Below are 57,671 nucleotides of genomic sequence, written 5' to 3' on the forward strand. Positions count from 1 at the left end.
AATATATAGATAAAGGGAAAGATCATGACCATATTTTATTAATTTCTGAAAACAAGCATTACGCACCTAAAGAGTTTTCTTTAGATTTAATTATGAGTGTATATTCAATAAAAGGAGTTATAAAAAAAGAATTAATGTAATAAAAAACATAAAAAATATAAAAAATGTTCTTATGAAAATCACAGAATATTTTCTAAATAATTTTAAAAAATTAAATATAAATGTCTGTAAAAGAGAGAATTAAAAAGTTTGTGAGTTATAAAAATATATCTATAAGAAATTTTTGCAACATAATAGGAGTATCAAGTGCTTATATTACATCTATGAGGAAGTCTATACAACCTGATAAATTAGAAAGTATTTCTTTACATTTCCCAGACATAAATATTGAATGGCTATTAACAGGCGAGGGGTCTATGCTTAAATATCATGTTAAAGATATTATAGATCGGTTAAAAAAATACTTGAATTTTACTCAAGACATGCAACTTACCGAATATCTGAGAATATCTATAGAAACACTATATATATGGAAAGAAAGCAATTCATTTGACAAAGATTTAATAAAAGAAAAATTACCTAATATTGATATAAATTGGTTATTAACAGGAAAAGGCAATGAACCTGTCAATAAAGAGAAATCAACCGGTTCTTTAAATTTAACTACCATTTCGGGGTATTATTTCCCGGATGTTTCAGCCAGCGCAGGGCTTAATATGAAATTAGAAAATGCCGAAAATCAAAAAATCCCCATTTCTATTCCCGGTTGGGGTTCTGATTTGATTTTTATAAATGTATATGGCGATTCAATGTACCCCAAATATAATTCGGGTGAAATCATAGCTATAAAAAATATTGAATTCCAATATATTAATTATGGATTTCCTTATGTTGTAGTTTTTAAAAACGGAGACACCTATATTAAATATATAGATAAAGGGAAAGATCATGACCATATTTTATTAATTTCTGAAAACAAGCATTACGCACCTAAAGAGTTTTCTTTAGATTTAATTATGAGTGTATATTCAATAAAAGGAGTTATAAAAAAAGAATTAATGTAATAAAAAACATAAAAAATATAAAAAATGTTCTTATGAAAATCACAGAATATTTTCTAAATAATTTTAAAAAATTAAATATAAATGTCTGTAAAAGAGAGAATTAAAAAGTTTGTGAGTTATAAAAATATATCTATAAGAAATTTTTGCAACATAATAGGAGTATCAAGTGCTTATATTACATCTATGAGGAAGTCTATACAACCTGATAAATTAGAAAGTATTTCTTTACATTTCCCAGACATAAATATTGAATGGCTATTAACAGGCGAGGGGTCTATGCTTAAATATCATGTTAAAGATATTATAGATCGGTTAAAAAAATACTTGAATTTTACTCAAGACATGCAACTTACCGAATATCTGAGAATATCTATAGAAACACTATATATATGGAAAGAAAGCAATTCATTTGACAAAGATTTAATAAAAGAAAAATTACCTAATATTGATATAAATTGGTTATTAACAGGAAAAGGCAATGAACCTGTCAATAAAGAGAAATCAACCGGTTCTTTAAATTTAACTACCATTTCGGGGTATTATTTCCCGGATGTTTCAGCCAGCGCAGGGCTTAATATGAAATTAGAAAATGCCGAAAATCAAAAAATCCCCATTTCTATTCCCGGTTGGGGTTCTGATTTGATTTTTATAAATGTATATGGCGATTCAATGTACCCCAAATATAATTCGGGTGAAATCATAGCTATAAAAAATATTGAATTCCAATATATTAATTATGGATTTCCTTATGTTGTAGTTTTTAAAAACGGAGACACCTATATTAAATATATAGATAAAGGGAAAGATCATGACCATATTTTATTAATTTCTGAAAACAAGCATTACGCACCTAAAGAGTTTTCTTTAGATTTAATTATGAGTGTATATTCAATAAAAGGAGTTATAAAAAGAGAATTATTATAATAAAAATATAAAAAATGTTCTTATGAAAATTACAGAATATTTTCTAAATAATTTTAAAAAATTAAATATAAATGACTGTAAAAGAAAGACTTATAGAATATTTAAAATACGAAAAAATCTCTAAAAGTGAATTTGGGAGAACTATAGGGGTCTCTAATGCTTATATTACATCTATGAGGAAATCAATCCAACCAGACAAAATTAAAAGCATTTCTTTGAATTATCCAGATCTTAATACTGAATGGCTATTAACAGGCGAGGGGTCTATGCTTAAATATCATGTTAAAGATATTATAGATCGGTTAAAAAAACACTTGAATTTTACTCATAACATGCAACTTACCGAATATCTGGGGATATCCATAGAAACACTCTATATTTGGAAAGAAAGCAATTCTTTTGACAAAGATTTAATAAAAGAAAAATTACCTAATATTGATATAAATTGGTTATTAACAGGAAAAGGAAATGAACCTGCCAATAACGAGAAATCAACCGGCTCTTTAGAACCACCTATTATTTCGGGGTATTATTTTCCGGATGTTTCAGCCAGCGCAAGGCTTAATATGAAATTAGAAAATGCCGAAAATCATAAAATCCCCATTTCTATTCCCGGTTGGGGTTCAGATTTGATTTTTATAAATGTATATGGCGATTCAATGTACCCCAAATATAATTCGGGTGAAATCATAGCTATAAAAAATATAGAATTCCAATATATCAATTATGGATTTCCTTATGTTGTAGTTTTTAAAAACGGAGACACCTATATTAAGTATATAAAAAAGGGGAAAGATCATGACCATATTTTATTAATTTCTGAAAACAAGTTTTACGACCCTAAAGAGTTTTCTTTAGATTTAATTATGAGTGTATATTCAATAAAAGGAGTTATAAAAAGAGAATTAATATAATAAAAATATAAAAAATGTTCTTATGAAAAATAGTGAAATAATGAAACTTATAGATCAAATCAAAGAACAGTTACCAGAAAATAAATAAAAGTGCTTACTTCAGATAAAAAAATAATGAAACTTATCGATTTCCTTAAATCCATTGGCAAAATAAAGTTTAAAAAGGAGTTTTATGATAAATATAGGTTTAAAAAACAAAATGTATTTTTAATCAAATATTAATCTAATTAACTATATTTTAAAAACGTAAACCATTGTATGGTAGGTAATTATAAGTATCGTTTGCTTGATTGCATTTTTCGGTTCTGAGGAGGAGGTGAGTTTACTCCTTCCATATTCACTCAAAAAAAGAACTATAACTTAGCTTAATTATAGCTCCTTTCTATATATTAAGATATTTTCTTTAAATCATCAATAAACTTATCTACAACTTTTTCAGGAGTTGCCCAGGAAGTTACAAGTCTTATTGCAAAAAGATCAGGAGCTATGGATTTCCATATAGTAAATTCATATTCCTTTTTAAGAATTTGAATTATATTATTTGGAAAAATAGGGAAAATTTGATTGGTGTCTGATTGAGCTAAAAATGAATATCCTAAGGATTCAAGGGCTTTGGTTATTTTTAAAGCCATTAGGTTTGAATGATCTGCGAGTTTGAAAATCAAGTTATTTTGAAGGAGCTGAAAAAACTGTATTCCCAATACTCTTCCTTTGGCTAATAAAGCTCCTCTTAATTTTTGATTATATTTAAAATTTTCCTTTAAACTATTATTTGTGATTATAATAGCTTCTCCTATTAGAGCCCCGCATTTAGTGCCCCCTAAATAAAAAACATCAGTTAATTCAGCAATATCTTTTATACTCATATTGTTAGAAGGAGCACTTAGAGCAGAAGCTAAACGAGCTCCATCAAGATATAAAAATAAATCATTTTTTTTACAAAATTTATATAGATCCGTCAACTCCTCTTTATTATAAATAGTTCCTAATTCAGTAGAGTTAGATATATATACCGCTCTGGGTCTTACAGAATGATAATTAGAGGATCTTTTTAAAATAGGAATAATTTTATCCGGAGATAATTTTCCATTGCTAGAATAAACAGTCTCTATTTTATGTCCTGTAGCCTCAACAGCTCCGGTTTCGTGAGTGTTTATATGACCAGTCTCTGCAGAAATTACAGATTCATATGGTCTGAGAATAGAAGAAAGAACTAATAAATTTGCTTGAGTGCCTCCTGCTACTAAGTTTATATCTGCATTTTTATCCTCGATTTTATCTTGAATTATAGTAATTGCTTTTTGGGTATAAAAATCTTCGCCATATCCGTTTTGTTGTTCTAAATTACTATTTATTAGAGCATTTAATATAGAAGGATGACAACCTTCACTATAATCATTGGAGAAATTATAAGTCATTATTTAACTTTGATTTTTTTTATCTTTATTTATTTAAAGTAAAATTATTGATTTATTTACTTATAATACTATTTTTTATAAATTTGATTATGAAAAAAATATATTATTTTTTAGGGCTTATAACATGTATTTTAAATAATCAGTTATTTAGTCAAGACAAATTATTTACAATTCAAGATACTCTTAGAGGGAGTAATACATCTTTTAGAGATTGGTGGGAAGTAAAGTACTATGATATTTCTATAGAACCAGATTTTGATAATAAAGTTTTAAAAGGCAATAATACAATTACTTTTGATATAAATGAAAACAAAAGTGAAGAGAGTATAATGCAAATAGATTTGCAGGAACCTATGTCTATAGATAAAATAGAAACTAAAGATAGCATTTCAATACCTTTTAAAAAAGAAGGAAATTTTTACTTTATAACCTTACCGCAAACATTTAAAAAAAATACTCAAAATAATAAGGTCACTATTTATTTCCAAGGAATGCCTAATATTGCGAAAAATGCTCCTTGGGACGGAGGATGGATTTTTACTAAAGATAAAAATAATAAACCTTGGATGACTGTAGCCTGTGAAGGAATAGGCGCTAGTGTATGGTTTCCTTGCAAAGATTACCTAGGAGATGAACCAGATGAGGGAATGAAATTAAATATCATTACAGAAGGAGATTTGAAAGGTGTGGGAAATGGAAGATTGGTCGGATATTCTAAAGATTCATTAGGAAAAAATATATATTCATGGCAAGTGACTAATCCTATCAATAATTACAACATAATCCCATATATTGGAGAATATGTAAATTTTACAGACATTTATAAGGGTGAAAAGGGCGATTTAGACTTAGATTATTGGGTATTGTCATATAATTTACATGTGGCTAAAAGTCATTTTTCTCAGGTAAAAAAAATGCTATTGGCATTGGAATACTGGTTTGGACCGTATCCGTTTTATGAAGATGGATATAAATTAGTAGAATCTCCACACTTAGGAATGGAGCATCAAAGTGACATAGCTTATGGAAATCAATATAAAAATGGATATTTAGGTACAGATAGAAGTCATACGGGAATAGGGCTACAATGGGATTTTATTATAGTACATGAATCGGGGCATGAATGGTTTGGGAATAATATTACAAATGCAGATGCAGCAGATATGTGGATTCATGAAGCTTTTACTACCTATAGCGAAACTCTTTACACTGAATATTATTATGGTAAAGAGGCAGCTAGTCAGTACATTATAGGGCAAAGAAAAAATATACAAAACGATATTCCTATTATAGGTGAATATGGGGTAAATCAAAAAGGTAGTTCCGACATGTATGATAAAGGAGCCAATATGATTCATACTATTCGTCAGATAATTAACGACGATCAAAAATTTAGGGAAATACTAAGGGGTCTTAATAAAAATTTTTATCATAAAATTGTTTCTACTAATCAAATCGAAAGCTATATTATAGAACATTCTAAAATAGATTTAACAAAAATATTCGATCAATATTTAAGAACAACTCAGGTTCCTACGTTAGAATATTACATTAAAAATAATAGTATTTACTATCGGTGGGTAAATACTGTTCCAGATTTTTCTATGAAAATAAAAACATCTATAGGAAATTTAATTCCCATTAATAAATGGAAAAAAAGTAAAGTAGATAAAAAATTATTAGAAAGTTTTTCTGTAGACCCTAATTTCTACATCAATTTAAATCCTTTAAAAAAATAATGCATATAAAAAAATCTATAGGAAGAAAAAATTAAATTTTAATCTTCCTATAGTGATTATATAAATAAAATATATTTATATAATTATTAGTTGTTCTAAGATTTTTAAAGTTTTATTAAAATAAAGAACTCATTTATTTATGTTGTAGTAGTTTATTTTAGTTTCATTATTTTATAACTATTTTTTGTTTAGTATATTAATATATGTTAAATAAAAAAAATTAAACTATTGTTTATTTGTTTTTATCAAAAAAATAAATAAATGATATATTTATTTAAAAATATTATCAAAAGTATATAATTTATCAATAATATTCGATCGGAAAATCGATTAATATTATCTATTTTTCGATTTTTTTCAGGTCAAAAAGCACTACATTCGCATTAATCAAACTACTATTTTTTAAAGATGATTAGTAAAAAATTGATTCAATTAAGAAGAAAAAAAAGAATAAGTCAGAAAGAGGTCGCTGAATCAATAGGAGTAAGTCAAAGCACCTTATGTGACTGGGAGTCAGGGAAAAGAAATCCTAAAGTGGAAAGTTTATTTAAATTAGCAGAATATTTTAAGGTAGATATTAAAGAATTGTATAATCTTAAAAAAGAATAAATATAGAAAAGCTTTATTTACTATTTTTTCATTTTTTTAATTGTTATGATTGCTATAATTAAAAAAGCAATCATAGTAATTAGAAGATACATCAGGAACATAAAATTTAATTCCTTTTTAGAAATTTCAAAAATATTTACCAGAATTTTATCTAAAACTTGAAATATAATTAGAATACCTGCAATATATAATAAGGTATAAAACATAAATTTCATTATATCTGATGTTTTCAAAAGTATTTTACTTAGTTTATAAGATAAACTAAGAAAGATCAGAAATAATAAACTATAAATAAGGTAAATCATAAAGACATTATTTATTCTGTAGTTTCATTTTCAGAATTTTCAGAGTTTTTTACCATTAATACTTTGTCTATTCTGTTAGCATCTTTATCAACAATTTCAAAAGTAAAGTTATTATAATTTAATTTCTCAGCTACCTCAGGAATGTACTCCATATGGTAAATTATAAATCCGGCTAATGTAACATATTCGTCGTCATTAAGTTCAATGATAACATCATCAAAATAATAATTTAAATCCCGAATACTTATATTTCCATTAACCAGATAAGAACCATCAGTTCTTTGAACAATTTCTGTTTCTTCTTCTTCATTTTCAGGCATATCGCCTACTATTCCTTCTATCATATCCTGAATAGTTATGATTCCCTGAAAAGAACCATATTCATCAACTACAAAACCCATATGCTGTTTATTTTTTCTAAATTCTTGTAAAATATCAACGGAATGCATATTCTCAGGAATGAATATAGGTTTTTTTAAAATTTTATGTATATCAAAATTAGGAGAATTTACATTTTCATAAAATTCTTTAATTGAAATATAGCCACTTACCTCGTCAAGATTTCCGTCACATGCAGGAAATTTAGTAAAATTACTGGTTTTAATTTGTAGTTCAATTTCCTTAATATTATCTTGTAAATTAATCCATTCTACTTTTTTTCGATGAGTCATTAAACTTTTGGCTTTTTGCTCAGAGAAAATAAAAACATTTTGATGTAATTCACTTTCTTCTTTTTCTAAAACGCCTTGCAAACTTGCGGTTTTAAGCATATAAATTAATTCGTCTTCCGAAATTTTTTCACCTTCTGTATTTGATACTTTAAACGTTTTATTAAATAAAAAAGTAGAAAATGAAAGAACTTTTACAAATGGGAAAACAAGTATGGAGAATATTTTAATAATAGGGGCTACAAAAAGTGCAATTTTTTCTGGTTGTTTTAAACCGAAAGTTTTAGGAATTAATTCTCCAAATACAATTGATACATATGTAATGGCAGCTATTACTACAAAGTAGGATAATTGAAAAGAATAGGCAGAGGTTAAAGTAAATGAATTGAATACAGGTTCAAGATATTTAACTAAAGTAGCGCCACCATAAGCTCCGGATATAATACCTATAAGTGTAATTCCTACTTGTATTGAAGATAAAAAATCCTCAGGATTTTCTAAAAGTTTAAGTACAGCTTGTGCTTTCTTATTTCCTTTTGTTGCTTTATTTTCAATTTTTTGTTTTTTTACAGATACTAATGCTATTTCCGAGACTGCAAAAAAACCGTTAATTAAAATTAAAAGTAATAATATTATTATTTCCATAATGTTATTTCCATGTTGTTGTTTCTATCATCTTGATTATATCTCTTTCTATATATTCAACAGCAGGTTGTAAAGAATCTGGTTTTGGTTGTACAGAAAAATATACATTTCCAGAAAGGAAATGACGGGTACTGTCGGTAATATAAAATTGGATGTTAGAAGCAGATTCGCCTCCTAGTCTATATAGGTTTCCATAAATTTTTTTCTCAGGATATAAAAAAGATTTAGCTTTAATAGAATTTGCTTTTATTGTATGTTCATATACTAACTTTTGTGCTTCTTTTATTAATTCAATAAGATTTCCATGAATGTTCGAATATGTAATATAGATAGTTCCTTTCATGTTAGGGTAAGAAAGATTGTACCAACAATTATTATTTTTATTAATAATTTTAACCCTATTTGAATATTTGAATTCAAATGGACAATTTTCAGGACTAAATGTAACATATTGAGGAGTAGGGTATTCTAAGCGAACATGACCTTTAGGTTTAGGTATATATTGTTCTTTTCCACAGCTTGCACAAGTTAAAAATACAATTAGTACAAAAACTACGTTAAAATTTTTAAAAATCAAATTATTCCTCATTATCAATTTTACGTGTTATTTTAATTTGTTTAAGTCTTTTTCTATCTAAAGATTCTACTTGAAAAATATAATTTTTATAATATATATTTTGCAATTTTTTTGGAAATTCTTCTGTCAACTCCAATACAAGTCCCGCTAGAGTATCTGCTTCACCTTGCACACTTTCAAATTCTTTTTCATTAATTCCCATAATTCGGCAAAAATCAATGATCGATGTTTTCCCTTCAAAAACATAAACATGATCATTAATTTTAGAATAAATAATGTTGTTTTCATCAAATTCATCATTTATTTCACCTACGATTTCTTCAATAACATCTTCAAGGCTAACGATTCCAGAGGTACCCCCATATTCATCAACTACAATAGCTAAATGCATTTTACTTTTTTTAAAATCAGCTAATAAATTGTCAATCTTTTTATTTTCTGGTATAAAGTAAGGTTTTTTAAGTAGAAAATTCCATTCTAATTGTTCATATTCAATATACTGGAATAAATCTTTGATATGCAGAATCCCTATTATATCATCAATATTCTTATCATAAACAGGAATTCTAGAATAACCATTTTTTGAAATTAAGTTAATTAATGTTTTAAAAGGGGTACTTTTTTGTATAGCAAAAACATCGATTCTGGGAGTCATAACCTGACTCGTTTCAGTATTCACAAAATTTATAATACCTTCTAATATTTTGAGCTCGGTTACGGAGATATTCTTTTCTTCTTTAGCAACTACTAATGTCTGAGCCAGATTGTCTCCTCCTAGTTTTATATTTTCATTAGTATTTTTAATAATAAGGGAAAACAGGTAGGTTATGGGACTACATATGGTAGTTATAAAATGAATAAATTTTAATGTTTTACAGCTAAATAAAAAAGTATTTTTAAGAACAAGCATTTTTGGAATTATTTCCCCAATAAATATTAAAATAAAAACAATAATAAAAAAATTCAGAAAGAATATTATTTGCTTGGAAAATTGAAAGTAATTTGCGAAGTAATCACAAAACTTAATAGACATTAAGATAAGTCCAAGATTAATTAAGGTTTTAAAAACAAGTATAGTAGAAATAAATTTATTTGAATTATTTCTTATTTTAGTGATAGCTTTGACCTCTAAAAAATAATCTTTTTGATATTTATCCAGATCTTTTTGGGAAAGAGATAATATAGCTTCTTTAGAACCAGAAGTAACAAATATTAAAATAATAAAGATTATAAAAGTTCCGGTAATAATATATAATTCTGATGGGAACTGATAAAATATGGTTAACAATAAACTCGTGGGCCCAGGGTCATCCATAATCTAAAATTTACTTTACTAAATGGTTGAAAGTTTAATTGAATTCTGAATCTTCTTCAAGATCAGGGTTTTTACCAATTAAATTGGAAAGGAATAAAATGTTATCAGCAATAACTTCTGTAATATGTTTTGTTATGCCATTATCTTCAAACTTACGTGTTTTTAACTTTCCTTCAATATAAACTTTACTTCCCTTTTTTAAAAATTTTTCGCAAAGCTCAGCTAGTTTATTTCTTGCCGTAATATTATGCCAGTCAGTTACATCAACTCTTTCACCCGTTTCTTTATTAATATAACTTTCAGAAGTTGCTACAGGAAAATTTACAACCACATTACCATCACTAAATCTGTGAGACTTAATATCAGTCCCTAAATTTCCTACTAAAATAACTTTATTAACAGATGTACTCATTTTAAATACTATATATTTTTCTCAAAAGTTTAGCAAATGTAATAAAAAATTAATTATAAAGTAAAAAAAAATCTAAGGGTTTTGGAAAAGCATATAATTTTAATTGTTTTTTATCTAAAATTGTAGCATTTAAAGCCTTTGCTATAGTATAAAATTCGGGAGATTCTAAATTTATTTCAGATATAGTAATATGTAATATTTTATGTGTAAGCTTATGAGTAGTAGTATAGGTATTACTAATTTTATAATTTTCGTGTATATCCTTAAATTTAGGGAATTCATATAAACCTTTCCATATATCATTGTATCCTCTTTTAATGATTAATATTTCACGATGGCATTTAACATATGCATAATGAATGTTTAGTTCCGTTATTTTTTTATAAGAAGATTTTATAGGAAGTATTTTTTGATTGTTTAGTTTATATGCAATGCAATCTACTTGTATAGGACAGATTATGCATTTTGGATTCGAAGGTGAGCATATTATTGCCCCTAAATCCATAATTGCCTGATTAAAATCACCTGGATTATCAGGCATTAAAGGTAACATTAAATTAAAAAAATAATTAAAAGTGGATGATTTGCTAATATCTTTTTCAGAATTAAAAAAACGGGAATATACACGGAATGCATTACCATCAATAGCCGGAATTTTTTCATTGAAAGAAATGGAAGCTATTGCAGCTGCAGTATACTTACCTATTCCTTTTAGTTTAAGTATATCTGAATATGTTGATGGAAATATACCTTCAAGATCATTATAGATATGTTGAGCAGTAAAAAATAAATTATGAGCTCTGGAATAATAACCTAGACCTTTCCACATATGCAAAACTTCATCTTCTGTAGATAGAGCAAGTTTTTCCAAATTGGGAAATTTGCGAATAAAATTATTATAATAATTAGTTCCTTGTTCTATTCTTGTTTGTTGAAAAATGATTTCAGAAATCCAAATATTATATGGATCAGAAGTTTTTCTCCATGGCAAAGGACGTTTGTTTTTTTTATACCATTTATTTAGAAGACTAATAAAATTCACACTTTTAAATGTTTATCAATTTTCTTTCCAAAAATAATATTATATTTGCATTCTTAAAAATAATTAAAAAGTATAACTAATAATATTACAAGTATGACAAAAGCGGATATCGTAAACTCGATTTCAGGTAAGCTTGGTTTGGAAAAGACTGAAATACAAAGGGTTGTTGAAGTGTTTATGGATGAAGTTAAGACTGCTATGACTAAAGGGGAAAATGTTTATTTAAGAGGTTTTGGAACATTTTTAATTAAAAAAAGAGCAGCTAAAACAGGGAGAAATATATCTAAAAATACAACAATTAAAATACCTGCACATAACGTTCCTGCTTTTAAACCATCAAAGTCTTTTGTAGAAGGTGTTAAAATAAATGTTAAAGTTGTAAAATAATATAATATATATAATTAAAAAATAAAAATATATGCCAAGCGGAAAAAAAAGAAAACGTCATAAGGTGTCGACGCACAAAAGAAAAAAAAGAAGGAGATTGAATAGACACAAAAAGAAAAATAAATAATTTCTTTCTTAGATTAAAAAAAAGTTTTAATTTTTTAAATTTAAGCATTCTTTACCAAAAGTTATATTACTACTAAGGGTAAAGAATGTTTTTGTTAATATGGTATTTAGATAGTAATTTTCTGAAAATGAAATGAGTAAAGAATTAGTAATATCTTATGAGGACAATAAAGTAAAAATTGTTATACTGGAGGATGGAAGGATTCAGGAGCTTCATGAAGATGAAATAGGGAATAATTTCACAGTAGGGGATATTATTTTAGGAAAGATCAAGAAATTAGCTCCAAGTCTCAATGCCTGTTTTGTTAATATAGGTTATGAAAAAGATGCTTTTTTGCATTACCATGATCTAGGTCCACAAATTAAATCTTCCTTAAAGTATATAAAAGGAGTTTCTTGTGGAAAAATTAATTCTCCAAGACTAAATAGTTTTTCATTTGAAGAAGACATAGATAAAGATGGAGTTATTCAGGATATTTTATCTCCTAACCAAGAAATTTTGGTACAAATTACTAAAGAACCAATTTCTACTAAAGGACCTAGAATATCTTCTGAAATTTCATTAGCAGGTAGATATTTGGTTTTAATTCCTTTTGCATCAAAAACTTCAATTTCTCGAAATATTTCAACAACCGAAGAAAAAGACCGGTTAAGGAAAATAGGAGATCAAATTAGACCCACAGGGTTCGGATTGATAATAAGAACTGTGGCAGAAGGAAAATCTGTAGAAGAATTACAATCGGATCTTCGCTATTTACTAAATAAGTGGAATACCATATGTTTTCGAAATATTAAAAAAGGAAAACCTCCGGTTAAAATATTAGGAGAACTCGATAAAGCTTCTTCTATTTTAAGAGATAATTTTAATGGTGATTTTGTAAGTATTACTTGTGATGATGAAGATTTAGTACAGGAAATTAAAGATTATTTGCATATTATTGCTCCTGAAAAGTCTAAAATTGTAAAATATTATGATTCACACATTCCTATTTTTGAATATTATAATATAGATAAACAAATTAAGCAACTTTTTGGTAAACATGTAAATATATATCAATCTAAAGGAGCTTATTTAATTATAGAACATACAGAGGCTTTGCATGTTATAGATGTGAATTCAGGAAACATCACAGCTAATCAAAAATCTCAAGAAGATGCTGCTCTTCATGTAAATAAGTTAGCAGCTGCAGAAATAGCACGTCAGTTAAGACTAAGGGACCTAGGGGGAATTATTGTTATAGATTTCATAGATTTAACCTCTTCCCAACATAAAAAAGAACTCTATGAGTTTTTTAAAGAAGTGATGAAAAATGATAAAGCTAAACATAAGATATTACCTCCGAGTAAATTTGGATTAGTACAATTAACAAGGCAAAGGGTTAGACCTCAAAAACAAGTAAATACAACAGAAGATAATCCTAACCCAAATGGAAAAATAGAATCACCAATAGTTTTATTAGATAGAATTCAAGAACATATTTTTAATTTTTTAGCATCGCCAAAAGAAAAAAAGATATATCTTCATGTTCATCCATTTGTAGCCGCATATTTAACTAAGGGCTTGAAAAGCATACGAAATATGTGGTTTTTGAAATATAAAAAATGGGTAAAAGTGATTCCTAGGGATAGTTTTAAATACCTTGAATTTCAAATACAAAATGATAAAAAGGAAATTCTATATATGTTTTCCAATTAAAAAGTAAATAATTTTAATCTATAATTAAAAAATAAATCCTCATATAGATGGTGTTTATAAAATAAAAAATGAATGATTAAAAATAAACTTACTTAAAATTTTTTATGTAACATTTATTTAATAACTTTTTATGTTTTATTTTCTTTTAAAATAGTGAAATTAATAATTTGTAATTAGTGAATTATTAAATTTTGGAAAGAAAATTTCCTAACCAAACTCCGATTATACCTAAAAATAAGCTAAAGGATATATAAAGGCATAGGGTGATAAAATTATTATTTTGGAATAACTGATAATTTTCTGAAGAAAAAGTTGAGAAAGTTGTATATCCCCCACAAATTCCGGTAATTAAAAAAACACGAATTTCAGCATTAATAAAATGATAACGTTCTGCCCATCCGGTAAATAGTCCAATTAAAATACACCCGGTAATATTTATAAAAAATGTAGCCAAAGGAAACTCTCCGGAATATTTCTTATTGATATATATAGCAATAAGATAACGTAAAATAGAACCAAGAGCTCCACCCGAACCAACAAAAAGTAAATATTTAATCATATTTGGTTATTTAAAAATTAAATTATATTAATTGAATTAATTTAAAGCAAATTAATAAAAACAAATAATTTTTTAAAATTACGGCTTAATAAATTATTGATAATAAAGTTTTAAATAATCAGTTTATGGGTTAAAAGTTTAAACATAGACGGTTATTTTTTCCATTTTTTTATAAAAGTAAATTACTTATGTATATATTTTTATTATAGTTAAGATATTATTTTAAATATTAAACTTTGTAAAGTTCTAAAATAAAATAAATTTAGTTTATATTTTCATCAAATTCTGTCTTTTCATACCAACGGCTGTATTTTATATAATTATTAGCAATTTGTTCAATTTCTCTCTCCTTTAACTTCTGAGATACTTCACCTATTTTTTTAGCAGGGATACCAGCCCATAATTCTCCGTTTCTAACATATTTTCCTTGTGTTACTACTGCTCCTGCTGCAATAATTGCATTATTTTCTATTATAGTATTATCCATAATAATAGCTCCCATTCCAATTAAAACATTATCATGTATTGTACATCCATGAATAATAGCATTATGACCAATAGAGACATTATTTCCAATTGTTGTGGAAAATTTTTGATAAGTACAATGGATGGTTACATTATCTTGTATATTAACTTTGTTGCCGATGGTTATTTTATTAACATCTCCTCTAATTACAGCATTAAACCATACCGAGCATTTATTCCCAATATTAACATCCCCAATAATTACACAAGTCTCAGACAAAAAACAATCTTCACCTAATATTGGAGTTTTACCTAATAATTTTTTTATTATTGCCATATCAAATAATATTATAAAAATAAATTTTTTGATAACTGCAAGTTATGTATTTTTGACAAATTGTTAGAGTAGTATTATGGAAATAAGAATAGAAAATACCCCTAATAAAAATATAGTAAAATTTGTAGCACCTAGAACATTGGTGGAAGGCAGTTATGAAATATCAAAATTACAACAAGCTGCAAATATACCTTTAGCACAGGAATTATTACAGTTGCCTTTTGTTACTAATATTTTTATTACAGCTAATTTTATTGCTGTTCAAAAAAATGAAATGGTAGATTGGGATATGGTGGCAGATGAAGTAAAAGATTTGATTGAAGATGAACTATTGGCTAATCCAACTGTTGTATTACAACCTCGCCAATCTCCCATATCTGTATATGTAGAAATGACTCCTAACAATTCAGTTATGAAATTTGTTACTAATAAAATATTAGTAGAAGGAATTATTGAACTTAAAAATGTTGAAGATGCTAAAGAGGTTCCCTTAGCTCAATATTTATTTAGTTTTCCATATGTAAAAGAAGTATTTATATCAGATAATTTTGTTTCAATAACTAAAACAGAAGAAGCAAGTTGGGAAGATATTTCCATGGAAATTCGTTATAATATTTCTGAATATATAAAAGATGAAAAAGAAATCAGTTACATAAAAAATTTTTCAACTCATAAACCAATCAAATCAACCCAAAAAGAATTTTCAGATATTGAAAAGAAAATTCAGAACATTTTAGATGAGTATGTTCTTCCTGCAGTGGCCGGTGATGGGGGAAATATTGATTTAATTGCTTTTGATGAGGAAACTAAAACAGCAAAAATGATTTTACAAGGAGCATGCAGCGGATGTCCTTCCTCTACAATTACTTTAAAAAACGGAATAGAAGGATTATTAAAGGAAATGCTACCCAATGAAGTAGAGGCAGTAGAAGCAATCAATGGATAAATACATTATTCGGTAAAATTACCTGTAAGTTTTTCGGCAATCAATGTACATACTTCATCCAATTGAATAAAGACTTTTTCAAAGTCTTCAATATCACCATAGAAAGGGTCTGATACATATTGTTTAGTAGCCTGAGGTAATTCTGACATAATCAATTTTACCTTTTTCTTATCAGCTTCTTTTCTAGCTTTAAAAAGAATATCACTATAATTTGCATGGTCCATAACATAAATTATATCAAAATCATCAAAATCTGAAGGTTGAAATTGCCTTCCTCTAAGTTGAGATATATTGATATTATGTTTTTTGCACACTTCTATAGCTCGTTTATCAGGTTTATCGTTAACATGATAGTTAGAAACTCCGGCACTATCCACTAAAAAATTATTAGGAAGTTTGGATTTTAAAATGCCTTCAGCCATAGGGGATCGGCATACATTACCTAAGCAGACCATTAATATTTTCATATATCAGAAGTCAATTTTTTATTTAAATCGTCAACATAAGATTTGAATAATTTATCAGTTTCAAATAAATTATCTACTGTTTTACAAGCATGCAATACAGTAGCATGATCTCTTTTTCCAATTTGATCTCCAATAGAAGAAAGAGAAGCATTGGTGTATTTTTTTGCAAAATACATAGCTAATTGTCTTGCCTGAACTATATCTCTTTTACGAGTTTTAGATTGTAAAGTGTCTAACGAAAGTTTAAAATAATCACAAATTAATTTCTGAATATAATCAATGGTTATATCTTTTTTGGAATTAGTAATTAGATTCGAGAGTGTTTTTTCTACTAACTCAAGCGTAATTTCTTTTTTATTGAAAGTAGCTTGTGCTATAATAGAATTTAAAGATCCTTCAATTTCCCGAATATTGGTTTTTATATTTTTAGCAATATAATCAAGTACATCTTCAGGTAACTCAATACCGTCAAATTCCATTTTTTGTTGCAAAATGGCTAAACGGGTAGCGTAGTCAGGAGGTTGTATTTCAGTGGAAAGTCCCCACTTAAAACGTGAAATTAAACGTTGTTCTACATCTTGAATATCTACAGGTGATTTGTCAGATGTTAATATAATTTGTTTTCCACTCTGATGCAAATGATTAAATATATGGAAAAATACTTCTTGAGTTCCTTTTTTGCCTGAAATGAAATGAATATCATCTACAATTAATACATCAATCATTTGATAGAAATGGATGAAATCATTTCTATTATTAGATTTAGTAGCTTCTTGGAACTGTTGACAGAACTTTTCCATTGAAACATATAAAACTGTTTTTTCGGGTTGAATTCTTTTTACTTCAAGCCCTATAGCATGAACTAAATGGGTTTTTCCTAAACCTACACTACTATAAATAAATAAAGGATTAAATGAAGTGCCTCCGGGTCTTTTAGCTATTTGTTTTCCAGCAGAACGAGCTAATCTATTGGAATCTCCTTCAATAAAATTATCAAAAGTATAATTGGAATTAAGTTGGCTGTCAATTTTTAATTTTTGTAAACCGGGGATTATAAAAGGATTTTTAACCCCTCTTTCCATATATAATGGAGCATCTACTTCTTGTACTTTAATTTGTGCTTTTTGAGCACTTGGTATATTAACAGTGTAAGGTGTTTCGGTTTGCTGGCTTTTCTCCATCATAATGGAATATACCAGTTTAGCATCTTTTCCTAGATTTTTGGTTAATGCACTTTTAATTATTTTAATATAGTTCTCTTCCAGATATTCGTAATAAAATTTACTTGGCACCTGAATAGTTAGTACCTTATCTTGTAACTTTATTGCTCGAATAGGATGAAACCATGTAAGGAATGACTTTTCAGAGATGTTATCTCTAATAAAATCCAAACAGGATTTCCATACTAAATTTGCTTTTTCTGGCATCTTAAACTGTAAATATGATTATAGATTTACTTTTACTAAATGTAGTAATTCTTGCACAAAATTGTTAATTATTTTTTGGAAAAAAAAGTTAAATCACTATTGTATTTTTAAATTGTTTTTTGTAAGTATGTAAATATATATTAATCATGATTAAGGTAACAACGAAAGTAAGAGTTAGGTATAGTGAAACAGATCAAATGGGATATGTATATTATGGAAATTATCCCCAATATTTTGAAGTAGGAAGAGTAGAGTTATTTCGTTATATAGGTCTTCCATATAAAGATATAGAAGAATATGGAATTATGCTTCCGGTTGCTGATCTGTCTATAAAATATATAAAGCCGGCTAAGTATGATGACGAATTATTAATAACGACTACAGTAAAAAAAATACCTGAAGGAGCAAGAATAGTATTTGAATATGAAATAAAAAATCAAGAAGATATATTGCTGACTAAAGGATATACTACATTATATTTTATGGATAAAAACTCAGGTAAAATATTACGTTGTCCAGAACAAATTTTGAATATTATGAAACCTTTTTTTGAATGACAAAATTTTGGGAAAAAAGAGATTCAAATTTTTCAAAAAATAAATTATTTTTTTTTAAGGGTACTTCAATAAACAAATTACATTTTTCTGAATAATCGAAAGACAGTATTTCTATATTTAATTTTTTTAATAGGGTTAGTACAGAAGATTGATAGTGGTAATTAAAATATAAATGATAGTGTTCTGATACTTCTTTGTTTATTATTTGAGCTTGTTCTATAGTATATTGAGCACTTTCTTTGTATGCCTTTATTAATCCTCCCACTCCCAATTTCGTACCTCCAAAATAACGGATAATAATTAATAATATATTGGTAAGGCCAAATGAAAGTAATTGGTTATAAATAGGAAGTCCGGCAGTTCCGGAAGGTTCTCCATCATCATTAACTCTGTAATTTTTTCCTTCAGTTCCTATACGAAAAGCATAACAATAATGTGTGGCCTGAGGGTAAATTTCTTCACTTTGTTTAAGATATTTTTTTACTTCATTTTCATTATTTAAGGGAAATAATAAACCATAAAATTTGCTCCCTTTGATTTTTAAAAGAGCATCAGTTACAGGGATTTCAATTGTTTTATATTCAAAAACAGTAGGCATAGTCACAAAAATAATAAATTGATCTTATTTTTCACGATGAAGAAATATTGCTGAGGTATGTAATAAGATTATCTCCTACGCTTGTTTGTTGTGTAATTTTTCCATATAGATATGGGGCATCAGTCCCACTTTCAACTATATTTTGAGAGGTAGTAATGACCGCTTCATCACATAACCCTGAATTAATAAAATCTTGTAATGTTTTTCTTCCTCCTTCAATGATTACAGATTGAATTTTTTCTTTATAAAGTACATTTACTATCTGTTGAATATAATTTCTTAAAAAATTGATTTGAATATATTTAAGATTATTATTTATACCCGTAATTTTTTCATTTAAAATAATAGTTGAAGCCTCCGAATTAAGAATATTATAAGATAGAGGAATGTCTAGATTTTTATCTATTAGTATTCTTTTTGGGTTATTTCCGCTGACATAGCGCGATGTTAATGAGGGATTATCTATTAAAGCAGTTTTTTTTCCAACTAAAATAGATTGTTCCTGAGACCTTATTTGATGTATTTTTTGGAGAGAGTAGGGATTGGAAATCCAGAAAGGTTTATTTCTATTGGTCCCATTATCAATTTTTTTATTTAAAGTTTCAGCCCATTTTAGGATGATATAAGGTCTTTTTTTTAAATGATAAGTTAAAAATCTTTTATTTAGATTTTTGCACTCTTCTTCAAGGATATTAGTTATAATTTCAATTCCGGCATTTTTTATCATTTCAATACCTTTTCCATTCACTTTACTGTCAGGATCCAGCATTCCAACAACTACTTTTTTAAATTGAAGCTCTATAATTTTTAAGGCACAAGGTGGTGTTTTTCCATAATGTGCACATGGTTCTAGAGAAACATATATAGTGCTGTTTTTTATGAGAGACAAGTCTTTTACAGAAGATATTGCATTAATTTCTGCATGCGGTTTCCCCGCTTTGTCATGCCAGCCTTCACCAATAATACGATTATTATGTACAATCACAGCTCCTACCAACGGATTAGGATATGTACTTCCTAAGCCTTTCTGAGCTAATTCTATACATCTACGCATGTATTTCTCATCCAGAGATTCCATACTAAGTATAAAAAACTATTTATTCAGTTATATCTTCTTCGGGTTTATTATCAGCATCCGGTGTATTATTACCATTTGTTTGAGTTAAATCGAGATTTATAAGTTTAGAATATGTTTGTTTTAATTCTTCTAATTTAACTTTTTTTGCTTCAATGTTATTTAAAGAGTTTTGAAGAAGAGGGTTGTCTTGCTTTGCATTAGAGAAAAAAGAAAGATTATTTTCCAGTTGTACAATTTCATGTTCTAAATCTTGGATTTGTTTTTTCATCCTCCTTAAATCATCGTCAAGTTTTTTATCATCTTTAGATTGTATATAATTTTCAACTTTAATATTTAGTTGCATTTCATCAATAAGATTTTTATCAATGTTAAGTTGAGAGGTTAATTTATTAATAGTTTGATTAAATTCTTTATTGATATTCATGTTCTCCCTAGGAATTTTACCTATAGAGTTCCATTGTACACAGTAATCATTAATTTTTTGTAAGGCTTCATTTTGATCTAATTCAAAAATTGAAGGCAGTTTAGCAAGAATAGCTTGCTTTTTAGATAAGTTTTCTTGCCATTCTTCATTTATTTTATTATTTTTTTGTTTATACCTGTCGAAAAAATTATTACAGTATTCTCTGAATTCATTCCATAGTTTATCTGAATATTTTCTCGGAACATGACCAATATTTTTCCAGTCATTTTGAATTTTTTTGTACAGATTTAGAGCCGCGTCCCAATTTTCACTGTCTTGATTATCCTTCGCTATTTTTAGTAATTCATTTTTCTTTCTCAGATTATCTTGTTGAACTTTTTTTAATTCTTTGTAATACGTATTTTTTTGTGTATTAATTTCATGTAACAATTCCTTGAAGCGGGTCCAGGTTTCTCCGCTATATTCTTTTTGAACCCTACCTATAGAAAAAAACTCTTCTCTTAGTTTTTCTATTTTTTTTATGTTATTTTGCCAAAATGAATGATTAGGATTAGCACTAGAAGATATTTTTTCCAATTCATCAATAATCTTCTGTTTCTTTTTTAAGTTTAATTCTTGTTCTTCTTTGATTTTTTCGAACAATTCAGATTTACGTGCATGTATCTGCTGAGTTACGTCTTTGAATTCCTGCCAAGTGGGTTCTCTATATTTTTCAGCAACAGGTTCTGCCTGTTCTTTCCATAATTTATGTAGGTATTGAAGTTCATTAAGAGCTTTTTGGATACTAGGTTCGGTTAGTAATTCTTTTGCCCGGCTTATAATAGCCTGTCTTTGTTCAAGATTATGAGCATAGTCTAGCTCTTCTAATTCTTTATTTAATTTTATAAATTCATGTGTGTTTTCTAAATGATGGAAATAAGTTTTGAAAACGTCACTTGCTTTTGATTTGGGTATTTTTCCTGCATTATGCCATCTTTCTTTTATATCTCTGAATTCTTTGAAAAAACTTCCAATAGATTCTATTGGAGTGGTGTATAGTTTTTTCAACTCTTCAATAATTTGTAATCTATTTTTTAGATTATTTTGTTCCTTTTGCTCTTGTTCTTGATAGTGAGCCGTAAGCCTGGCTTTATAATCATGATATACAGAATTAAACTGAGTTTTTAAACTAAGATCAGGTTTATAACTTATTTCTTCACCCCCTTCATCTAAATATTTTTGTTTTCTTTGAGACTCATTATAATCAAATTTTTGATTGAAAGATTCTTTGATATTATTAATGGCTTCTCCTATAAGAAAAACAGGATAATTGTTTTGGATCTTTTTTGCTTTTTCAATGAGTTGTTCTAAATCTAAAGAATCATAGTCTTCCTGTGGGACAACGGTCTCTTCATAGTCTGGATTTTCATTTCTTTTCTCAGAGTTAAGCTCCTCTATTGAAGTGTCATCTTGATGGTCGTGTGACGTATTTTCAGATTTTATTACCTCTTCTTTTTTTTTATTTCCTTCTGCATTTTGCAGGTTATCCAATTCAGTACTCATAATATTTGGGGATTTATTCAAACAAAAATATGAAAAATATTACAAAATGATCATATATAAGGGATAAAATTATAAATACAAAGAAAATATTTGAAATTTAAAAGAGGGTTTTTGTATAAAAAATAACTGTTTTTATATTAAATATTTTTTTTATTTAAAATTAATTAAGTTAATATATATTTATACTTAAGTTTTGGTTAATTTTATGCAAAAAATATGTTTTTGTGTGTTTTCTATAAATGAATAAGAAACAATACCTTTATGGAAATTTATAATTGTTTTTACAATATGTAGCCCTAAACCATTTCCTGATATTGACGGATCTTTATTATCTCGAATAAAAGGTGTAAAAATATTATCATCTAGTTTATAAATTCCTGTATTGATGAATTCTATATATATATTATCTTTGTGAGCTTTAAGTGAGATGGTTATTTTTTGATCTATACTATATAATGCTGCATTGTTTACTAAATTTATAAAAGCACTTTTTAATAGTATTTTATTTCCGTAATAAATAAAGTTTTTTTCATCATTTTCATCACTTTGAATGTCTATGAGTAAGGCAAAATTGTCGTGTAGCTCTTCTGTTTCTTCAGAAACTTCAAATAATAATTCATCGATTCTGAAATAAGTAAAAGGAATAGGGGCTTTCCCTTGTAGTCTGTCAATGAGTAATAAATAATCAACTAACTTAGCCATTTTTTCATTTTCATCATAAAGTAGTTTTATATTTTCTGCCTCTTGTTTTGAATAAGGATTTAATTTTTTTATTAATGAAGACATAATAGCTAATGGAGTTTTAAGCTGATGTGAAGCACTTTGGTTAAAGTTTTTTTGTGATTCGAAAGATTCATTGAGACGATCCAGCATGCGATTGAAATTGATAGCAATCTGGTTTAAATCTCTGCTGACACTTTTAATTTCTAAATGCTGGTATAGGTTTGTATCTGTTACTTTTTGTATCGCCGTGTTTAATTTATCAATTGGCTTAAATATTTGTTTAATATAATAATAAGCTGCAATAAAAACTAAAAATAATGTTAGTATGATAGGTATAAAAATATATTCTTTTAGATTTTTTAATTTTACTTCTCCAAAACTATCTTTTGCAATTACTATAATTACATATTCTTTGTTGTTATAATTATATCCTATACCACATACCTGAAATCCGTTTTGTATAAAAAATTCTGTTTTATTATCCTTACGTATTTTTTTTATTAACAAAGGAGTAATATTAAAATTAATATCATTACCATTTTCATATATTAATTTGTTATTTCCATCGAATACATATATTTTTTCATGATTTGTTTTTATAAGTGAACTTTTATCAATTATATGTTTTATAGTTGTATCATCTTCTTTTAATTCAGTTAATAAATCTAATGTAATATGTGCTTTTTGTTCAAGTATGTCAAAAAAAGCTTCTTCACTAAATGTTTTGAATGCTTTATAGGTAAGGGATAGGGATATAGATATAAGAATAGCATATATTAATACAAATAATAAAGAAAGTTGGAGTTTGAAATTCATAAATATTAACTTGCTATATAATAGCCGAAACCTGCTTTTGTTTGAATGATTTTATCTTTAAATTCTTTGTCTATTTTATTTCTTAAAAAGTTTATATAAACCTCAATTGTATTTGGAGTTACTCCATATCTTTCTGCCCATACATTATCTGCTAATTCTTCTTTAGAAGCTACTCTTCCTTGTTTTTTAACTAAATAATAAAAGAGTTCAAACTCTTTTGGAGTTAAATTTATATGGATATTATTTCTGATAACAGATTTTGTACCTAGATCAATTACCACATCTTTGAAATGGATTTTAGTATCTTCAACGGGAAATTGAGAAGATCTACGTAAGAATATTTTTATTTTAGCAATTAATTCTTTAAAATCAATGGGTTTTATCAGATAATCATCGGCTCCATTATCAAAAGCTAACATTTTACTATCTATATCTCCAAATGCTGTAAGCATAATGATGGGAACGTTAGGATTGATAACCCTAAAACTTTTAATTAAATCAAAACCATTGATTTTTGGCAAATTAACATCTAGTAGAACCAGATCAGGTTTTTGGTTTCTAAAACTTATGAGACCTAGTTCTCCATCAAATGCTTGAAAAGGGAAATATCCATTTTTATGTAATTCATCATGTATTACATCAGATAATTTTTTTTCGTCTTCAATTATGAGTATTTTTTTCATTTTAGGATAAACCTATTCACAAAGTTAAAAATATATAAATATTTTATGGGATTAATTTTACGAACCTCTTAATGTGTTTTTACGTTCTTTTCGTTCTTGTAATTTTCTCAATCTTCCGGAATAAAACCAATGACAAAATACAGGGAAAACTAAAAGAGTAAAGAAAGTTGCGGTAACTAATCCTCCTATTATTACAATGGCAAGAGGTCGTTGATTTTCTGATCCGATACCATGTGAAGTAGCTGCCGGCATTAATCCTATAGAGGCCATTAATGCAGTCATAACTACCGGACGAATTCTACTTTTTACCCCTTCTTTTATTGCATCTATTAAATGATGTCCTTCTTTTAATAGTTTATTAAATACCGAAACGAGAATTACTCCATTTTGAACGCAGATACCAAATAAAGCAATCATTCCCACACCAGCCGATATACCGAAATTTGTTCCGGTAATAAATAAAGCCCATATTCCTCCAATTAAAGCAAAAGGGACATTCAATAGCACAATTCCTGCTTCTTTTGCATTTCCAAACATGATAAATAGTAAAAAATATATAATTAATAAACTAATAGGAACAACTTGACCTAAACGATGTGTAGCCCGTACCTGATTTTCAAATTCTCCTGTCCAGCCAAATGAATAACCTTTAGGCAATTTTATATTTTTATTGATTTTTTGCTGAGCTTCTGCAATGGTGCTTCCTAAATCTCTATCACGAACAGAAAATTTTACACCTATAAATCTTTTTAGATCATCTCTGTATACAAATGCGGGTCCGGTATGAGCACTGATATTTGAAATCTCATTTAAAGGGATTAAAGATCCAGATATAGTGGGAACCATAAGTCTTTTGAAATCCTGTTCATTTTTTCGGTAATTTTTATCATAGCGAATTCGTACATCAAATTTCTTTTCTCCTTCAAATTTTTCTGTGGCAGTTTTTCCTCCAATAGCCATTTCAATTACAGCTTGTGCATCTTTTTTTGTAACGCCATAAAGAGCCATTTTTTGTTCATCTAATTTTATGCTTACTTCTGGCTGACCTATATTTTTTAGTACTCCGGCATCTTTTATGCCCGGAACATCTTTTATCTGATTATAACAAGCTTTTGCTAAAGAATCTAGCACATATTGATTAGGACCAAATATTTTTACAGCATTTTCTGCTTTAAATCCGGCAACAGCTTCTGCAACATTATCTGAAACCGGCTGAGAATAATTATAAACAATTCCTTGGTATTCTTTAAGGCTATGGTCCATTGCATCTATAAGTTCATCTAATGAAATTTTACGTTTCCATTCAGATTTAGGTTTTAATGTTACTTGAAACTGAGTGAAATTAAATCCATTAGGATCGGTTCCATCATTAGATCTCCCAGTATTGGATATAACTTCATTTACCTCCGGAAATTCTAAAAGTTTATTCCTAAGTGCTTCTGTAATTTTCATGGATTCAGAAAGGTTCGTACTCATTGGCATTTCGGCAGTAACCCATAAAGCTCCCTCATTCAATTTAGGTAAAAATTCTGTACCCAACCATCGGGTTGAAAATAAGGTAAGTATTAATATGATAAAAGCAATAGTTATACTCTTTTTTTGGTAATGATAACACCATCTGAATGCAGAAAATATATATTTATTAATTATTCTTACAAGAAAGGTATGTTTTTCTTTGACATTTTTATTTAAAAGAATAGAGGATAATACAGGAACTAATGTAAGAGTAAATATAAGTGCACCTAATAATGCAAATCCTAGTGTCCATGCTAGGGGAGAAAACATTTTTCCTTCAACTTTTTGAAAGGCAAATATGGGCATCAATGCTGTAATAATTATAAGCTTTGAAAAGAAAACAGCTTTGCCAAGTTCTGTACCCGTAGATCTTATTAATCCAAGTTTACTTAATTTATTAAAAGTTTCTATTCCTCTTTTTTTAGCTAAATGATCTAAAGTAACGAATATTCCTTCTACCATAACGACTGCTCCGTCAATGATAATTCCAAAATCTATTGCCCCTAAAGAAATAAGATTAGCACTCATTCCTTTTATTCTAAGACATATAAAAGCAAAAAGTAAGGCTAAAGGAATAACGATTGATACAATGATAGTAGTTCTCCAATCACCCATAAAAAGAAAAACAATCACAGTTACTAATACTATTCCTTCAACTAAATTATGAGATACGGTATGCATACAATAGTCCATTAGATTATCACGATCATAAACCGTTATCATTTGAACATCTGCAGGAATTGTTGTTTTTTTTATTTCACTGATTTTTTGTTTTAATGCTTTTAATACTTCAGAAGTGTTCTCTCCTTTACGCATAACAACAATACCCTCTACTACATCATTCTGATTTTCTTTTTTGTTTTGGTATCCAGCCTGTCCAACCCTTGGCATACTGGTTTCTACTACTGAAGCCACATTTTTTACTAATATAGGATTACCGCTTTCACTTTTAATAATAATATTTTTAATATCTTCTTTATTATCTAATAATCCTACTCCTCTAACAACAAATGCCTGATCGTTTTTTTCAATAATATCTCCGCCAACATTAAGATTACTTCCATTTACAGCTTCATATACTTCTAAAGGAGATAAATCGTACTTAATAAGTTTGGAGGGATCAACGTGTAATTCATATATTTTATCTTGTCCCCCAAATACATTAATATCAGCAACTCCGGGAACAGAACGTAACTGTCTGTCAAGTACCCAATTTTGTAATGTTAGTAGATCTCGGGTATTTTCAGTTTTACTGGAGAGAACATAACGATATATTTCTCCGGTGGGACCATAAGGAGGTTGCACTTCTGGAGATACCCCTTCCGGGAAGTCAATTGTAGAAAGTTGATTATTTACCTGTTGTCTGGCAAAAAAATCATCTACATTGTCATTAAAAATTATCTTAATTACAGAAAGTCCAAACATACTTACGGAACGAACGCTTGCTTTTTTTTGTACAGAATTCATAGCTACTTCAATAGGAGTTGTAACAAAACGTTCTACTTCTTCTGCACTCCGTCCATTCCATTTTGTGATGATAACTATTTGTGTGTTAGTAACATCGGGGAATGCGTCAATAGGTGTGTTTTTAAAGCATATAATACCTGCTATTATAAGTATGAGTACCCAGAAAAAAGTAAAGAATTTATTTTTTAATGAGAAAGTGAGAATTCCTTTGATGAATTTATTCATAATAAGATAATTGAATATGAATTTGTAATTAAATTTGAAATTATGACTAATTACCTGTAAGGGCTCGGTATATTAATAAAGCATTTTTTGTAATTATCTTTTGACCAGATTGAAGTCCACTTTCTATATAAGCTGTTTTATCATTTTGCTCATATATATTTATAGGGGTGACTTCAATATGTTTGTTATTGTAATAGACTAAAACATAATTTCTATCATTATCAAATATTATAGAACTAGATGGTATCGTAAGCATATTACGATCTTCTTTAATTTTAAGTGTTACTGTAGCATTCATTTCAGGCTTGAGTATATATCCAGGATTGGGTAACTGAATACGAGCCTGCATAGATTTTGTATCAGGATTAATAATATTGAATATTCTATCAACGTTTCCATGTATAACTCTATCAGGATAACTCAAAGTTTGTATATCTGCTTCACAACCTAATTTAATTTGGCTAATGTTACTTTCGCTGATGTTAGCCATAACCCATACATTATTAATTTGAGATACAGTAAAAATACTCTCAGCTCTATCACTTCTTATTAACATATCCGGCGTGATATCTTTTGCTGTAATAAATCCACTAATAGGAGATTTTACATAATAAGTATTATTACTACCCAAATTATAAATATTATATAATTGTTTGATTCTTTGTATTTCAGCTTGTGCTGTTTCAACATCTTTTTTTGCGGAAATTACATCTTTTTCTGTTGCCAATTTTCCTTTAAACATGTCTGAGGCTACTTGCAAATTTTTTTGAGCTTCAAGTAAATCTGCTTGAGCATCTAGCATATCTTTTCTATATCCGGCAACTTCTGTACTTTTAAGCACAGCAAGTATTTGACCTTTTTGGACGTAATCTCCTAACTGTCCATTCACCATAGATACTTTCCCTCCTACGGCAGGAAATACATCAACTGTTTTGTCAGGATCTGTAGTTACTTTACCAAATACTTTTAGTTCATTAATAACCGGACTATAAGTAACTGTTGAGAATTCAAGTTTATTTAACATTTCTTTAGAAAGAACAAATCCGGAATTATCTTCGTCAACTTCCTTTTTATTTATACAGGATAATATTGATATAAAAGAAATAGCTATAAGGTATTTTTTTAAAGAGATCATTAATTTATAGGTTTTATAACATTATTATTAAAAATAGCATAACCGGTGTTATAGTTTAATTCTTCATAAGCCAGTAATTTCTGAAGTTTTAAATTGTTTAGTTGTATTATTTGTTCATGATAAGTTTCTATAAGATCTGTAAACTCTAGTAAAGATAAGTTTCTTTTCATGTAATTGTCAGAAACACTTGTCATTAGAAAATCAAATTGCTTCTCAAATTCAGGATCTAAATGAGAATAACGGTTTTCAAGAGCTTTAATTTTTTCAAATGATAATTTTATTTGATTAGATATGATATTTTCCTGATTCTTTTTTTCTATTTCTGATTGTTTTATTTTGTATTCTGCGTTTTTTATATTTCCTTGATTTCTATTAAAAATTGGAATACTAAAACCTATATTTGCAAGAGTTTCGTTTTTAACATATTCTCCGTTTTTACTAAAACCTATACCTATTTGCAAATCGGGAATAACTTGTTTTTTTTCATATTTTAATTGCATTTGATTCATGTATATTTCTGCTTCAGCTATTTTAATTTCGGGGTGTTGAGCCATAGATTTATCTATAGCATCGTTTAGATTTATTAATTTTAAAGAATATTTATTCAGTTCGGTGGTAGTAGGAGTTGGAGTAAGTTCGTATTCAGGTTTTATTAATAATAAGGTTCTTAAATTATTTTGTTCGCCAGATATTGAATTTTGTAATTCAAGTACGTCGGATGATAAGGAATTATAAGTTGCTGTCATTCTTATAACTTCGTTAAGAGTTACATTTCCTTTTTTGTATTGTACTTGTAAAGCATCGATAATAGTTTTAATTTTCTCTATTTCTACACTGGTTTTATTGATTGATTGTTGTAAATAATAAATGGTAAAATAGCTATTGTGAACAGCATATATTAATTGTTTAACAAGTAACTCATATTGCCAATTTGCTAATTTTTTTTGTGATTCAGCTAAGTTGACTCCTGATTTTTTTTTACCTGCAATTTTAATAGCTTGTTGTAATGTTAATTCGTAATCTCCGTTTAAATCAAACCATCCCTTATCTTTAGAATAAGCAGGAACTTGAAAAGAAATATCAGGGTTATCAAATAATCTTGCTTGAATTTTATTTGCTTCTGCCATATCTACTTCATATCTAGCAGCAAAAAGAGATAGGTTATTTTTTATCAGTAGATCATCTGCATCAGCAAGAGTCAGATTTTTATTCTGTGTGTAAAAAAGATTAACAAACAATAAAAGAGAAAAACAAAATAATAACTTTTGCATATTGTATATATTTTCAATATACAAAAATGTATTATTAAGCTTAAAAAAATCTTTAAAAGGAACTTAAAAAGACCTTAAAAAGGACAGTTATTTCCATTCTAATTCAAAAACATCAGCAAAATAATTTTTTACTTTATTTTTTACTTCATTCATATCAATAGAATAACCTAATTCTTTTTCAATTGAAGTTACAGCTTTATTTTTAATACCACAGGGAATAATATTATTGAAATAGTTTAAATCAGTATTTACATTTAAAGCAAAGCCATGCATAGTTACCCATCTGCTTGCTTTAACCCCCATAGCACATATTTTTCTTGCATATGGTTTACCTGTATCTATCCAAACTCCAGTTTCTCCCAAAGACCTTTCTCCCTTTATACCATAATCACTGATAGTTTTAATTATCACTTCTTCCAAATTTCTCATATACTTATGGATATCTGTGAAAAAGTTTTCTAAATCTAAGATAGGATAACCAATTATTTGCCCGGGTCCATGATAAGTAATGTCTCCTCCTCGGTTTGTTTTTATAAATTTAGCATTAATTTCAAGAAGTTTGTTTTCATTGATAAGTAAATTGTTTGAATTTCCACTTTTTCCTAATGTATAAATATGAGGATGGGATACAAATAAAAAATAGTTTGGAGTTAAATCCTTTTTTTCGTCAATTATTTTTTTATTTTTTATTTTAATATTGATAATGGATTCTAATAATTTATTCTGAATATCCCATGCTTCATTAAAAGATATTTCATGTAAATCTCTATACTCTACAATTTTGTTTTTATGTAAATTCATTTATCAAAACTATGAATATTCATTTAATATTAATAATAAATAATATTTATTATTAAATAAGTAAAAAATTAATTTTTCGATTATTAATAACAGCTTTTTAAATACCTTTGCAATAGTTTTTTACAGAGATTAAAAAAAGTGTTTTGCGTAGTGAATATTTAAAAACCCTTTCAAAATATATTTGAAAGGGCTTAATTAACACTAAAAAACTTTATTAAAGAACAACTAATTATTGGTGCAAAGATACATTTTTTTTCTAAAAAAAAAAATTATATAATATTTTTAATATAAAATTTTTTTTATGAAAATTAGTGGTTTATAACTTATATATGAAATACTTCATATTATGTAAAAATAAGTTTAATTTTATATTTTTTCATTAAATATAATTAGGATTAATCTTATGTTTTTTGTGTTATAATATAATTTGTTTGTTTTTTGATATGTATATAAAATAAGAAAAAGGTGAGTTTATTATAATTTTTTTTAATAACACCAATAAAGTAAAATAATTTAAATAATATAGTAAATATGGCAATAGAAATTACTGATCAATCTTTCAAAGAAGAAGTATTAAGTTCCAATACACCGGTTTTGGTAGATTTTTGGGCAGAATGGTGTGGCCCTTGTCGGAGTTTATCTCCAATTGTTGAGGAATTATCTGAAGAATTTAAGGGAAAAATAAAAGTGGTTAAGCTAGATATAGACTCCAACCAAGAAATTCCAGTGGAATATGGAATTAGAAATATTCCTACACTTTTATTTATTAAAAATGGAGAAGTTGTAGATAAAGTTGTAGGAGTTCAGCCCAAAGAAAAGTTAGTTGAAAAACTACAATCTTTATTATAAGTAGATAATAGATAATAAAAAAACACCTTAATCATTTAAGGTGTTTTTTATATTATAATCTATATGAAAAATTATATTTTTCTCATTCGTAGACTTTTAGGGGTTATTTCTAAATATTCATCATCTTTAATATATTCCATAGATTCTTCCAATGAAAATTCAACTTTTGGAAAAATTTTGGCTGCTTGGTCGGTACCAGATGCTCTTACATTTGTTAACTTTTTTCCTTTAATAAGATTAACTTCTAAGTCGTTATCTCTACTATGTTCACCAACAATTTGTCCCTTATAGATTTGATCTCCTGGTTCAATAAAAAACTTTCCTCTATCTTGTAATCTGTCAATGGCATAAGCTAAAGCCTGACCCGTTTCAGAAGAGACTAAAGATCCATTTTGTCTTTGAGGAATTATATCTTTTATAGGTTCAAAATCTTTAAATCTATGATTAATTATAGCTTCACCGGAAGTAGCTGTAAGGAGTAAATTTCTTAATCCAATTAGTCCTCTGGAAGAAATGTCAAATTCTAAATGTTGTAAATCTCCTTTGGGTTCCATAATTTTTAATTCTCCTTTTCTTTGAGTTACTAATTCAATAGCTTTTCCAGCTACAGAATCAGGTACATCAATAACCAAATGTTCAAAAGGTTCATGTTTTACTCCATCAATTTCTTTAATTGTAACCCTAGGACGTCCTACCTGCAATTCATAACCTTCTCTTCTCATTGTTTCAATTAATACGGATAAATGAAGAATACCTCTTCCAAAAACATTAAATTTATCTTCTGAGTCGGTTTCTTCTACTCGAAGAGCTAAATTTATTTCTGTTTCTTTCATTAATCGATCTCTTAGGTGTCTGGAAGTAACATATTTGCCTTCTTTTCCAAAAAAAGGAGAAGTATTAATAGTAAATAGCATACTCATGGTAGGTTCGTCAATAGAGATTCTAGGAAGGGCTTCAGGAGTATTAATATCAGCGATTGTATCTCCTATATCAAAGCCTTCTACACCAATTACAGCGCATAAATCTCCACTTCGGACGGATTCTACAGATTTTCTACCTAAACCTTCAAAAACTTGTAGTTCTTTAATTCTTATTTTTTTATTTTTTCCATCTTCTTGGCAAAGAGTATAGTCTTTGCCGGAATATAAATCTCCACGGTATACTCTTCCAATAGCTATTTTTCCAACAAAACTAGAAAAGTCCAATGAAGTTATTTGCATTTGGGGAGTACCTTCCACATATGGCGCTTCAGGAATTAATTCTATAATTTTATCTAATAAGTAATCTATATTATCGGTAGGATGTTTGTAATCTCCAGACATCCATCCTTGCTTAGAAGAGCCATATACAGTTTCAAAATCAAGTTGTTCTTCTGTAGCATCTAAATTAAACATTAATTCAAACACTTGATCATGAACATGTTCAGGCTGGCAATTTTCTTTATCAACTTTATTTATAACTACAATAGGTTTAAGCCCTAACTCTATAGCTTTGCTCAAAACAAAACGGGTTTGAGGCATTGGTCCTTCAAATGCATCAACAAGTAAAAGTACTCCATCAGCCATTTTTAATACCCGTTCTACTTCTCCTCCGAAATCAGCATGCCCTGGAGTGTCTATTATATTGATTTTTACTCCTTTATAATTTACCGATACATTTTTAGATAAAATTGTAATTCCTCTTTCTCTCTCTAAATCATTATTGTCTAAGATCAAATCTCCTTCATTTTTTTCTACCACATGGCATGCTTGAATTATTTTATCTACTAAGGTTGTTTTTCCATGATCGACGTGGGCAATAATTGCGATGTTTCTGATTGATTGCATATAAGATATTAAATTTCGGTGCAAATGTAATGTTTTATTACTAAATAAAATGTGTGTTTTTTTAATTAAAAAAATCAGATTGCTGCTAAACACTAATTCTTACATATATTTTTATTGTATTTTTACATAAAATTTAAAATAATATTTATGAGATCATTTGATATAGTACTTATCTCTTGTACCCTATTTTTTTTATCTTGTAAAAAAGATAAAATAACTAATGATTTAGAAACTTCTGTAATGAAAAAATTAGATACTACTGTGGTTGAAAATAAAGAAATAACTATCTCGAATACTATTGATTTAGAACCAATAAAAACGGATATTCCTCAATTTAATGATAAAGAGGCAGATGCTTTTGTGAAAAAAGTAAAAAAATATTTTGAGCAAATAGCAGAGGCTAATCGCTCTAATAACCCTGATGAAATATTAGAATTGCAAATTAGGGCTAATGATATAGATACAGAAATGCAAGAAATAAAAAATAAATTGAGTAAGGAGAAACAAAAACAATTATCAGATTGGTATATGAAGTTAGTAAATGCAGCCTCTAAATAGTTTTTTTATTAAAATAAACTAAAATTATCAAAAAAAAATACAAATGTTAGTAAAAACCTTTGGGAGTGCAGTATATGGAGTGAATGCTCAGATAATAACTGTAGAAGTTAATATTGATAATGGGGTAGGTTATCAATTAGTAGGAATGCCGGATATAGCAATAAAAGAAAGTGCACATAGGATATCAGCAGCATTGAAAAATTGTGGTTATAAAATGCCAGGGAAAAAAATTACCGTTAATTTAGCTCCAGCTGATTTAAGGAAAGAAGGCTCTGCTTATGATTTAACAATTGCTATGGGCATATTAACAGCTTCCGAACAGATTAAGGCAAAAGATATAGATAAATATTTAATTATGGGTGAGCTTTCTTTAGATGGATCTTTGCAACCCATAAAAGGAGTTTTACCAATTGCTATACAGGCTAGGGAAGAAGGATTTAAAGGTTTTTTTTTACCAAAAAAAAATTCAAAAGAAGCTGCTATTGTTAATGATTTAGAGGTTTATGGGGTGGATAATATAAAAGAAGTAATTGACTTTTTTGACAAGGAAAAAAAAATAATGCCTACAATAGTTAATACTCGCGAGGAATTTTTTGAAAATATAGATAAATTTCCATATGATTTTGCTGAGGTTAAAGGACAAGAAAATGTTAAGAGGGCTTTAGAGGTTGCTGCCGCAGGAGGGCATAATGTTTTATTAATTGGTCCCCCGGGAAGTGGAAAAACAATGTTGGCAAAAAGATTGCCTTCCATTTTACCCCCATTAACTCTTTCGGAAGCATTAGAAACTACTAAAATTCATAGTGTAGCAGGAAAATTAGAATCAGAATCATCTTTGTTAACTGTGCGACCTTTTCGTTCTCCTCATCATACCATATCAGGCGTAGCTTTGGTAGGAGGGGGAAGTTATCCTCAACCCGGTGAAATATCACTTTCTCATAATGGGGTGCTTTTTTTAGATGAATTACCTGAATTTAATAGACAAGTGTTGGAAGTTATGCGCCAGCCATTAGAGGATCGGGTGGTTACTATTTCCCGAGCAAAATTTACCATAACTTATCCTTCCAGTTTTATGTTAGTAGCATCCATGAATCCATCTCCTTCGGGTTATTTTCCAGATGATCCAAAAAATACCAGTTCACTTATGGAAATGCAACGGTATATGAATAAAATTTCTGGACCTTTATTAGATAGAATAGATATACATGTAGAGGTATCGCCAGTACCTTTTGATGATCTTTCTAATAAGAGGAAGGGAGAATGTAGTTTGGATATTAGAAAAAGGGTAACAAAAGCAAGAAATATACAATATGAAAGATATAAAAATGCGGATGGAATTCATTATAATGCTCAAATAGGTCCCAAACAATTAGATAAATATTGTCAATTAGATGAAAACTCAAAAAAACTATTAAAATCTGCTATTGAAAAATTAAATTTATCAGCCAGAGCCTATGATCGAATATTACGTGTTGGGAGAACTATTGCAGACCTTGAAAATTGTGAAAATATACAGCCTCATCATATAGCAGAAGCTATACAATACCGAAGTTTGGATAGGGAAGGGTGGGGCACTTAATAAAAAAAAGTATAATTAATTGTAATAGTTATGATTAGATCTGTAAAATTATCGGATGCAAAGGAAATAGCTGATATCTATAATTACTATATTAAAGATACGATAATTACTTTTGAAGAGCAGAAAGTAACAGCGGTAGATATTACTAAAAGAATAGAAAAAGTATTAGAAAAAGGATATCCTTATATAGTATATGAAGAAAATAATTATATTATTGGATATGCTTATGTAAATAATTGGAGGGAACGATCTGCATATGACATTACGTTGGAAACCAGTATTTATTTAAAAAATGATGAGATAGGCAAAGGAATTGGTAGTAGTTTACTATTAGCATTGATAAAAGAATCGGAAAAAATTAATATCCATTCATTAATAGGAGTTATTTCTTTACCTAACAAGGAAAGTCAAAGATTACATAAAAAATTTGGCTTTCATAGGGTGGGAATTTTTAAAGAATCAGGAAAAAAATTTAATAAACTGATCGATGTTGAATTTTGGCAATTAATATTAAAATAAGTAAGATACAATTTTGTAAAATTAATTTTTTTAATAAATATAGACTATATATAATATTTAAAACAGAGATAAATAGTAATTTGCAAAAAAATAATAAAATAAAAATGATACATCATATCGTAATGTGGAAGCTTAAAGAAGCTGATAAAAAAGAAAATGCTCATAAAATTAAAAAAGATTTAGAAGCATTAAAGAATATAATTAAAGAACTGAAATTTATACAAGTTGGTTTTAATATGGACATTGCTCCCCAGAATAATTTTGATGTCATATTGGATACACGTTTTAATTCTTTTGAAGAACTTAATATTTACGCCAATCATCCGGAACATTTGAAGGTTGTTGAGTTTATTAAAACCGTAATTGATCAAAGAGTAGCAATTGATTATGAAGTAAATTAAAATATTAATTATGTTTTTAAAAAAGAAGTTTTATAATATTAAATAATCCTTCTTTTTATTTATTTATTATTTCTGAATCATGAAGATGAACAGGAGTAGATTTCTTTTTATTTAATTTTAAATTTATAAACTCAACAAAAAGTGAAAAAGCAATGGCAAAATACAAATAACCTTTAGGAATAGAGCCTACTTCAGTATTAAATATTTTTAAATGAGATAAGTGAGAAGCTTCAGTTATTAACATAACTCCTATTAAAATAAGAAAAGATAAACCTAAAATTTGAATAGTTGGGTGGGAATTTACAAAATTACTAACAGGCTCAGCAAAAAGTAACATAATCATTACCGAAGCTATGACAGCTAATATCATAATTCCCATAGCGCCCTCATATCCAAATTCTTTAAAACTGACTAAACCTACAGCTGTTAATACACTATCAAAAGAAAATACAATATCTAAGGCAACAACTTGAACAATAGCTGATATAAAACTATTTTTAGCTTTTGAATTATTATGTGTTTCATCTATCCCTTCAAGTTTATGATGAATTTCAGTTACACTTTTATAAAGTAAGAATAACCCACCCAAAAAAACAATAATACTTTGTCCGGAAATACTACCATCTAACCATGAAGTATTAAAAGAATAAATAGGTTTTGTTAAACTCATAACAAAAGAAATTCCAAAAAGTAAACCTATACGAAAAAACATGGCGAGTAACATTCCTGTTCTTCGAGCTTTTGGCTGTTGCTCATTTGATAATTTAGAAGTTACGATTGAAAGAAATACTATATTATCAATTCCAAGAACTATTTCTAAAAATGCAAGAGTTAGAAAAGCTATCCATGCACTTGGCAATAAAAAAACATCTATAAACCCCATAAAATGTTATATATTTTTTTAACAAATTTAATAAATGGATTATTATATTTGCCAGCATTTTAGAAAAATAATGAGATTTTCAGCTACGGTTAAATTACAATTAATAGTTTTTTTATGGGGCTTTACGGGGGTAATAGGAAAGCTTATTAATTTAAATGCCGTGCCTTTAGTATGGGGGAGAATATTAATTGCTGAACCCTTTATTTTTATTTATATATGTTTTTATACTAAAGAAAGCTTACTTATAAGTAAAAGACTTATGTTACAGCTATTGGGAATTGGTACCATAATTGGAATTCATTGGGTATTATTTTATGGAGCTATAAAAATATCTAACATATCTATAGCCACAGCAACTTTATCTACAGGAACCCTCTTTGCAGCTTTTTTAGAACCTATTATATTCAGGAGAAAATTGAAAATAACAGAAATTCTTCTTAGCATTATTATTATCATTTGTATAGGGTTAATATTTAAAACAGAAGTTAAATATTGGAAAGGAATAATTATGGGAATAACCTGTGCTTTTCTTTCCGCATTATTTTCCGTAATTAATGGATATATGAGTAATAAAGGAGCTTCATCTGTAATTACGTTTTATGAATTATTAGGAGGATTTGTTATATTAAATTTTTTCATGTTTTTTGAGAAAAATTGGATGGCTATTGCAAATATTGAAAGGATAGATATTTTATGGATTTTAGTATTAGGAAGTTTATTGACAAGTTTTCCTATGATAGCTACCATGAATTTGATGAAATATATAACACCTTTTACCGTTATGCTTTCTGTCAATATGGAGCCTATATACTCCATATTAATAGCTTTTATTATATGGAAAGATACAGAAGCCATGAGCTTTGTATTTTATATTTCTACCACTGTAATGATTATTGCTATATGTATTAATGGATATCTGAAGACAAAAAATAAAAAATTATCTATATAAAATAGTAAACTTACTTTTTTTGTGTACAGAAGAATATTATGATTAAAATGGATAAATGACAGTCCGAGATGTTTTATACATATTTAAATAGAAAGAATATTTTGTATAAAAAACCATATAATTTTCATTAAAATAAAGATTCTTGAAAATAACTACTTTCAATTTGTAATAATTTTCTTTTAGTAGCCAATCCGCCTGCATAACCCACTAGATCACCATTGCTACCAATAATCCGATGGCAAGGAATAATTATTGATATAGCATTTGCCCCATTAGCAGATGCTATTGCACGGATAGCTTTAACATTTTTTAAGTTTTTGGAAAGTTGAAGATAAGTATAAGTTTTACCATAAGGTATATGAGCTAATTCTTTCCAGACAGATTTTTGAAATTCCGAACCACAAAGAATTAATGGAATACTAAAACTTTCCCTTTTTTTATTTATATATTCTTCCAGTTGAAAAATAGTTTTTTCAATTACAGGAGAAGATTGCTCCACATAATTGGCTTTAAGAAAATTTTTAATTCTATGGTCTAAAGAATCTCTACCTTTTCGGTATTTCCAATCACATAAGCATAATTTATCATTAAAACTACCAATAATTAGTTCTCCTAAAATAGTCTTATAATATTGTATTTTTATATTTTCCATGACTTAAGTCTATACAAAATTCTGTCCAAATAAATTTATCCAAATTTAATTTAATATAAAAAAGGGATAAAATATGCTGGTAATTATTACTTTTGTGTTTGTATGTTTAAATGTACATGTAAATGTTAATATAAAATATTAGCTTTTATGAAATTCGGAAATATTATAAATAAATTTTCATTAAAAGAAGAGACTAAAAAAGATTTATTAATTGCTTTTTATTCTTTACCAGGTATATTAATCATTTATATAGTTGGATTTATGTGTAATAATATTATATATGCCAGTATAGCAGCGAGTGGAGCTGTAACAGCAGGATATGGTGCAAAAAAAAAAATATTAAGATACCCTTTTGCCCCTATGATTATTGCTGTTATTGGTATGAGTTTATGTGCAGGATTGGGTTCTATATCCGGAAATTATTATATAATATATGTTATTGGAAGTATGTTTTTTGCTTGTTTATGTTCATTGGTAGGGTTAATTGATCAAAATGCTTGGTGGATATTATTACAATGGGCAATTGCTTATTTTGTAGCGGGTTATTATGCCGGAAATTTATACTCAGCAGTACTTAGGTGTTGTTTAATCATGGTAGGAGGTTTATTTCAATGTGCTTGTATTATTTTTCTATTAAGAAAGTTTTCGTTTCATAGGAATATAATTCAACCTAAAAATATGGCTAAAATTTTGAAAAATATATATGAGGATATAGATAAAAAAATACGTTTTCATGCAGCTGCTGTATATGCAGCATTAACTATATTTATATGTTTTATATTTATTTATTTTTTTAAAATTCAATATTATTATTGGGCGACTATGACAGCTTTAGTTATTTTAAAACCTGATTTTATGGATACTTTTAAACGAGCAAAGAATAGATTATTAGGAACTTTTATGGGGATTGTTATAGCAACCGGTTTAGTCTTATTAAATTCTTCAAAATATGTTATGACTGCTGAAATCATTGTTTCTTTATATTTATGTTATGTGTTTTCTAATCAAACCTATGCAATATTAACTACTTTTATAACTATTTCTGCAGTTTTGATGTTTTCATTTACAGGGAAACCGGAACTAGAAATAGCTTTTGATAGAATAATAGCTACAGCAATAGGAGGTTTTTCAGCAATAATAATTATGGCTATAAGGTCGTTTTATTTTAAATTGTCAAAAATACATAGATTATAAAAAATTATATTTAATTTACATTAATTAAAATATAAATCATATTTAGAGCCTTAGTTGTGATATCATTTATTAAATATAAGATTATAATATTTTGAGACCATTTAATGGATTTAAATTTATAATTAATATGTATTAAAGTGTTTATTTTAGGAAAACTCTTATTACATAACTCTAAATATGAGTATTCACTTATAAATACTATTGTTATAGACAAAATATTATGATTATAAGTTTTACTTTGTAGGAATTGTGATATTTTATTATTAAAGAATATCTTAAAAATGTTTAAAGGAGAATATTTAAAAAAGTAAATTTTTGTAGATTTAACTTTTTATTGATAGAGATTTATTATAATGCTTAATAATAAAGCATTTAAAGATAAAATAAAACAACGTAGATTTTAATTTTTTTTATTTTATTTTTAGGAAGCTATTGATAAAAAAATATTATAAATTAATAATTCAGTTGATATTTTATTAAAAATAAATTAATATTATAATGCACAATAAAAATAATAAATATTAAAACTAAAGATTTGAACATAAATTTTCTACTAATTGAATAAACTGAAATATTCTGAATCCATTATTGATAATTAATATTAAAATCAATAATATAAGAAAATAATTAAGTATTTTTTGAAAACTATTTTTTAATTTATAAAATAACCAACCGATTAGTAACGGAATAACAAATATAAAATGTCCCCCATACATAAAACTGTCAGAAAGATTGAGTTTAAAAACAATTAATATGAAAATATCAATTCCCCAGCTTAGCAATAAAATCCAAAATAATTTGTTTTTAAAGTTTTTAAATATAGCGTACAAAATAAGTCCTAAAACAGAAAAAACAAAAAGATATTGAAATATCGAATCATAAAAATTAAGATAAATACCCTGATTGGGAATCCATTTCCATGGACTATTATCAATTTTTAATGAAGGAAGAAGCATGTTTCCTCCATAGAAATAGGAAGTAAAAGAATCAAAAATTGAAAAATTTTCCATTTTAAATACATTTTTCCTATCTATATTTTGGAGTATAAAAAAATATAAATTAAATTTAAAAGGAATAAGTATAATTAAAGATAAAATAAAAGTAATTATGCATGTTTTTTTTATAAAATAAGGATAATTTTTATGAGTAAATTTTTTTTCAAACAATATAGGTTCAATTGCTTTAGGTAGGTTTGTAATAGTCTGACCTCCGATTAAAGTTCCTATAATTATATAATATCCATAACTAAGAGTTTTTTTATTCGCAATGAAATATGAAGCTATATAAATATTCATAGATAATAAAAATAAACTAAAAGTAAAAGAATCAGCAGTAAAAGATAGGATTATGTTACCACTAAAAAAAGCATAAAATAATATAATGCTATAACAATATTTAACATTTAATTTAATTATATTTTTTAGATATTTAAATACGAATAAATTGGAATAAGAAACAAATAAAGAACAAAAAAAAGTACTAAAAAGGATATATATTTTATGATTAAAAGAAAAGAAATCTAATGTCAAATAAATAAAGCGCATAGGTAAAAAGAATACGAAACTCAAAGGATGAGTCTCATAGTCATGAGATCCAGCAAACATGAAGGCATTATTATCAAAACTAAAATAAAGATCATAAAAATCTTTTTTATCTATTATACAAGTATCTAAACTTAGGTATATTCCAAGGGGATAATAAAGAATAATAAAAAATAAAAATAATAAAATTTCAGCTTTTGAATTAGGATTTAAAAGCTTAAAAATATATTTGAATTCTGAGAAAAATGAACTTAATTTAGACATAAATGATCGTTTATTTATACTTAAAATAAAATAATTGAAAGTAAATATACATATTATATGAAAAAGCATGTACTTTAATAATTGGTAATAATCGTTGAGATTCTATATGGAGAAAATTAATTATATATAATATTGAATTAAAATTAGATATTAAAGTTGTGTTTTTATTTTTTGGGATAAATATATTAAAAGTAATTAATAATTTATTAGTAAAATTCATGTAAAATATTAAATCAATTTTTTCAAGCCAATAATATAGTAATTATGGATTAGGACATATATATTCTGCTAATTGAATAAACTGATATATTCTACATCCATTATTAAAAATTAATATTAAAATATATAATATAAGAATATAATTAAGTATTTTTTGAAAACTATTTTTTAATTTATAAAATAACCAACCGATTATTAACGGAATAACAAATATAAAATGACCTCCATAAATAAAACTTTCATTTAGACTAAGTTTGAAAACAATTAATAAGAAAATATCAATACCCCAGCTCAACAATAAAATCCATAATAATTTGTTTTTTATGTTTTTATTTATGGACCATAAAATAAGTCCTAAAACAGAAAAAACAAAAATATATTGGTATGTTGAATTATAAAAATTAAGATAAATACCCTGATGGGTTATCCATTTCCAAGGGCTATTGTCAATTTTTAAAGAAGGAAGAAGCATGTTTCCACCAAAGAAATAAGAAATAAAAGAATCAAAAATTGAAAAATCTTTTACTTTAAAAACTCTTTGGCGAACTACATTGTTGGCAATAAAAGAATATAAATTAAATTTATATGGAATGAGTATAAGTATGATTAAAAAAATTAAAGAGAGTAGTGATATTTTTTTTAAAAAATAAGATAAATTTTTCTTTACTAGTTTTTTTTCAAACAAGACAGGAATAAGAACTTTAGGAAGGTTTGTAATTGTCTGACCTCCAATTAATACTCCTGAAACTAAATAATATCCATAACTAAGAATTTTATTTTTAGTAATTAAATAAGAAGCAATATAAGCGTTCATAGATAATAAAAACAAAGTAAAAGTAAAAGAATCAGGTGTAAAAGAAAGAATTATGTTGCCGCTGAAAAAAGCATAAAATAGTGTAATACTGTAACAATATTTAACATTTAATTTAATTATATTTTTCAGGTATTTAAAAACAAAAAGATTAGAATAAGAAATTAATGCAGAGCAGAGAAAAGTTACAAAAAGAGTAAATATTTTACTATTATAAGAAAAGTAATCCAGGGTTAAATAAATGGCTCGTATAGGCAGATAAAAAGTATAACTTAATGGATGGGTTTCCTGCCCTCTTACTCCATAATACATGTTTACAGCATTATCAAAACTAAAATAAAGGTCAAAAACATATTTTTCATCAATTATATCAGTATTTAAACTTAAGTATATTCCTAAGGGGTAATAAAGAATAATAAAAAGGAATAATAAAAAATATTCTGCTTTTGAATTAGGAATTATGAGCTTAATAACAGATTTGAATTCCGGGAAAAAAGAACATATTTTAGTCATAAAGGATCATTTATTTATATGTGAAATAATATAAATATTTCCTTGTAAATATAGTTATAATTAATGAGAGAAAACAAATGATTTTAATTATATAAGACTTGATTGGTTGTTTAATTTATATTTTTGTTTTTTAATAAAATAAACAATCAGCTATTTTTAATTATAAATTAATATAATTTATTTTATATTTAAAAATGAATTGTTATAATTATTAATAATTTTGATTAATTAAATTTAACAAGAGGAAAATTTTATTACTTTATCCTATGTTTATTAGAATTATATAGGATTTTTCCATAAAAGCAATAATATTCAAAATGGTATAAAAATACATGCTAGATTTATACTTATAATTTTTTTTGGTAAATTATAAAAAAAACTAATTATTTAATATACATATAATCATAAAAAGAAAATATATTAATTGAGTTTAAAATCTAAAAATAATTCATCTTTAATTACATCCAGAATTTCTTTAGTAATATTCACACGTTTATTCATAGACGCAGATTCCAGAAACATATTATTTTTTTTGTCAATAATCTCAAAATGAATATCTTTTGAACCTGAATTTTCATCACATACCTTGTTTAGTGTTGTTAATGTATTTTCATCCAGATCCTCTAAGTTTATTTTAATGGTTAGTTTTTTAGCATGTTTACTAATTACCTCACTAAGTTCTTCCATATTTAGGACATTGATGTAGACAAAACCATTATCCCGAATCATTCCCACGGTTATTTTAATTAATACAAATAAATTAGGAATCAGATATTTTTGTAAATCCAGATAGTTCTTTTTAAGCTTCAATGAAATAGTTCCTGTTTTATCTTCCACATCAAAAAAAGCAACTCTTGTTCTTCCATCATTAATTTCCCGATGCTCAAAACGGGTGATCATTCCGGAAATATAAACTTCTTTATTAATATAGTTTTCTTTATGTTCATTAATTTCGGCTATATCTTTGGGCTTTATTAAGGCAATCTCATATTTATAGTTATCCATAGGGTGAGCGGAAATATAAATTCCTACTACTTCCTTTTCTTTACTCAATTTATGCATTGTACTCCACTCTTCTGTATTAGGTATTACCGGTTTCATAACATCAAAACCTTCATCTCCCAAATCTCCAAATAAAGAATTTTGTGCAGAATTTTTATTGTCCTGATATGCAATTCCGTATTTGACCAGTTTCTCTATAGTACTAGAGCCATTTTCTTCAATAAAAAATTGGGCTCTATTATTATTGGCTAATTCATCAAAAGCACCGGCTAATACTAAATTTTCTAATACTTTTTTATTTATATTTTTTAAATCCGTCCTTTCAAAAAATTCAAATAAATTACTGTACTTACCTTTGTTTTGTCTTTCATGAACCACCGCTTCTACAGCATTTTCACCAATACCTTTAATAGCTCCCATTCCAAAACGGATAGCCCCCTTTTCATTTACGGTAAATTCATAGTCACTTTCATTCACATCAGGACCTAATACTTCAAGTCCCATATTTTTACATTCTTCCATAAAGAAAGTAAGCGTACTAAGGTTATTTAAATTGTTACTAAGTAGTGCCGCCATAAATTCTGCAGGGTAATGAGCTTTAAGATAAGCAGTTTGAAAGGCAATAAAAGCATAACAGGTTGAATGAGATTTATTGAAGGCATATTGGGCAAAAGCTTTCCAGTCTTCCCATATTTTTTTAAGTTTATCTTCAGGATGTCCTCGCTCAATAGCTCCTTCCAGAAATCGAGCCTCCATTTTATTAAGAACTTCAATTTGTTTTTTTCCCATAGCTTTTCTCAGCACATCCGCATCTCCTTTACTGAATCCGGCTAACTTTTGGGAGAGAAGCATCACCTGCTCTTGATATACGGTAATTCCATATGTATCAGCAAGATATTCTTCCATATCTTCCAAGTCATAAGTAATTTCTTCTTTTCCGTGTTTACGGTTAATAAAATTAGGAATGTATTGAAGCGGTCCTGGACGATATAAAGCATTCATTGCAATAAGATCTTCAAACTTATCAGGTTGAAGGGCTTTAAGATGTTTTTGCATTCCAGGGGATTCGTACTGGAATATTCCTACTGTATTTCCGTTTTTAAATATGTCATAGGTTTTTTCATCATCCAGAGGAAATTCATCAGGATTTAAAGTTTCTCCTGTACGTTTTCTAATAATTTCAATAGTATCGCTAATAATTGTAAGAGTACGAAGTCCTAGAAAATCCATTTTTAATAATCCAGCACTTTCCACTACAGAGTTATCAAACTGAGATACGAGTAATGATGAATCTTTAGCCACGGCAACCGGAATCAAATTGGTTATATCTTCAGGTGTAATAATTACACCACAGGCATGTACTCCGGTATTGCGTAAACTTCCTTCTAACTGATAGGCATTCTGTATAACTTTTCCTTCAAGATCATCCACTTCAAATTTATGTTTGAGTTGAAGTACCGGTTCAGCCTCTTCCTTGCCAAAATCTTTAATCAGGTCATTTTCAGACTTATTTTTTAGTTTGGTAAGGTTTAGACTAGAGGGTAGATTCTTAGATAAACGATCAGTATCACTTAAAGGTAATTCAAGAACCCTCCCGGCATCCCGTATGGCAGATCGCCCTGCCAGCGTACCATATGTAATAATCTGGGCTACCTGATTTTCTCCATATTTATCTACTACCCACTGTATAATTTTTTCACGTCCTCTATCGTCAAAGTCTATATCTATATCGGGAAGAGAAACCCGGTCGGGATTAAGAAAACGTTCAAACAGTAAATCATATTTAATAGGATCTATATTTGTGATTCCTATACAATAAGCAACAGCAGAACCTGCGGCAGATCCTCTTCCTGGACCTACGGATACCCCCATTTTTCGGGCTTGGGAAGTAAAATCCTGTACGATAAGAAAATATCCGGGATATCCTGTTTTTGCAATAGTTTCCAGTTCAAATTCCAAACGTTCTTTGGTTTTCTCAGGTAGATTATTTCCATATCTTTTTTTAGCTCCTTCCCAAGTTAAATAAGCTAAATAAGCATTTTCACCTCTTTTCCCCCCATCGATTTGATCTTGAGGATCTTTAAATTCTTCAGGAATATCAAACTTGGGAAGTAATACATCTCGTGTTAATTGATAAGGTTCAAATTTTTTAATAAAATCTTCAAAATTTTCAATAGCTTCAGGCATATCAGCAAATAATTGAGCCATTTCTTTTTGAGATTTAAAATTATATTCCTTGTTAGGCAGTCCATAGCGTTTTCCGAATCCTCTTCCGATAGGAGTAGATTGTTTTTCTCCATCTTTAATGCAGAGTAAAATATCTTGGGTTTCGGCTTCCTCTTTATTAATATAAAAAGTATCGTTTTGTGCTAAAACTTTAACCCCGTATTTATTTGCAAATTTAATTAATACTTTATTAAGGTGCTCTTCTTCATCTAAATGATGCCGTAATAATTCTACATAAAAGTCTTCACCAAATAATCCTAACCAATAGATAAAGGCTTCTTCCGCCTGTTTCTCTCCAACATTTAAGATAAGACTCGGAATTTCAGAAGATAGACCTCCGGTTGTGGCTATAAGGTTTTCTTTATATTTCTCAATAAGTTCTTTTCCAATTCTGGGAAAACCAGCATATAATCCTAATTTATAACCCAAAGTAGATAATTTGGAAAGATTTTTAAATCCATCATGATTTTTGGCAATCAGGATTTGGGTATATCTGCGATCAGGATTATCTTTAGTAAATTTATTTTGTAAATAGTTTTCAGAAATATATAATTCACATCCTATAATAGGAAGTATTTCTTTTTTTAAAGGTTCGGAAATTTCTCCTGTTTCTACTTTTTTATTATGATCCTTAATAGATCCATTTGCTTTTTTTATTTCGTTTAGAAAGGCAAAGGCTCCCATTAAATTTCCTGAATCTGTTATACCAAGAGCAGGCATATTATACTCTAATGTTTTTTTTATAAGGTCTGAATGTTTACTGGTTGATGTAAGAATGGAATATACGGAATGGTTATGAAAATGAAAAAAATGAGAGTAATTAATATTTTCTACAGATTTATGATTCCCCTCTTTTTTTTCTTTTAATTGTTCATTAAAATCTTTTACCTGTTGACGGATTACTATATCGAAAGGTTGAAATGGTTCCGGATGATTTTTGATAAAAGTATTGAGCTCTTCTTCTGTAAAATGCAATTTTTGAGGACTAACCTGTTTAAGTCTCACTAATTCCCAGAAAGCTTGGGCAGTAGCATTTACGTCTGCAGCCGCATTATGTGCTTCGTCAAAATTATAACCGAATAGTTTTTCATACAATTCGGATAGTTTAGGGAACTTAAATCCGCCACCGATTCCTCCGGGTAGTGCGCAAAAGTCTGTTCCTTCACGAGCGGTATCTATAAGAGATAGATTTGCAATGGTATTTTGAATAGATTTCCTGTAGAATTCTGCTCCAACAATAGGTATATCAAATGCTATATTTTGTCCTACTAAAATAGGACTGTCAGCCAATACTGCATTAAACTTCTCTAATACCGTTTTAAGATTATGTCCTTCTGCTAATGCTTTTTCGGTACTGATACCGTGAATTTTATGAGCATTAAAGGGAATGTCATACCCTTCAGGTTTGATAATAAAGTCATAGTTTTCAATTAAATCTCCATTTTCATCATGTAATTGCCAGGCAATTTGCACCATTCTAGGCCAATTATCGGAATCAGAAACAGGAGCATGGGCATTTGCCGGTAAACCCGTGGTTTCTGTATCAAAAACTAAAAATTTCATATAACAAAGTTAGGACTTTTTCATCTAAAAAAATTAAGATTATTTATTAGTTGTATTATAAGATAATAGAAATTTAAATTAATTTTAGTTGAAATAATTAATTTAAACATGATATTAAGAAATAAATAATTTATTTTAAAGACATTATTTTATCTAATAAAGGAGATAAGCCAGTTGAGCTGGCTTCGTCATTCCAAAAACTTAATACGCAACTTATATATTTATCTCTCACTTTATCAGCTACATAATATATAGTAAGTGTATTGCCTCCATATATTTTGGTTATTAATGATTTAATGCCTTTAAAAGAGTAAATTATCTTTTTTGCTTTGGTTGATACTCCTTCAAATTCAACATCTACCCATTCTTCAGAGTCAATTTTTCCACCTTTTCTTGATAAAGTTAAAAGAAGTTGATTTTTTATAGATTGTTTTGCGTTAACTAAACTTTTATGGATAGACCAGTTCATTTCTCCATAGTCAGGACATTGTACAGTGTTGAGAAAAGTCCAATAACAATTATTTTTACCTAAATCTATAGGTCTTCCTGCAAAATCAAGAATTTCAATATTCATAGATTTAAAATTCTCTTTAGGAATTTTATTTTCAATAATTAAATTGACCAAAGTTTGTTCCATAGATAAATCTGTGTCCCCTGTTTTACCAAACCAGATAAGAGTAGTGCTTTTATTTGGGTTTTCTAGAAAATAATAAGAATTTTTTTCTATTAGGCTATCAGATATTTTTTTTTCTTTTAATACATATAAATTATTAATTATAATACTATCGTTTTTAGTTTTTTGGTCTTCATTCGTAATAGCATGTTTTCGGTAAAGTTTTTTTAATCCCTTTTCATTAAATTCAGAATTGAAAACCTCTTTAGATATACTATATCCATCAATATTATACCAAATTTTACCATTATTATCTTCTATAGCAGAAAGACGTTCAAAAATTTTTTCATTTTGGGCAAAAACTAAAACAGGAAATAAAATTAAAAATAGAAATGATATTTTTTTCATAAATTATTGGTTTAAAGTAAACGTAAAAATAGGTTTCCCATTTTTAAAATATTTTCTCCAGTTAACAGGTAAATTAGGGTCATTTAAAGAGATCCCATCTACAGGAAAAATATCAAATTTAGTAAACCAATTTTGGGGATTTTCTGCATCTTTTTTGTAATAAGCTTGTCTTACTAAAAGGCTATCATTGGGAGGTACTTCAAAACTTTGTGTAATGACATAAGAACCATTCAATTGAGAAAATTTTAAAACGGATGCTTTAAAATTAATTGGCTTATCAGAAGTGTTTTTTACATAAAAAGTTGTTAAAGGATAATTACCGATACCACAACTTGTCAAAAATAATAAAAATAAAGCAGTGATTATATTTTTCATTATTGTTAGTTATTTAATTCTAGGCGATGCTAAGATAATTAATTTTGTAAAATAAAAGATTTTTTTTAGAAAATACTTAAATCTAACTTTTTACTTAAGCTTTCCATAATATAAATTCCTGGAACTGAGTTTCCATGGTTATCTAATGAAGGATTAAAGGTTCCTATGCCGTATTTTCCTGGTACAACGCCCATAATTCCTCCACCAACACCAGATTTTGAGGGAAAACCAACTTTACGTGAATATTCGCCACTATAATCATACATACCACAAGTAAGCATTATAGAATTGATTAGTTTGCTCATTTCCGGGTTATAATAGGTTTTGTCACCATCAAAACGAGTACAATCATGAGCAAAAAAGTAACCGATTTTAGCTAAATCTTCTGCATTTACTTCTATGGAACATTGTCTAAAATAGTTATTCAGGCTTTCCTCATCCTCAGCTTCAAATAAGCCATAATTTTTTAATAAATAAAACATTCCCCGGTTACGGTTTCCGGTTTTTTTTTCGGAAAGATATACAGCCTGATTGATCGTAATAGATTCATTTTTAGTAATAAAACGTATCATCTTCAAAATTTTGAGATAGGCCTCTTCTTTTTTTCCTAGTATTAAAGAAGTTGTAACAATAGCTCCTGCATTCATCATAGGGTTTAGAGGTTTGTTCTGTGTTTGAATTTCATCAAAAGAATTAAAAGGAGCGTTGGTGCCATAATAACCCATTCGTTCAAAAATGTATGATTCTCCTCTTTCATTAACGGCAATCATAAGAGCAATAACTTTAGAAATACTTTGTATAGTAAATTTGTTTTGGGTATCTCCTTTTGTATATAGTTTGCCTTTATTATCAATGATAGCGATTCCAACTAAATTCTTATTTGCTTTACTTAATTCAGGGATGTAGTCTGCAACTTGTCCTTTAGAAATATATGTTTGGCTTTCTTCCCAAATAGTAGAAAGTAGATCATTTATGTTTTGTTCATTTTTATTGATTACTATAGTATTTTCTTTTCTGGTTTGAGTAAAACAGGTGTTTGTCAAAGAAAAGAAAATAATGCATAAGTAAAATATATGTTTCATAACATTAATGTATATTAATTTAATCATGTAAAATATGTTTTTATTTTAATTTTTTAAAAATAATGACAAATTATTAGAAAAAATATAAATTGGGTCTAATTTTTGTTTTTCAAATATAATAACTCTTAAAATATAATGTTAAGTTATGGAAAATATATTAGAAAAACTTCAAAATGAAGTAGGTTTAACTAAAGATCAAGCAATGAAAACGTTATCTGTATTAAAAGATTTTATGGTTAAAGAAAATATTCACATAGATTGGGATAAATTTATTAAAGGGAAATATGAAAATATGAAAGAATCTATATCTACATTTTTTAGTAATATGTCAGATAAGGCAGAAGATTTTGGGAATAAGATAAGTGATAAAGTAGGGGATATGACCGCAGAAGCAAAACGTAAAATAAAAGATATATCAAAAGATAAATAAAATAATTATAATTTTAATAAAAAAGAAGCTTATATTATCAAGCTTCTTTTTTGTTTTTAATAATAATGTATGATCTTTATTTAATATAAATTTTTATTAAATAAATTTATTTGTAAATTATTTAATAAATTCTTTTAATTTAGATTTAAATAAGCAAATTTAATATCTCCTAACTTTAAATTCTAAATTAATAAATGATTATATACAATATATTTTATTAAAAAAATGGTCTTTTTTATTTTATTTGACACCTAATTTTTTATTTTATAGATAATATTTGTGAAATTGTTATTTTAAACGTATTTTTTAATATTAAAAAGAGAGGTGTTTTTTATAAATATAAAAATATTTTCTAAAAATATATATGATATAATAAAAAAATAAGATATGTTAAACATTTAGTTCTATAATTAAATAAAACTCATTATAGAAGATTGAAATTATAATAATTTTATTAATGTCCTGAAATGATCTTTTAAGGAATAAATAAATATAGGAATTTATAAAATATGTATTTTTGCTTCAATTTTATAATAAAATAAAAATGTTAGTATTAAAATTTGGAGGCACTAGTGTAGGGAGTGCTGAACGTATAAAGAATCTTGCAGAACTGACAAAAAACCAAGAGTCTAAAATAGTTGTTTTATCTGCTATGAGTGGAACTACTAATTCTTTAGTAGAAATATCTCAGTCATTATATGAAAAAAATATTAAGAAAGCTCAAGAATTAATAGATGCTCTTGAAAAAAAGTATAGAAAAGAAATAAAAGATTTATATACAAATAAAACTATATTACAAAAAGGGAATGAATTAATAGATCAATATTTTGAGTATATAAGGACCTTTATTGATTATCCCTTATTTACTGCAAAAGAAGAGAAAATCATATTATCGCAAGGAGAGCTTTTAAGTACTCATATGTTTCATTATTATTTAAGTGAAATAGGAGAAAAATCAATTTTACTTCCGGCTTTAGACTTTATGAGAATTAATAAGGAAGGTGAGCCGGATATGTCCTATATAGAAGAACATATTCAAAAAGAGCTTAAAAAATATCCGGAGATAAATTTTTTTATAACCCAAGGTTATATATGTAAAAATGCACAAGGTGATATAGATAATCTCCAAAGAGGAGGTAGTGATTATACAGCATGTATTATAGGAGCGGTAATTGAAGCCAAAGAAATACAAATATGGACGGATATTGATGGAATGCATAACAACGATCCTCGATTTGTAGAAAAAACACATCCAATTGATGAATTAAGCTTTGAAGAAGCGGCTGAACTCGCTTATTTTGGGGCTAAAATTTTACATCCTACTTGTATTCTTCCAGCTCAAAAAAGAGGTATTCCGGTATCTCTTAAAAATACTATGCAGCCCGATGCCAAAGGAACCTTAATTGGCAATATTAAAACTCCAGATGGAATACGAGCTGTTGCTGCTAAAGATGGAATTTATGCTATAACTATAAGAAGTGGTAGAATGCTGCTTGCCTATGGATTTCTCAAAACTATATTTGAAATATTTGATAAATATAGAACTTCCATTGATATGATAACAACTTCAGAGGTAGCAGTATCTCTAACAATAGATAATGCTTCTTATTTGGATAATATTATAGCAGAATTAAAAGAAATAGCGAATGTTGAGGTAGAAAAAGATCAAACTATTATAGCAATAGTTGGAAATTTAGCCAAAAAAGAAGCAGGTTATGGGGTGAAAATATTAGATGCGTTTAAAGAAATTCCTTTACATATGATTTCTTATGGAGGCAGCGAACATAATATTTCAGTAGTTATAGATAGTAAATTTAAAAAAGAAGCTTTACAAGCATTAAATACCAAGTTATTTGGTTATTAAATGTAACTACTTTAAAATATTTAGTTTAAAAGGACAATTGATACATATCAATTGTCCTTTTTTTATGCATAATTAATATTAAAGTTTATGGTAGTATTGTGTATTTGTTAATATTTTTCATGTTGTTTTTAGAATATATGATAAAATATGAATAAAAAATAATAAAGCGATTAATTAAGGTTTCATTAAACATGATATTTATCATTAATAACATAAAACATAATGTAAATTATGAAAAATAAGAATATTACAAAATTATATTTTTAAATATTATTAGTTTTAATTTAATTATAAATAGATCATTATTGTATTTTTTAATTTTTTTTTAATTTTTTTTCTACTTTTATTGATAAATAAATAATAAATATCTTAAAACTAAAGTCAAAAATGGAAAAGAGCAATCAACAAAATGTGCGGAATTATTGGATGGATGCTGCTAATAAAATAAATTGGTTTAAAACCCCTAATAAATTTTATGCACAAAAAGAAGGACATGATATTTGGTTTGAAGATGGAATTGTCAATTTGTCCTACCTATGTATTGATAAACATATTAACGATGGATTTGGAAATAATATAGCTTTAATATTTGATTCACCCAATATACAAATACAGAAATCCTATAAATATAATGAAGTTAAAGAAAAAGTAGAAAAATTATCAGGTGGATTAAAAAAATTAGGATTAAAAAAGGGAGATGTAGCACTTATATATATGCCTATGATACCGGAAACAGCTTTTTCTATTTTAGCTTGTGCTCGATTAGGTGTCACATTTTCAGTTGTTTATTGCGGATATTCAGCAAGTGAAATAGCAATGCGAATAAATGATTGTAAGCCCAAAATTGTTATTACAGCTAGTTCTAGTATTGATGTAGATAGAATAATTTCATTTAAACCTATTGTAGATGAAGCTATATCTCTCTCAAATCATACTCCTGATAAAATAATAACATATAACAGGAAATTGGGGTTCATGCATAGTCATAACAAACATGATGTAGATTTTGAAGAATTATTAAATAGTTCAAACCCTGAAAAATATGTAGAAGTAACCTCTAACTTTCCGGCATATATATTATATACATCAGGAGTGAAAGGTAGTGCCAGGGGAGCTGTATATAATACAGGAGATTACGCTGTGGCATTAAAAGATGTTATGAATAACATATTAAAATGTAAACCAGATGAAACTATTTTTACGGCATTTGATATAGGAGGAGGAATAGGACATACGTTTTTAGTATTAGCACCTATGATTAACAGATCAACTTCTGTTATTTATGAAGGAAGCTCCATCCGAACTCCCGATCCAGGAGCTTATTGGAGAATAATTCAGCAATATAAGGTCAAAGTTTTATTAACGCCACATACCAATATAAGAAAAATATTAAATGCAGATTCAGAAGGTAAATACTTTTTTAAATATAACGTAGACTCTTTACATAGAATAGTACTATCGGGAGAAGATTCAGGAAAGGATATAATAACATGGTTACGCAAACATAGTCAGGTAGAAATTGCAAATTTATGGTGGCATTCAGAAGGTGCTTGGCCATTATTAGGGAAAATAATAAAAAAAGGAAAAAAAGATCCATTACCAGATTCTATTGGAAAGCCAATAAGAGGTTTTAATATGAAAATCGTAGATTCTAATGGACAATTATCAATAACAGGAGAAACAGGTATAATTGTAGCTGTTAAACCCTTACCGCCAGGTTCATTTAGTTACATAAATAATAATAAGCCTGAAGATGAATTTGTAACCATGAAATTATCGAAATATTATAATACTGGTGGAGTAGGTTATCAAGATAAAAAAGGGAATTTTTATACAACAGGAAGCTTAGGCGATATAATTAATGTTGCAGGACAAAGATTATCTGTTATGGAGTTAGAAAAAATATTATCTTCTCACTCTAAAATATCAGAAGTTGCAGTTATTGGAGTAAGAGATTCAGTTAAAGGGCAAGCAATTATTGCAGTACCTGTAATTAAAGCTTTTGAACAAGTTGATATTTATAAATTAACAGAAGAATTGCGAGGAAAGGTTGTTGATAAAATGGGAATAAATGCAGATTTGAAACAAGTAATTTACGTAAAAAGGCTTCCAAAAAATAAATCAGCAGAAATACAGAGAAATATACTTAGTAAAATAGCAGAAGGAGAAGACTATAAAATAATCGAAAACAATCAAAATTCCATAATTGTTTCAGAAATAGAGCAAGCCTTTAAATCAGAAAATGTAGTAAAAAAAATTCAGGAAAAAAATATAGATGATTTGGTTATTAAAGATAATATAGATTATGATAGAATTTATGATATAAGTATTGACCAACCTGAAGGTTTTTGGAGTGAAGTAGCCCAAACATTTTTATGGAAGAAACCTTGGAAATCTGTTTTGGAATATAATTTTGATCGAGCCGATTTTCGATGGTTTAAAGAAGGAAAACTCAATATTACCGAAAATTGTTTAGATCGTCATTTAGAAAAAAATGGAGATAAGATAGCATTACTATGGGAATCTAATGAGCCACAGGAACTTCATAGAAAATTTACTTATAAAGAATTACATCAGGAAGTCTGTAAATTAAGTAATGTACTTAAAAGTAAAGGAATAAAAAAAGGAGATAGAATATGTATCTATCTTCCTATGGTTCCCGAATTGCTAATAAGTTTGTTAGCATGTGCCAGAATAGGGGCCATACATTCCGTTGTATTTGCAGGATTTTCTTCCACAGCTTTGGTTTCTAGAATAAATGACTCCGAATGTAAACTATTAATTACCTGTGATGGTAACTATCGAGGTTCAAAATATATAGATTTAAAAGCAATTGTAAATGAAGCTCTTCAAGAAACTCCATCTATAGAAACAGTATTAATTGTCAACAGAACCAATAAGCCAGTAGAAGTAAAAGGAAAAAAAGAATTTTGGTGGCATGAAGAAATGAAAAAAGCCAGTTCTATATGTCCAGCAGAAGAAATGGATGCAGAAGATCCCTTATTTATACTTTATACTTCAGGATCTACAGGCAAACCTAAAGGTATGGTACACACTTGTGGAGGATATATGGTTTATGTAACCTATGCATTTAAAAATGTATTTCAAATAGGAGATCCAGAAGATGTTTATTTTTGTACAGCCGATATAGGTTGGATTACCGGGCATTCATTTATAGTTTATGCCCCCTTATGTTCAGGTATAACTACTGTTATGTTTGAAGGAGCTCCTTCATATCCCGATTATGGAAGGTTTTGGGAAATAATAGATAAATTTAAAGTTACACATTTTTATACAGCTCCTACCGCTATAAGATCATTAGAAGCACAACCCATACATTATGTTGAAAACCATGATTTAAGCACTTTAAAAGTATTAGGAACCGTAGGAGAACCCATTAATGAAGAAGCATGGGAATGGTATAATGAAAAAATAGGGAAAGGAAATTGTCCTATTGTAGATACATGGTGGCAGACTGAAACGGGAGGATTTATGATTGCTCCTTTAGCCGGTATTACAGCTACAAAACCAGCTTTTGCAACTAAACCGTTACCAGGAATTCAGGCTTGTTTAATGGATAGTGAAGGCAGAGAGATAGAAACAGTTAAAGGAGAGGGGAACTTATGTATTAAATACCCTTGGCCAGGAATGGCAAGGACTATTTATGGAGATCATCAAAGATATATTGATACATATTTTAGTATATATAAAGGAAAATATTTTACAGGAGATGCAGGTTTAAGAGATTTAGCAGGTAACTATAGAATTACAGGAAGAGTAGATGATGTAATTATTGTTTCAGGACATAATTTAGGTACTGCACCTATAGAAAATGTTATTAATGAACATTATCTGGTTACTGAATCCGCAGTTGTAGGATTTCCTCATGATATAAAGGGAAATGCATTGTATGCTTTTGTTATTACCTATGAAAAGCCGGAAGATGAAGAATTGGTGAAAAAAGAAATTCAAACCAGAATATCTAGAACCATTGGTCCGATAGCAAAAATAGATAAAATACAATTTGTAAAAGGTTTACCACGTACCCGATCAGGAAAAATTATGCGAAGAATATTAAGGAAAATAGCATCTAACGAATTGGAAGGATTAGGAGATAATTCTACTTTACTTAATCCGGAAGTAGTAGATCAAATTATAAAAGGGAAACTTTAGAATTATAACTAAATATATTAAAAAAAAGATTTGGCATTATTAAGCTGAAATTTTTTATAATCAAAATAAGAACCATAATATATTCACTGGTTACTTTCACAAACATTTAATAATAAACATGTTAATTCATAAATACATTTTAATATCTATCAGGCTATGAAAGAGAAATAGAGTTATTTTTACAATAGAACAGATTATATTTTCTCATATGTTGTAAATCAAAATAATTAAAATAGGAAATGGTATTGTAAAGGTTAGGAAACGAAAATTATCAAAAATATTAGAATAGAGATATTTTAG

Annotated in this window: 47 protein-coding genes; 19 read left to right on the forward strand and 28 right to left on the reverse strand. The window is 27.5% G+C overall.

What is annotated here, in order from left to right; genetic code table 11:
* The first annotated feature begins 221 nt into the window (after positions 1-221).
* From C4S76_RS02505 to C4S76_RS02515, 3 genes are all read left to right on the forward strand, one after another.
* A complete protein-coding gene (locus tag C4S76_RS02505) occupies positions 222-1,064 on the forward strand; it encodes a S24 family peptidase (protein ID WP_105192353.1) in 843 nt (280 codons plus the stop codon).
* A gap of 81 nt (positions 1,065-1,145) precedes the next feature.
* Complete coding sequence (locus tag C4S76_RS02510; RefSeq protein WP_105192354.1) at positions 1,146-1,988, forward strand: S24 family peptidase; 843 nt, start codon at positions 1,146-1,148, stop codon at positions 1,986-1,988.
* Positions 1,989-2,059: 71 nt separating this feature from the next.
* Positions 2,060-2,902: a LexA family transcriptional regulator gene (locus tag C4S76_RS02515; protein ID WP_105192356.1), complete on the forward strand. Its 843-nt coding sequence runs from the start codon at positions 2,060-2,062 to the stop codon at positions 2,900-2,902.
* Between the two features lie 389 nt (positions 2,903-3,291).
* Here the strand turns inward: C4S76_RS02515 and C4S76_RS02520 are convergent, their stop codons facing one another.
* The gene (locus tag C4S76_RS02520; protein WP_105192358.1) at positions 3,292-4,320 is read right to left on the reverse strand and encodes a threonine aldolase family protein; all 1,029 of its coding nucleotides are present in this window, start codon (positions 4,318-4,320) and stop codon (positions 3,292-3,294) included.
* Between the two features lie 89 nt (positions 4,321-4,409).
* On the opposite strand from C4S76_RS02520, the gene C4S76_RS02525 reads away from it, so the two are divergent.
* Both C4S76_RS02525 and C4S76_RS02530 read left to right on the forward strand, forming a co-directional pair.
* Complete coding sequence (locus C4S76_RS02525) at positions 4,410-6,059, forward strand: M1 family metallopeptidase (RefSeq protein ID WP_105192360.1); 1,650 nt, start codon at positions 4,410-4,412, stop codon at positions 6,057-6,059.
* Positions 6,060-6,467: 408 nt separating this feature from the next.
* Positions 6,468-6,668 (forward strand): helix-turn-helix transcriptional regulator, encoded by a 201-nt coding sequence (locus tag C4S76_RS02530; RefSeq protein ID WP_105192362.1) that lies wholly within the window; start codon positions 6,468-6,470, stop codon positions 6,666-6,668.
* Between the two features lie 316 nt (positions 6,669-6,984).
* Here C4S76_RS02530 and C4S76_RS02540 read toward each other — a convergent pair whose 3' ends face one another.
* Genes C4S76_RS02540 through mutY form a run of 5 tightly spaced genes read right to left on the reverse strand, consistent with a single transcriptional unit; the run spans position 6,985 to position 11,632 of the window.
* Positions 6,985-8,286 carry a hemolysin family protein gene (locus C4S76_RS02540; RefSeq protein ID WP_105192366.1) on the reverse strand — a complete coding sequence of 434 codons (1,302 nt, stop codon included), beginning with the start codon at positions 8,284-8,286 and terminating at the stop codon, positions 6,985-6,987.
* 4 nt (positions 8,287-8,290) lie between these two features.
* Positions 8,291-8,875 carry a gliding motility lipoprotein GldD gene (gldD, locus tag C4S76_RS02545; RefSeq protein WP_105192368.1) on the reverse strand — a complete coding sequence of 195 codons (585 nt, stop codon included), beginning with the start codon at positions 8,873-8,875 and terminating at the stop codon, positions 8,291-8,293.
* On the reverse strand, positions 8,865-10,178 hold the full coding sequence (gldE, locus tag C4S76_RS02550; protein WP_105192370.1) for a gliding motility-associated protein GldE: 1,314 nt from the start codon (positions 10,176-10,178) through the stop codon (positions 8,865-8,867). Before gldE ends, gldD begins: the two co-directional genes overlap by 11 nt.
* 34 nt (positions 10,179-10,212) lie before the next feature.
* Positions 10,213-10,590: a single-stranded DNA-binding protein gene (locus C4S76_RS02555; RefSeq protein WP_105192372.1), complete on the reverse strand. Its 378-nt coding sequence runs from the start codon at positions 10,588-10,590 to the stop codon at positions 10,213-10,215.
* A 49-nt stretch (positions 10,591-10,639) separates the two neighbouring features.
* A complete protein-coding gene (gene mutY / locus C4S76_RS02560; RefSeq protein ID WP_105192374.1) occupies positions 10,640-11,632 on the reverse strand; it encodes an A/G-specific adenine glycosylase in 993 nt (330 codons plus the stop codon).
* 93 nt (positions 11,633-11,725) lie between these two features.
* Between mutY and C4S76_RS02565 the strand changes: the two genes are divergently transcribed.
* Positions 11,726-12,019 carry an HU family DNA-binding protein gene (locus tag C4S76_RS02565; RefSeq protein ID WP_105192376.1) on the forward strand — a complete coding sequence of 98 codons (294 nt, stop codon included), beginning with the start codon at positions 11,726-11,728 and terminating at the stop codon, positions 12,017-12,019.
* Between the two features lie 259 nt (positions 12,020-12,278).
* A complete protein-coding gene (locus C4S76_RS02570) occupies positions 12,279-13,841 on the forward strand; it encodes an Rne/Rng family ribonuclease (protein WP_105192378.1) in 1,563 nt (520 codons plus the stop codon).
* A 184-nt stretch (positions 13,842-14,025) separates the two neighbouring features.
* Here C4S76_RS02570 and crcB read toward each other — a convergent pair whose 3' ends face one another.
* Both crcB and C4S76_RS02580 read right to left on the reverse strand, forming a co-directional pair.
* Entirely contained in the window at positions 14,026-14,400 is a 375-nt protein-coding gene (gene crcB, locus C4S76_RS02575; RefSeq protein WP_245915776.1) for a fluoride efflux transporter CrcB, read from the reverse strand.
* 262 nt (positions 14,401-14,662) lie between these two features.
* Complete coding sequence (locus C4S76_RS02580) at positions 14,663-15,202, reverse strand: gamma carbonic anhydrase family protein (RefSeq protein WP_105192380.1); 540 nt, start codon at positions 15,200-15,202, stop codon at positions 14,663-14,665.
* 73 nt (positions 15,203-15,275) lie between these two features.
* On the opposite strand from C4S76_RS02580, the gene C4S76_RS02585 reads away from it, so the two are divergent.
* A complete protein-coding gene (locus tag C4S76_RS02585) occupies positions 15,276-16,148 on the forward strand; it encodes a NifU family protein (RefSeq protein WP_105192382.1) in 873 nt (290 codons plus the stop codon).
* 5 nt (positions 16,149-16,153) lie between these two features.
* On the opposite strand, the gene C4S76_RS02590 is transcribed toward C4S76_RS02585, so the two are convergent.
* Positions 16,154-16,615 carry a low molecular weight protein-tyrosine-phosphatase gene (locus C4S76_RS02590; protein ID WP_245915777.1) on the reverse strand — a complete coding sequence of 154 codons (462 nt, stop codon included), beginning with the start codon at positions 16,613-16,615 and terminating at the stop codon, positions 16,154-16,156.
* A complete protein-coding gene (gene dnaA / locus C4S76_RS02595) occupies positions 16,612-18,042 on the reverse strand; it encodes a chromosomal replication initiator protein DnaA (RefSeq protein WP_105192384.1) in 1,431 nt (476 codons plus the stop codon). The genes C4S76_RS02590 and dnaA overlap by 4 nt, the downstream gene beginning before the upstream one ends.
* A gap of 146 nt (positions 18,043-18,188) precedes the next feature.
* Between dnaA and C4S76_RS02600 the strand changes: the two genes are divergently transcribed.
* Positions 18,189-18,599, forward strand: coding sequence for an acyl-CoA thioesterase (locus C4S76_RS02600; RefSeq protein ID WP_105192386.1), 411 nt, complete (start codon positions 18,189-18,191; stop codon positions 18,597-18,599).
* Here C4S76_RS02600 and C4S76_RS02605 read toward each other — a convergent pair.
* The 9 genes from C4S76_RS02605 to lipB form a co-directional block, all read right to left on the reverse strand.
* The gene (locus tag C4S76_RS02605; RefSeq protein WP_105192388.1) at positions 18,577-19,197 is read right to left on the reverse strand and encodes a YigZ family protein; all 621 of its coding nucleotides are present in this window, start codon (positions 19,195-19,197) and stop codon (positions 18,577-18,579) included. The genes C4S76_RS02600 and C4S76_RS02605 overlap by 23 nt on opposite strands.
* Positions 19,198-19,228: 31 nt before the next feature.
* Entirely contained in the window at positions 19,229-20,275 is a 1,047-nt protein-coding gene (gene ribD / locus C4S76_RS02610) for a bifunctional diaminohydroxyphosphoribosylaminopyrimidine deaminase/5-amino-6-(5-phosphoribosylamino)uracil reductase RibD (protein ID WP_245915778.1), read from the reverse strand.
* A 19-nt stretch (positions 20,276-20,294) separates the two neighbouring features.
* Positions 20,295-22,241 carry a DUF349 domain-containing protein gene (locus C4S76_RS02615; RefSeq protein WP_105192390.1) on the reverse strand — a complete coding sequence of 649 codons (1,947 nt, stop codon included), beginning with the start codon at positions 22,239-22,241 and terminating at the stop codon, positions 20,295-20,297.
* 186 nt (positions 22,242-22,427) lie between these two features.
* Positions 22,428-23,780 (reverse strand): HAMP domain-containing sensor histidine kinase, encoded by a 1,353-nt coding sequence (locus C4S76_RS02620; RefSeq protein WP_105192392.1) that lies wholly within the window; start codon positions 23,778-23,780, stop codon positions 22,428-22,430.
* A 5-nt stretch (positions 23,781-23,785) separates the two neighbouring features.
* Positions 23,786-24,463, reverse strand: a complete 678-nt coding sequence (locus C4S76_RS02625; protein WP_105192394.1) for a response regulator transcription factor — start codon at positions 24,461-24,463, stop codon at positions 23,786-23,788.
* 57 nt (positions 24,464-24,520) lie between these two features.
* Positions 24,521-27,670 (reverse strand): efflux RND transporter permease subunit, encoded by a 3,150-nt coding sequence (locus C4S76_RS02630; protein ID WP_105192395.1) that lies wholly within the window; start codon positions 27,668-27,670, stop codon positions 24,521-24,523.
* Between the two features lie 46 nt (positions 27,671-27,716).
* Entirely contained in the window at positions 27,717-28,805 is a 1,089-nt protein-coding gene (locus C4S76_RS02635) for an efflux RND transporter periplasmic adaptor subunit (RefSeq protein WP_105192397.1), read from the reverse strand.
* Positions 28,805-30,076: a TolC family protein gene (locus C4S76_RS02640; protein ID WP_105192399.1), complete on the reverse strand. Its 1,272-nt coding sequence runs from the start codon at positions 30,074-30,076 to the stop codon at positions 28,805-28,807. The genes C4S76_RS02635 and C4S76_RS02640 overlap by 1 nt, the downstream gene beginning before the upstream one ends.
* Positions 30,077-30,163: 87 nt before the next feature.
* Positions 30,164-30,877: a lipoyl(octanoyl) transferase LipB gene (gene lipB, locus C4S76_RS02645; protein ID WP_105192401.1), complete on the reverse strand. Its 714-nt coding sequence runs from the start codon at positions 30,875-30,877 to the stop codon at positions 30,164-30,166.
* A 531-nt stretch (positions 30,878-31,408) separates the two neighbouring features.
* Between lipB and trxA the strand changes: the two genes are divergently transcribed.
* Complete coding sequence (gene trxA, locus C4S76_RS02650) at positions 31,409-31,726, forward strand: thioredoxin (protein ID WP_105192403.1); 318 nt, start codon at positions 31,409-31,411, stop codon at positions 31,724-31,726.
* A gap of 71 nt (positions 31,727-31,797) precedes the next feature.
* On the opposite strand, the gene typA is transcribed toward trxA, so the two are convergent.
* The gene (gene typA, locus C4S76_RS02655; RefSeq protein WP_105192405.1) at positions 31,798-33,552 is read right to left on the reverse strand and encodes a translational GTPase TypA; all 1,755 of its coding nucleotides are present in this window, start codon (positions 33,550-33,552) and stop codon (positions 31,798-31,800) included.
* A 147-nt stretch (positions 33,553-33,699) separates the two neighbouring features.
* Here typA and C4S76_RS02660 point away from each other — a divergent pair, with 147 nt between their 5' ends.
* The 4 genes from C4S76_RS02660 to C4S76_RS02675 all read left to right on the forward strand — a co-directional run bounded on the left by C4S76_RS02660 (position 33,700) and on the right by C4S76_RS02675 (position 36,609).
* Positions 33,700-34,110, forward strand: coding sequence for a hypothetical protein (locus tag C4S76_RS02660; protein WP_105192407.1), 411 nt, complete (start codon positions 33,700-33,702; stop codon positions 34,108-34,110).
* Positions 34,111-34,153: 43 nt separating this feature from the next.
* Positions 34,154-35,689, forward strand: a complete 1,536-nt coding sequence (locus tag C4S76_RS02665; protein ID WP_105192409.1) for a YifB family Mg chelatase-like AAA ATPase — start codon at positions 34,154-34,156, stop codon at positions 35,687-35,689.
* 30 nt (positions 35,690-35,719) lie between these two features.
* Positions 35,720-36,208: a GNAT family N-acetyltransferase gene (locus C4S76_RS02670; RefSeq protein WP_105192411.1), complete on the forward strand. Its 489-nt coding sequence runs from the start codon at positions 35,720-35,722 to the stop codon at positions 36,206-36,208.
* Positions 36,209-36,312: 104 nt separating this feature from the next.
* On the forward strand, positions 36,313-36,609 hold the full coding sequence (locus C4S76_RS02675; RefSeq protein ID WP_105192616.1) for a Dabb family protein: 297 nt from the start codon (positions 36,313-36,315) through the stop codon (positions 36,607-36,609).
* 55 nt (positions 36,610-36,664) lie between these two features.
* Here C4S76_RS02675 and C4S76_RS02680 read toward each other — a convergent pair whose 3' ends face one another.
* Complete coding sequence (locus C4S76_RS02680; protein WP_105192413.1) at positions 36,665-37,492, reverse strand: TerC family protein; 828 nt, start codon at positions 37,490-37,492, stop codon at positions 36,665-36,667.
* 70 nt (positions 37,493-37,562) lie between these two features.
* On the opposite strand from C4S76_RS02680, the gene C4S76_RS02685 reads away from it, so the two are divergent.
* The gene (locus C4S76_RS02685) at positions 37,563-38,441 is read left to right on the forward strand and encodes a DMT family transporter (protein ID WP_181044038.1); all 879 of its coding nucleotides are present in this window, start codon (positions 37,563-37,565) and stop codon (positions 38,439-38,441) included.
* 127 nt (positions 38,442-38,568) lie between these two features.
* Here C4S76_RS02685 and C4S76_RS02690 read toward each other — a convergent pair whose 3' ends face one another.
* A complete protein-coding gene (locus C4S76_RS02690) occupies positions 38,569-39,093 on the reverse strand; it encodes a methylated-DNA--[protein]-cysteine S-methyltransferase (protein ID WP_105192417.1) in 525 nt (174 codons plus the stop codon).
* A gap of 147 nt (positions 39,094-39,240) precedes the next feature.
* Between C4S76_RS02690 and C4S76_RS02695 the strand changes: the two genes are divergently transcribed.
* Entirely contained in the window at positions 39,241-40,287 is a 1,047-nt protein-coding gene (locus tag C4S76_RS02695; protein ID WP_105192419.1) for an FUSC family protein, read from the forward strand.
* Positions 40,288-40,814: 527 nt separating this feature from the next.
* Here the strand turns inward: C4S76_RS02695 and C4S76_RS11895 are convergent.
* The 6 genes from C4S76_RS11895 to glsA form a co-directional block, all read right to left on the reverse strand.
* Complete coding sequence (locus C4S76_RS11895) at positions 40,815-42,161, reverse strand: DUF6080 domain-containing protein (protein ID WP_317045834.1); 1,347 nt, start codon at positions 42,159-42,161, stop codon at positions 40,815-40,817.
* Between the two features lie 193 nt (positions 42,162-42,354).
* Complete coding sequence (locus C4S76_RS02705; protein WP_105192423.1) at positions 42,355-43,635, reverse strand: DUF6080 domain-containing protein; 1,281 nt, start codon at positions 43,633-43,635, stop codon at positions 42,355-42,357.
* A 420-nt stretch (positions 43,636-44,055) separates the two neighbouring features.
* The gene (gene dnaE, locus C4S76_RS02710; RefSeq protein WP_105192425.1) at positions 44,056-48,426 is read right to left on the reverse strand and encodes a DNA polymerase III subunit alpha; all 4,371 of its coding nucleotides are present in this window, start codon (positions 48,424-48,426) and stop codon (positions 44,056-44,058) included.
* A gap of 130 nt (positions 48,427-48,556) precedes the next feature.
* Positions 48,557-49,447: a hypothetical protein gene (locus tag C4S76_RS02715; protein ID WP_105192427.1), complete on the reverse strand. Its 891-nt coding sequence runs from the start codon at positions 49,445-49,447 to the stop codon at positions 48,557-48,559.
* Positions 49,448-49,450: 3 nt separating this feature from the next.
* The gene (locus tag C4S76_RS02720) at positions 49,451-49,822 is read right to left on the reverse strand and encodes a hypothetical protein (RefSeq protein WP_105192429.1); all 372 of its coding nucleotides are present in this window, start codon (positions 49,820-49,822) and stop codon (positions 49,451-49,453) included.
* A 65-nt stretch (positions 49,823-49,887) separates the two neighbouring features.
* Complete coding sequence (gene glsA, locus C4S76_RS02725; RefSeq protein WP_105192431.1) at positions 49,888-50,904, reverse strand: glutaminase A; 1,017 nt, start codon at positions 50,902-50,904, stop codon at positions 49,888-49,890.
* A gap of 145 nt (positions 50,905-51,049) precedes the next feature.
* Between glsA and C4S76_RS02730 the strand changes: the two genes are divergently transcribed.
* The 3 genes from C4S76_RS02730 to acs all read left to right on the forward strand — a co-directional run bounded on the left by C4S76_RS02730 (position 51,050) and on the right by acs (position 57,371).
* Positions 51,050-51,334, forward strand: a complete 285-nt coding sequence (locus tag C4S76_RS02730; protein WP_105192433.1) for a hypothetical protein — start codon at positions 51,050-51,052, stop codon at positions 51,332-51,334.
* A gap of 544 nt (positions 51,335-51,878) precedes the next feature.
* Positions 51,879-53,198, forward strand: a complete 1,320-nt coding sequence (locus C4S76_RS02735) for an aspartate kinase (RefSeq protein WP_105192435.1) — start codon at positions 51,879-51,881, stop codon at positions 53,196-53,198.
* Positions 53,199-53,585: 387 nt separating this feature from the next.
* On the forward strand, positions 53,586-57,371 hold the full coding sequence (acs, locus tag C4S76_RS02740) for an acetate--CoA ligase (RefSeq protein WP_245915779.1): 3,786 nt from the start codon (positions 53,586-53,588) through the stop codon (positions 57,369-57,371).
* Positions 57,372-57,671: the final 300 nt, after the last annotated feature.

This window comes from Apibacter adventoris, from assembly GCF_002964965.1.
In the GTDB taxonomy this organism is placed as follows: domain Bacteria; phylum Bacteroidota; class Bacteroidia; order Flavobacteriales; family Weeksellaceae; genus Apibacter; species Apibacter adventoris.

Bases quoted from the DNA above. Each gene is read 5' to 3' on its own strand.
- C4S76_RS02505 (WP_105192353.1), top strand. From the start codon at position 222: ATGTCTGTAAAAGAGAGAATTAAAAAGTTTGTGAGTTATAAAAATATA.
- C4S76_RS02510 (WP_105192354.1), top strand. From the start codon at position 1,146: ATGTCTGTAAAAGAGAGAATTAAAAAGTTTGTGAGTTATAAAAATATA.
- C4S76_RS02515 (WP_105192356.1), top strand. From the start codon at position 2,060: ATGACTGTAAAAGAAAGACTTATAGAATATTTAAAATACGAAAAAATC.
- C4S76_RS02520 (WP_105192358.1), bottom strand. From the start codon at position 4,320: ATGACTTATAATTTCTCCAATGATTATAGTGAAGGTTGTCATCCTTCT.
- C4S76_RS02525 (WP_105192360.1), top strand. From the start codon at position 4,410: ATGAAAAAAATATATTATTTTTTAGGGCTTATAACATGTATTTTAAAT.
- C4S76_RS02530 (WP_105192362.1), top strand. From the start codon at position 6,468: ATGATTAGTAAAAAATTGATTCAATTAAGAAGAAAAAAAAGAATAAGT.
- C4S76_RS02540 (WP_105192366.1), bottom strand. From the start codon at position 8,286: ATGGAAATAATAATATTATTACTTTTAATTTTAATTAACGGTTTTTTT.
- gldD (WP_105192368.1), bottom strand. From the start codon at position 8,875: ATGAGGAATAATTTGATTTTTAAAAATTTTAACGTAGTTTTTGTACTA.
- gldE (WP_105192370.1), bottom strand. From the start codon at position 10,178: ATGGATGACCCTGGGCCCACGAGTTTATTGTTAACCATATTTTATCAG.
- C4S76_RS02555 (WP_105192372.1), bottom strand. From the start codon at position 10,590: ATGAGTACATCTGTTAATAAAGTTATTTTAGTAGGAAATTTAGGGACT.
- C4S76_RS02565 (WP_105192376.1), top strand. From the start codon at position 11,726: ATGACAAAAGCGGATATCGTAAACTCGATTTCAGGTAAGCTTGGTTTG.
- C4S76_RS02570 (WP_105192378.1), top strand. From the start codon at position 12,279: ATGAGTAAAGAATTAGTAATATCTTATGAGGACAATAAAGTAAAAATT.
- crcB (WP_245915776.1), bottom strand. From the start codon at position 14,400: ATGATTAAATATTTACTTTTTGTTGGTTCGGGTGGAGCTCTTGGTTCT.
- C4S76_RS02580 (WP_105192380.1), bottom strand. From the start codon at position 15,202: ATGGCAATAATAAAAAAATTATTAGGTAAAACTCCAATATTAGGTGAA.
- C4S76_RS02590 (WP_245915777.1), bottom strand. From the start codon at position 16,615: ATGAAAATATTAATGGTCTGCTTAGGTAATGTATGCCGATCCCCTATG.
- dnaA (WP_105192384.1), bottom strand. From the start codon at position 18,042: ATGCCAGAAAAAGCAAATTTAGTATGGAAATCCTGTTTGGATTTTATT.
- C4S76_RS02600 (WP_105192386.1), top strand. From the start codon at position 18,189: ATGATTAAGGTAACAACGAAAGTAAGAGTTAGGTATAGTGAAACAGAT.
- C4S76_RS02605 (WP_105192388.1), bottom strand. From the start codon at position 19,197: ATGCCTACTGTTTTTGAATATAAAACAATTGAAATCCCTGTAACTGAT.
- ribD (WP_245915778.1), bottom strand. From the start codon at position 20,275: ATGGAATCTCTGGATGAGAAATACATGCGTAGATGTATAGAATTAGCT.
- C4S76_RS02615 (WP_105192390.1), bottom strand. From the start codon at position 22,241: ATGAGTACTGAATTGGATAACCTGCAAAATGCAGAAGGAAATAAAAAA.
- C4S76_RS02620 (WP_105192392.1), bottom strand. From the start codon at position 23,780: ATGAATTTCAAACTCCAACTTTCTTTATTATTTGTATTAATATATGCT.
- C4S76_RS02625 (WP_105192394.1), bottom strand. From the start codon at position 24,463: ATGAAAAAAATACTCATAATTGAAGACGAAAAAAAATTATCTGATGTA.
- C4S76_RS02630 (WP_105192395.1), bottom strand. From the start codon at position 27,670: ATGAATAAATTCATCAAAGGAATTCTCACTTTCTCATTAAAAAATAAA.
- C4S76_RS02635 (WP_105192397.1), bottom strand. From the start codon at position 28,805: ATGATCTCTTTAAAAAAATACCTTATAGCTATTTCTTTTATATCAATA.
- C4S76_RS02640 (WP_105192399.1), bottom strand. From the start codon at position 30,076: ATGCAAAAGTTATTATTTTGTTTTTCTCTTTTATTGTTTGTTAATCTT.
- lipB (WP_105192401.1), bottom strand. From the start codon at position 30,877: ATGAATTTACATAAAAACAAAATTGTAGAGTATAGAGATTTACATGAA.
- trxA (WP_105192403.1), top strand. From the start codon at position 31,409: ATGGCAATAGAAATTACTGATCAATCTTTCAAAGAAGAAGTATTAAGT.
- typA (WP_105192405.1), bottom strand. From the start codon at position 33,552: ATGCAATCAATCAGAAACATCGCAATTATTGCCCACGTCGATCATGGA.
- C4S76_RS02660 (WP_105192407.1), top strand. From the start codon at position 33,700: ATGAGATCATTTGATATAGTACTTATCTCTTGTACCCTATTTTTTTTA.
- C4S76_RS02665 (WP_105192409.1), top strand. From the start codon at position 34,154: ATGTTAGTAAAAACCTTTGGGAGTGCAGTATATGGAGTGAATGCTCAG.
- C4S76_RS02670 (WP_105192411.1), top strand. From the start codon at position 35,720: ATGATTAGATCTGTAAAATTATCGGATGCAAAGGAAATAGCTGATATC.
- C4S76_RS02675 (WP_105192616.1), top strand. From the start codon at position 36,313: ATGATACATCATATCGTAATGTGGAAGCTTAAAGAAGCTGATAAAAAA.
- C4S76_RS02680 (WP_105192413.1), bottom strand. From the start codon at position 37,492: ATGGGGTTTATAGATGTTTTTTTATTGCCAAGTGCATGGATAGCTTTT.
- C4S76_RS02685 (WP_181044038.1), top strand. From the start codon at position 37,563: ATGAGATTTTCAGCTACGGTTAAATTACAATTAATAGTTTTTTTATGG.
- C4S76_RS02690 (WP_105192417.1), bottom strand. From the start codon at position 39,093: ATGGAAAATATAAAAATACAATATTATAAGACTATTTTAGGAGAACTA.
- C4S76_RS02695 (WP_105192419.1), top strand. From the start codon at position 39,241: ATGAAATTCGGAAATATTATAAATAAATTTTCATTAAAAGAAGAGACT.
- C4S76_RS11895 (WP_317045834.1), bottom strand. From the start codon at position 42,161: ATGCTTTTTCATATAATATGTATATTTACTTTCAATTATTTTATTTTA.
- C4S76_RS02705 (WP_105192423.1), bottom strand. From the start codon at position 43,635: ATGACTAAAATATGTTCTTTTTTCCCGGAATTCAAATCTGTTATTAAG.
- dnaE (WP_105192425.1), bottom strand. From the start codon at position 48,426: ATGAAATTTTTAGTTTTTGATACAGAAACCACGGGTTTACCGGCAAAT.
- C4S76_RS02715 (WP_105192427.1), bottom strand. From the start codon at position 49,447: ATGAAAAAAATATCATTTCTATTTTTAATTTTATTTCCTGTTTTAGTT.
- C4S76_RS02720 (WP_105192429.1), bottom strand. From the start codon at position 49,822: ATGAAAAATATAATCACTGCTTTATTTTTATTATTTTTGACAAGTTGT.
- glsA (WP_105192431.1), bottom strand. From the start codon at position 50,904: ATGAAACATATATTTTACTTATGCATTATTTTCTTTTCTTTGACAAAC.
- C4S76_RS02730 (WP_105192433.1), top strand. From the start codon at position 51,050: ATGGAAAATATATTAGAAAAACTTCAAAATGAAGTAGGTTTAACTAAA.
- C4S76_RS02735 (WP_105192435.1), top strand. From the start codon at position 51,879: ATGTTAGTATTAAAATTTGGAGGCACTAGTGTAGGGAGTGCTGAACGT.
- acs (WP_245915779.1), top strand. From the start codon at position 53,586: ATGGAAAAGAGCAATCAACAAAATGTGCGGAATTATTGGATGGATGCT.